The 54,214-nt window shown below is 71.6% G+C and carries 60 protein-coding genes, 2 tRNA genes and 1 pseudogene (1 of these 63 cut by a window edge); 41 read left to right on the top strand and 22 right to left on the bottom strand.

What is annotated here, in order from left to right; all coding sequences use genetic code 11:
• Window positions 1-62, top strand: partial view of a hypothetical protein gene (locus RIN75_RS32180; RefSeq protein WP_309115821.1) — the end only. Its footprint begins 391 nt before the window's first position; only the last 62 of its 453 coding nucleotides appear in the window; its start codon lies off the left edge, out of view; the stop codon is at window positions 60-62.
• Window positions 63-291: 229 nt separating this feature from the next.
• Here RIN75_RS32180 and RIN75_RS32175 read toward each other — a convergent pair whose 3' ends face one another.
• A complete protein-coding gene (locus RIN75_RS32175; RefSeq protein WP_309115820.1) occupies window positions 292-732 on the bottom strand; it encodes a DUF1801 domain-containing protein in 441 nt (146 codons plus the stop codon).
• Between the two features lie 12 nt (window positions 733-744).
• Entirely contained in the window at window positions 745-1,665 is a 921-nt protein-coding gene (locus RIN75_RS32170; RefSeq protein WP_375296050.1) for a DMT family transporter, read from the bottom strand.
• Between the two features lie 103 nt (window positions 1,666-1,768).
• Between RIN75_RS32170 and RIN75_RS32165 the strand changes: the two genes are divergently transcribed.
• Window positions 1,769-3,307, top strand: a complete 1,539-nt coding sequence (locus tag RIN75_RS32165; protein ID WP_309115819.1) for an alpha/beta hydrolase — start codon at window positions 1,769-1,771, stop codon at window positions 3,305-3,307.
• Between the two features lie 328 nt (window positions 3,308-3,635).
• Here the strand turns inward: RIN75_RS32165 and RIN75_RS32160 are convergent, their stop codons facing one another.
• The 7 genes and pseudogenes from RIN75_RS32160 to RIN75_RS32135 all read right to left on the bottom strand — a co-directional run bounded on the left by RIN75_RS32160 (window position 3,636) and on the right by RIN75_RS32135 (window position 11,276).
• Window positions 3,636-4,367, bottom strand: coding sequence for a DUF6319 family protein (locus tag RIN75_RS32160; protein WP_309115818.1), 732 nt, complete (start codon window positions 4,365-4,367; stop codon window positions 3,636-3,638).
• Window positions 4,368-4,949: 582 nt separating this feature from the next.
• Complete coding sequence (locus tag RIN75_RS32155; protein WP_309115817.1) at window positions 4,950-5,882, bottom strand: DUF1996 domain-containing protein; 933 nt, start codon at window positions 5,880-5,882, stop codon at window positions 4,950-4,952.
• Window positions 5,883-5,927: 45 nt separating this feature from the next.
• Window positions 5,928-8,663: a glycosyl hydrolase gene (locus RIN75_RS32150; RefSeq protein ID WP_309115816.1), complete on the bottom strand. Its 2,736-nt coding sequence runs from the start codon at window positions 8,661-8,663 to the stop codon at window positions 5,928-5,930.
• An 89-nt stretch (window positions 8,664-8,752) separates the two neighbouring features.
• The gene (locus tag RIN75_RS32145) at window positions 8,753-8,953 is read right to left on the bottom strand and encodes a hypothetical protein (RefSeq protein WP_309115815.1); all 201 of its coding nucleotides are present in this window, start codon (window positions 8,951-8,953) and stop codon (window positions 8,753-8,755) included.
• Window positions 8,954-9,329: 376 nt separating this feature from the next.
• Window positions 9,330-9,587 (bottom strand): annotated as a pseudogene (locus RIN75_RS44260) (hypothetical protein); the annotation flags it as partial.
• Between the two features lie 44 nt (window positions 9,588-9,631).
• Window positions 9,632-10,633, bottom strand: coding sequence for a non-homologous end-joining DNA ligase (gene ligD, locus RIN75_RS32140; RefSeq protein WP_309115814.1), 1,002 nt, complete (start codon window positions 10,631-10,633; stop codon window positions 9,632-9,634).
• A 19-nt stretch (window positions 10,634-10,652) separates the two neighbouring features.
• Window positions 10,653-11,276, bottom strand: a complete 624-nt coding sequence (locus RIN75_RS32135; RefSeq protein ID WP_309115813.1) for a TetR/AcrR family transcriptional regulator C-terminal domain-containing protein — start codon at window positions 11,274-11,276, stop codon at window positions 10,653-10,655.
• Window positions 11,277-11,353: 77 nt separating this feature from the next.
• Here RIN75_RS32135 and RIN75_RS32130 point away from each other — a divergent pair, with 77 nt between their 5' ends.
• Window positions 11,354-12,508 carry an acyl-CoA dehydrogenase family protein gene (locus RIN75_RS32130; RefSeq protein ID WP_309115812.1) on the top strand — a complete coding sequence of 385 codons (1,155 nt, stop codon included), beginning with the start codon at window positions 11,354-11,356 and terminating at the stop codon, window positions 12,506-12,508.
• Between the two features lie 18 nt (window positions 12,509-12,526).
• Window positions 12,527-13,696 (top strand): acyl-CoA dehydrogenase family protein, encoded by a 1,170-nt coding sequence (locus RIN75_RS32125; protein ID WP_309115811.1) that lies wholly within the window; start codon window positions 12,527-12,529, stop codon window positions 13,694-13,696.
• A 50-nt stretch (window positions 13,697-13,746) separates the two neighbouring features.
• Here RIN75_RS32125 and RIN75_RS32120 read toward each other — a convergent pair whose 3' ends face one another.
• Window positions 13,747-14,157 (bottom strand): hypothetical protein, encoded by a 411-nt coding sequence (locus tag RIN75_RS32120; RefSeq protein WP_309115810.1) that lies wholly within the window; start codon window positions 14,155-14,157, stop codon window positions 13,747-13,749.
• 157 nt (window positions 14,158-14,314) lie between these two features.
• Complete coding sequence (locus RIN75_RS32115) at window positions 14,315-14,956, bottom strand: GntR family transcriptional regulator (protein ID WP_309115809.1); 642 nt, start codon at window positions 14,954-14,956, stop codon at window positions 14,315-14,317.
• A gap of 76 nt (window positions 14,957-15,032) precedes the next feature.
• On the opposite strand from RIN75_RS32115, the gene RIN75_RS32110 reads away from it, so the two are divergent.
• The 10 genes from RIN75_RS32110 (at window position 15,033) to RIN75_RS32065 (ending at window position 25,214) form a co-directional block, all read left to right on the top strand.
• The gene (locus tag RIN75_RS32110) at window positions 15,033-15,974 is read left to right on the top strand and encodes an asparaginase (RefSeq protein ID WP_309115843.1); all 942 of its coding nucleotides are present in this window, start codon (window positions 15,033-15,035) and stop codon (window positions 15,972-15,974) included.
• A gap of 315 nt (window positions 15,975-16,289) precedes the next feature.
• Window positions 16,290-16,622, top strand: a complete 333-nt coding sequence (locus tag RIN75_RS32105; RefSeq protein WP_309115808.1) for a hypothetical protein — start codon at window positions 16,290-16,292, stop codon at window positions 16,620-16,622.
• Window positions 16,623-16,631: 9 nt separating this feature from the next.
• Window positions 16,632-17,069: a peptide-methionine (R)-S-oxide reductase MsrB gene (msrB, locus tag RIN75_RS32100; protein ID WP_309115807.1), complete on the top strand. Its 438-nt coding sequence runs from the start codon at window positions 16,632-16,634 to the stop codon at window positions 17,067-17,069.
• A 233-nt stretch (window positions 17,070-17,302) separates the two neighbouring features.
• Window positions 17,303-18,265, top strand: coding sequence for a TIGR04222 domain-containing membrane protein (locus RIN75_RS32095; RefSeq protein ID WP_309115806.1), 963 nt, complete (start codon window positions 17,303-17,305; stop codon window positions 18,263-18,265).
• Between the two features lie 10 nt (window positions 18,266-18,275).
• A complete protein-coding gene (locus RIN75_RS32090; RefSeq protein ID WP_309115805.1) occupies window positions 18,276-19,181 on the top strand; it encodes a TIGR04222 domain-containing membrane protein in 906 nt (301 codons plus the stop codon).
• The gene (locus RIN75_RS32085) at window positions 19,135-19,953 is read left to right on the top strand and encodes a TIGR04222 domain-containing membrane protein (protein ID WP_309115804.1); all 819 of its coding nucleotides are present in this window, start codon (window positions 19,135-19,137) and stop codon (window positions 19,951-19,953) included. Before RIN75_RS32090 ends, RIN75_RS32085 begins: the two co-directional genes overlap by 47 nt.
• A 172-nt stretch (window positions 19,954-20,125) precedes the next feature.
• Window positions 20,126-20,920, top strand: a complete 795-nt coding sequence (locus tag RIN75_RS32080) for a DUF692 domain-containing protein (protein ID WP_309115842.1) — start codon at window positions 20,126-20,128, stop codon at window positions 20,918-20,920.
• Window positions 20,917-21,261 (top strand): hypothetical protein, encoded by a 345-nt coding sequence (locus RIN75_RS32075; RefSeq protein ID WP_309115803.1) that lies wholly within the window; start codon window positions 20,917-20,919, stop codon window positions 21,259-21,261. Before RIN75_RS32080 ends, RIN75_RS32075 begins: the two co-directional genes overlap by 4 nt.
• Window positions 21,262-21,287: 26 nt before the next feature.
• Window positions 21,288-21,770, top strand: a complete 483-nt coding sequence (locus RIN75_RS32070) for a hypothetical protein (RefSeq protein WP_309115802.1) — start codon at window positions 21,288-21,290, stop codon at window positions 21,768-21,770.
• Between the two features lie 201 nt (window positions 21,771-21,971).
• On the top strand, window positions 21,972-25,214 hold the full coding sequence (locus tag RIN75_RS32065) for a S8 family serine peptidase (RefSeq protein WP_309115801.1): 3,243 nt from the start codon (window positions 21,972-21,974) through the stop codon (window positions 25,212-25,214).
• A 57-nt stretch (window positions 25,215-25,271) separates the two neighbouring features.
• On the opposite strand, the gene hemQ is transcribed toward RIN75_RS32065, so the two are convergent.
• From hemQ to hemE, 3 genes are read right to left on the bottom strand one after another with little or no spacing between them, the layout of a single operon-like run.
• The gene (hemQ, locus tag RIN75_RS32060) at window positions 25,272-25,964 is read right to left on the bottom strand and encodes a hydrogen peroxide-dependent heme synthase (RefSeq protein ID WP_309115800.1); all 693 of its coding nucleotides are present in this window, start codon (window positions 25,962-25,964) and stop codon (window positions 25,272-25,274) included.
• A 17-nt stretch (window positions 25,965-25,981) separates the two neighbouring features.
• Window positions 25,982-27,400 carry a protoporphyrinogen oxidase gene (hemG, locus tag RIN75_RS32055; RefSeq protein ID WP_309115799.1) on the bottom strand — a complete coding sequence of 473 codons (1,419 nt, stop codon included), beginning with the start codon at window positions 27,398-27,400 and terminating at the stop codon, window positions 25,982-25,984.
• The gene (hemE, locus tag RIN75_RS32050) at window positions 27,397-28,437 is read right to left on the bottom strand and encodes a uroporphyrinogen decarboxylase (protein ID WP_375296049.1); all 1,041 of its coding nucleotides are present in this window, start codon (window positions 28,435-28,437) and stop codon (window positions 27,397-27,399) included. The genes hemG and hemE overlap by 4 nt, the downstream gene beginning before the upstream one ends.
• A 132-nt stretch (window positions 28,438-28,569) precedes the next feature.
• Between hemE and RIN75_RS32045 the strand changes: the two genes are divergently transcribed.
• The 3 genes from RIN75_RS32045 (at window position 28,570) to RIN75_RS32035 (ending at window position 30,131) form a co-directional block, all read left to right on the top strand.
• Complete coding sequence (locus tag RIN75_RS32045; protein WP_309115797.1) at window positions 28,570-29,118, top strand: DUF3000 domain-containing protein; 549 nt, start codon at window positions 28,570-28,572, stop codon at window positions 29,116-29,118.
• Window positions 29,119-29,254: 136 nt separating this feature from the next.
• Window positions 29,255-29,821, top strand: a complete 567-nt coding sequence (locus RIN75_RS32040; protein ID WP_309115796.1) for a TetR/AcrR family transcriptional regulator — start codon at window positions 29,255-29,257, stop codon at window positions 29,819-29,821.
• 25 nt (window positions 29,822-29,846) lie between these two features.
• Window positions 29,847-30,131 (top strand): YciI family protein, encoded by a 285-nt coding sequence (locus RIN75_RS32035; RefSeq protein ID WP_309115795.1) that lies wholly within the window; start codon window positions 29,847-29,849, stop codon window positions 30,129-30,131.
• A gap of 43 nt (window positions 30,132-30,174) precedes the next feature.
• Here RIN75_RS32035 and RIN75_RS32030 read toward each other — a convergent pair whose 3' ends face one another.
• Window positions 30,175-31,338 (bottom strand): dipeptidase, encoded by a 1,164-nt coding sequence (locus tag RIN75_RS32030; RefSeq protein ID WP_309115794.1) that lies wholly within the window; start codon window positions 31,336-31,338, stop codon window positions 30,175-30,177.
• A gap of 317 nt (window positions 31,339-31,655) precedes the next feature.
• On the opposite strand from RIN75_RS32030, the gene RIN75_RS32025 reads away from it, so the two are divergent.
• A complete protein-coding gene (locus RIN75_RS32025; protein ID WP_309115793.1) occupies window positions 31,656-32,309 on the top strand; it encodes a response regulator transcription factor in 654 nt (217 codons plus the stop codon).
• 67 nt (window positions 32,310-32,376) lie between these two features.
• Entirely contained in the window at window positions 32,377-33,621 is a 1,245-nt protein-coding gene (locus RIN75_RS32020; RefSeq protein WP_309115792.1) for a ribonuclease D, read from the top strand.
• A 231-nt stretch (window positions 33,622-33,852) separates the two neighbouring features.
• Here RIN75_RS32020 and RIN75_RS32015 read toward each other — a convergent pair whose 3' ends face one another.
• Together RIN75_RS32015 and RIN75_RS32010 are read right to left on the bottom strand one after the other, a co-directional pair.
• Entirely contained in the window at window positions 33,853-34,293 is a 441-nt protein-coding gene (locus tag RIN75_RS32015; RefSeq protein WP_309115791.1) for a hypothetical protein, read from the bottom strand.
• Window positions 34,294-34,365: 72 nt separating this feature from the next.
• Window positions 34,366-35,046 carry a MerR family transcriptional regulator gene (locus RIN75_RS32010; RefSeq protein ID WP_309115790.1) on the bottom strand — a complete coding sequence of 227 codons (681 nt, stop codon included), beginning with the start codon at window positions 35,044-35,046 and terminating at the stop codon, window positions 34,366-34,368.
• A 98-nt stretch (window positions 35,047-35,144) separates the two neighbouring features.
• On the opposite strand from RIN75_RS32010, the gene RIN75_RS32005 reads away from it, so the two are divergent.
• The 5 genes from RIN75_RS32005 to RIN75_RS31985 all read left to right on the top strand — a co-directional run bounded on the left by RIN75_RS32005 (window position 35,145) and on the right by RIN75_RS31985 (window position 40,509).
• Window positions 35,145-36,044, top strand: a complete 900-nt coding sequence (locus RIN75_RS32005) for a hypothetical protein (protein WP_309115789.1) — start codon at window positions 35,145-35,147, stop codon at window positions 36,042-36,044.
• Entirely contained in the window at window positions 36,041-36,490 is a 450-nt protein-coding gene (locus RIN75_RS32000; RefSeq protein ID WP_309115788.1) for an ABA4-like family protein, read from the top strand. Before RIN75_RS32005 ends, RIN75_RS32000 begins: the two co-directional genes overlap by 4 nt.
• 89 nt (window positions 36,491-36,579) lie before the next feature.
• A complete protein-coding gene (locus RIN75_RS31995; protein ID WP_309115787.1) occupies window positions 36,580-37,800 on the top strand; it encodes a thiolase family protein in 1,221 nt (406 codons plus the stop codon).
• Entirely contained in the window at window positions 37,797-39,908 is a 2,112-nt protein-coding gene (locus RIN75_RS31990) for a 3-hydroxyacyl-CoA dehydrogenase NAD-binding domain-containing protein (protein WP_309115786.1), read from the top strand. The genes RIN75_RS31995 and RIN75_RS31990 overlap by 4 nt, the downstream gene beginning before the upstream one ends.
• Before the next feature lie 148 nt (window positions 39,909-40,056).
• Window positions 40,057-40,509 carry a hypothetical protein gene (locus RIN75_RS31985; RefSeq protein WP_309115785.1) on the top strand — a complete coding sequence of 151 codons (453 nt, stop codon included), beginning with the start codon at window positions 40,057-40,059 and terminating at the stop codon, window positions 40,507-40,509.
• Here RIN75_RS31985 and RIN75_RS31980 read toward each other — a convergent pair.
• Both RIN75_RS31980 and RIN75_RS31975 read right to left on the bottom strand, forming a co-directional pair.
• Window positions 40,506-40,916, bottom strand: a complete 411-nt coding sequence (locus tag RIN75_RS31980; RefSeq protein ID WP_375296048.1) for a PIN domain-containing protein — start codon at window positions 40,914-40,916, stop codon at window positions 40,506-40,508. The two genes, RIN75_RS31985 and RIN75_RS31980, sit on opposite strands and share 4 nt — an antisense overlap.
• Window positions 40,904-41,191: a type II toxin-antitoxin system prevent-host-death family antitoxin gene (locus RIN75_RS31975; RefSeq protein WP_309115783.1), complete on the bottom strand. Its 288-nt coding sequence runs from the start codon at window positions 41,189-41,191 to the stop codon at window positions 40,904-40,906. Before RIN75_RS31975 ends, RIN75_RS31980 begins: the two co-directional genes overlap by 13 nt.
• 75 nt (window positions 41,192-41,266) lie before the next feature.
• Between RIN75_RS31975 and RIN75_RS31970 the strand changes: the two genes are divergently transcribed.
• Window positions 41,267-41,995 (top strand): DUF72 domain-containing protein, encoded by a 729-nt coding sequence (locus RIN75_RS31970; RefSeq protein ID WP_309115782.1) that lies wholly within the window; start codon window positions 41,267-41,269, stop codon window positions 41,993-41,995.
• Here the strand turns inward: RIN75_RS31970 and RIN75_RS31965 are convergent.
• Window positions 41,992-42,726: an arylamine N-acetyltransferase gene (locus RIN75_RS31965; RefSeq protein ID WP_309115781.1), complete on the bottom strand. Its 735-nt coding sequence runs from the start codon at window positions 42,724-42,726 to the stop codon at window positions 41,992-41,994. The two genes, RIN75_RS31970 and RIN75_RS31965, sit on opposite strands and share 4 nt — an antisense overlap.
• A 39-nt stretch (window positions 42,727-42,765) precedes the next feature.
• Between RIN75_RS31965 and RIN75_RS31960 the strand changes: the two genes are divergently transcribed.
• The 12 genes from RIN75_RS31960 (at window position 42,766) to RIN75_RS31905 (ending at window position 50,019) form a co-directional block, all read left to right on the top strand.
• Complete coding sequence (locus tag RIN75_RS31960; protein ID WP_309115780.1) at window positions 42,766-43,545, top strand: DUF72 domain-containing protein; 780 nt, start codon at window positions 42,766-42,768, stop codon at window positions 43,543-43,545.
• Between the two features lie 67 nt (window positions 43,546-43,612).
• Window positions 43,613-43,978 (top strand): peptidase inhibitor family I36 protein, encoded by a 366-nt coding sequence (locus tag RIN75_RS31955; RefSeq protein ID WP_309115779.1) that lies wholly within the window; start codon window positions 43,613-43,615, stop codon window positions 43,976-43,978.
• A gap of 204 nt (window positions 43,979-44,182) precedes the next feature.
• On the top strand, window positions 44,183-44,545 hold the full coding sequence (locus RIN75_RS31950; RefSeq protein ID WP_309115778.1) for a PE domain-containing protein: 363 nt from the start codon (window positions 44,183-44,185) through the stop codon (window positions 44,543-44,545).
• A 5-nt stretch (window positions 44,546-44,550) separates the two neighbouring features.
• On the top strand, window positions 44,551-45,135 hold the full coding sequence (locus RIN75_RS31945; protein ID WP_309115777.1) for a DUF3558 domain-containing protein: 585 nt from the start codon (window positions 44,551-44,553) through the stop codon (window positions 45,133-45,135).
• 9 nt (window positions 45,136-45,144) lie between these two features.
• Window positions 45,145-46,491, top strand: a complete 1,347-nt coding sequence (locus RIN75_RS31940; protein ID WP_309115776.1) for a PPE domain-containing protein — start codon at window positions 45,145-45,147, stop codon at window positions 46,489-46,491.
• On the top strand, window positions 46,491-47,282 hold the full coding sequence (locus RIN75_RS31935; RefSeq protein ID WP_309115775.1) for an ESX secretion-associated protein EspG: 792 nt from the start codon (window positions 46,491-46,493) through the stop codon (window positions 47,280-47,282). Before RIN75_RS31940 ends, RIN75_RS31935 begins: the two co-directional genes overlap by 1 nt.
• Complete coding sequence (locus tag RIN75_RS31930) at window positions 47,279-47,944, top strand: YbaB/EbfC family nucleoid-associated protein (RefSeq protein WP_309115774.1); 666 nt, start codon at window positions 47,279-47,281, stop codon at window positions 47,942-47,944. The genes RIN75_RS31935 and RIN75_RS31930 overlap by 4 nt, the downstream gene beginning before the upstream one ends.
• Window positions 47,941-48,252, top strand: a complete 312-nt coding sequence (locus RIN75_RS31925; protein WP_309115773.1) for a type VII secretion target — start codon at window positions 47,941-47,943, stop codon at window positions 48,250-48,252. Before RIN75_RS31930 ends, RIN75_RS31925 begins: the two co-directional genes overlap by 4 nt.
• 8 nt (window positions 48,253-48,260) lie before the next feature.
• Complete coding sequence (locus tag RIN75_RS31920) at window positions 48,261-49,025, top strand: hypothetical protein (protein WP_309115772.1); 765 nt, start codon at window positions 48,261-48,263, stop codon at window positions 49,023-49,025.
• Window positions 49,022-49,549: a hypothetical protein gene (locus RIN75_RS31915; RefSeq protein WP_309115771.1), complete on the top strand. Its 528-nt coding sequence runs from the start codon at window positions 49,022-49,024 to the stop codon at window positions 49,547-49,549. Before RIN75_RS31920 ends, RIN75_RS31915 begins: the two co-directional genes overlap by 4 nt.
• A 305-nt stretch (window positions 49,550-49,854) precedes the next feature.
• Window positions 49,855-49,936, top strand: a tRNA-Tyr gene (locus RIN75_RS31910).
• A 10-nt stretch (window positions 49,937-49,946) separates the two neighbouring features.
• Window positions 49,947-50,019 (top strand) — tRNA-Ser (locus tag RIN75_RS31905).
• Window positions 50,020-50,067: 48 nt separating this feature from the next.
• Here RIN75_RS31905 and RIN75_RS31900 read toward each other — a convergent pair.
• Window positions 50,068-50,865, bottom strand: coding sequence for an NAD(P)H-binding protein (locus RIN75_RS31900; RefSeq protein ID WP_309115770.1), 798 nt, complete (start codon window positions 50,863-50,865; stop codon window positions 50,068-50,070).
• 72 nt (window positions 50,866-50,937) lie between these two features.
• Between RIN75_RS31900 and RIN75_RS31895 the strand changes: the two genes are divergently transcribed.
• From RIN75_RS31895 to RIN75_RS31885, 3 genes are read left to right on the top strand one after another with little or no spacing between them, the layout of a single operon-like run.
• A complete protein-coding gene (locus RIN75_RS31895) occupies window positions 50,938-51,849 on the top strand; it encodes an AraC family transcriptional regulator (protein ID WP_309115769.1) in 912 nt (303 codons plus the stop codon).
• Window positions 51,846-52,181: a nucleotide pyrophosphohydrolase gene (locus tag RIN75_RS31890; RefSeq protein WP_309115768.1), complete on the top strand. Its 336-nt coding sequence runs from the start codon at window positions 51,846-51,848 to the stop codon at window positions 52,179-52,181. The genes RIN75_RS31895 and RIN75_RS31890 overlap by 4 nt, the downstream gene beginning before the upstream one ends.
• Before the next feature lie 7 nt (window positions 52,182-52,188).
• Window positions 52,189-52,776, top strand: a complete 588-nt coding sequence (locus tag RIN75_RS31885) for a hypothetical protein (protein WP_309115767.1) — start codon at window positions 52,189-52,191, stop codon at window positions 52,774-52,776.
• A 61-nt stretch (window positions 52,777-52,837) separates the two neighbouring features.
• Here the strand turns inward: RIN75_RS31885 and RIN75_RS31880 are convergent, their stop codons facing one another.
• Window positions 52,838-53,023, bottom strand: coding sequence for a hypothetical protein (locus RIN75_RS31880; RefSeq protein ID WP_309115766.1), 186 nt, complete (start codon window positions 53,021-53,023; stop codon window positions 52,838-52,840).
• 96 nt (window positions 53,024-53,119) lie between these two features.
• Between RIN75_RS31880 and RIN75_RS31875 the strand changes: the two genes are divergently transcribed.
• Entirely contained in the window at window positions 53,120-54,082 is a 963-nt protein-coding gene (locus RIN75_RS31875; protein ID WP_309115765.1) for an FAD-dependent oxidoreductase, read from the top strand.
• The last annotated feature ends 132 nt before the right edge of the window (window positions 54,083-54,214 follow it).

The raw sequence follows: 54,214 nt of genomic DNA, 5'->3' as shown, positions 1-54,214 counted from the left end.
AACTGGTGGACGGCCACCTCGGCAAGGAGGAGATCACCAAGGAGGAGACCGGCCGCCAGTGACCGCAGTGGCCGATGGTCTGGGACGTCGGTGGTCCGGGACGTCGGTGGTCCGGGACGTCGGTGGTCCGGAATTGTCGGTGGTGCGTGGGACAATGGTTCCGGGGGCCGGAGGCCGCGGGTCTTGGGGGCCGGAGGCCGCGGGTCTTGGGGGCCGGAGGCCGCGGGTCTTGGGGGCCGGAGGCCGCGCCCAGTGCGACCCACTCGCCGCACGACCCACTCGCCGCACGACTCACTCGCCGCGCGCGGCCCGCACCTTCGCCAGGAAGTCGTCCACCGACTGGCTCGCGACCTCGCGCCCGATCAGGTCCAGCGGCAGGTCGTCCGCGGTCCGGAAGCGCACGCAGCTGCGGCCCATGTCCAGCTTCCGCCCGGTCGCCTCGAACGCCTCGCGGAACTCCTGCTCGCGCTCGCCGTACACGCCCATCAGGTACAGCGAGAGGTGGTTCTTCTGCGCGGCGAGGGCCACGTACCCCAGCGGGCGGCCGTTGTAGGTCTTGCCGGAGCGGCTCAGCGGCACGGAGTAGGTGATCATGCCCCACGCCATGCCCTCGTCGTAGCCCTCGGGCAGGTTCGCCAGGATCACCGCCCGCACCGCGGCCAGCGCCTCCCGGCGGTCGGCGGGCAGCTCGTCCAGGTAGTCCTCGACCGTCGACGCCTCGCTGCGCACCACCGCTGACCTCCGCTAAGCCTCCGGCCGCGCACTCCGCGTCGCGCCCACCGACGCGAGCACCACGCAGCACACCGCGACCCATTGTGCAGGCCGCAGCGCCTCGTGCAGCAGGATCAACCCGGCGACCGCCGCCACCGCGGGCTCCAGGCTCATCAGGATGCCGAACACCCGCGGCGGGATGCGCCGCAGCGCCTCCAGTTCCAGCGAGTACGGCACGACCGACGACATCAGCGCCACCGCCGTGCCCGCGATCAGCACGACCGGGTCCAGCAGCATGGCGCCCGCCTCGGCCACGCCGAACGGCAGCGCGACCAGCGCGCCGAACACCATCGCCAGCGCCAGGCCCTTGCCGTCGGACGTGCGGCTGCCCAGCGCGGCGGTGAGCAGGATGTAGGCCGCCCAGCACGCGCCCGCGGCCAGCGCGAACAGCACGCCCACCAGCTCCAGGCCACCGTCCGCCCTGGTCAGGAGCACGACACCGACCGCGGCGAGCAGCGCCCACAGCCCGTCCACCCACCGGCGGGACCCGATCACGGCCACCGCGAGCGGCCCGAGGAACTCGATGGTCACCGCTGCGCCCAGCGGGATGCGTTCGATGGCCTGGTAGAAGGTCAGGTTCATCACGCCGAGCACCGAGCCCAGGCCCGCGACGACCAGCAGCGTGTGCCGGTCCAGCCGCAGCGACGGCCGCCACACCAGCAGCAGGATCACCGCCGCGAGCGCGAGCCGCAGCGTCACCGTGCCCGCCGCGCCGGCCATCGTGAACAGCTGCTTGGCCACCGCCGCGCCCACCTGGACGCTGATCACGCCCAGCAGGACCAGCGCGGGCGGCGGGATCGCCCCGTACGCCCGGGCCACCGCCGTGAACGGGCCGGTGGAGGGGAGCCGCCGCTCGGGCATGCCTTCGATGTGCGCCATGACCACGTCGGCCATTCTCACCCGGCCCGCTCACCGAAGTCTCACGGGTTTTGTGTGAGGCTCTGCACCGGAGACCGGGAGATCCGCACCGGGACCGGGAGAGAGGCAGGGACGACAAGTGCCGCGTCGGCGTCACGCCGCCATGTTGCTGGTGGCCCTGAGCGCGCTGACCGCGTGCAGCGCGGGGCCCTCGACGCGCCCGGTCATCGCCGTGCGCGGGGACACCGAGGCCACCGAGACCTCTCAACCGAGCGGACCGCGCGACGTCCCGCCGCTGGAGAACTACGGCTCCCAGCTGTCCTGGTCGCAGTGCACCGAGTCCACCAAGCTGCGGATGGGCGGCACGGCGCCGGCGGGCGACCAGAACTACGAGTGCGCGCGGCTGACCGTGAAGCTGGACGCCACCGGGCGGCCCGGCCGGGGCAGCCTGGGCATGGCGCTGCTGCGGGTCGGCACCGGCGGCAGCCCGCTGGTCGTCGTCGGTGACGCGGACGGCGAGCCGGGCACGTTGAAGGCCGCGCGGCTGGCCGCGTCGCTGCCGCCGCAGCTGCTGAGCACGTTCACCCTGATCGGGGTGGACCGGCGGGGCACCGGTAAGTCCGACCCGGTGCAGTGCGTGCCCGAGGTGGCGCGGGTGGGGATCGTCGAGTCCGATCCGGACTCCGCCGACCAGGACGACATGCTGGAGTGGGTCGGCCGGGCCAGCCACGAGTGCGTGCTGGACCTGGAGAACAAGCTGACCGCCGTGGACTCGTGGCGGACGTCGGCGGACCTGGAGCAGCTGCGCGAGGCGCTGGGTGTGGGGCTGCTCAACGCGATCGGCGTGGGCGACGGGTCGCGGGTGCTGACGATGTACGCGAGCCGCTACCCGGACCGGATCGGGCGGATCGTGCTCGACGGGGCGCCGGACCCGACGCTGGACGTGCCGGGCGTGGCCGAGGCGCGGGCGGTCGCGGCGGAGGCGGCGTTCAGCGCGTTCGAGAAGGACTGCGTGGCGCGCGGGTGCCCGTTGGGGGCGGACGCCACCAAGCGGTTCACCGCGCTGGTGGGCAAGCTGCGGGACAAGCCGGTGCGCGGCAACGACCTGGACCTGACGGCGGGCACGGCGGTGTCGGCGGTCCTCGCGGGCCTGGCCGACCGGCCGCGCTGGCCCGCGCTGGCGGACGCGATCGTGGCGGCCGAGGGCGGCAACGCCGCGCCGTTGACGGACTTCGTTCGGCGGCACGTGGTGGACCGGGACGACAACCCGCCGCTGCTGGACGCGGCCATGGTGACCGCTTGCAACGACACGACCACCCGCATCCCGCCGGAACGGGTGAAGGTGATGACCGAGGACTGGCGGTCCAAGCACCCGCTGTTCGGGTCGTGGTTCGCCCGCCGGATGCTGCAGTGCGGGCCGTTCCCGGTGCCGCAGGCGGTGAAGGTGCCGAAGCTGAGCAGTGCGCCGCCGATCCTGGTGATCAGCACGGCCAACGACCCCGTCACTCCGCAGGGTGGCACCGAACGGGCGGCGCAGGCGCTGCCCGCCGGGGTGCTGGTGGGCTGGCAGGGCAGCGGGCACGGGGCGCTCGGGCAGTCGGCCTGCGCGACGACCGTGGCGCACGATTTCCTGGCGAATGCGAAGGTGCCGTCCGGTGGCACGGTGTGCCCGCCCTGATCCATTTTTCGGGTATCAATGCGAATTCACGTGAAAAGGGCCCCGCACTCGTCGGTGCGGGGCCCTTTCGCCTGGTCGGGGTCAACAGCTGGAGCAGCACCCGCAGCCGGGCCCGGTGCAGCCGCCGCAGCAGCCGCAACCGCTCATCTGGGCCTGCTCCGCCGTCGTGATCTCTACCGCCATCATGGCCTCCCCGTGATCGCGCGGACATCCAGCACTGGCAAGGTATGACGGCCCCCACGGTGCGCCCTACCGCCGGGCAGGGGAAGTACCGTCACCCGATCGCTCGGCATTTATCATCAGAATGTCGCACTGCGTGTCGGCATATTCAGCCGGACAGCTCGTCCAATGCCCGTTGGGCGGCTTCCAACTCCGCGCGGAGTTGTTCCACGCGGGCGGCGTGCCGTTCCCGAGCAGCGCTCAAAACCCCTTCGACCGCTTCGTCCACCTCGGGCGGGAGGAGCTTCGCGGCCTGCGCCACGGCGGAGGCGGCGACCGGTGCGCCCTTGAGGACCCGTTTGGTGCCGGTTTGGACGTCGACCGTCCACTCCCCTTCGGCGGTGGAGGTGAGGGTGACGGTCACCTCGGCCGGCTTGGCCTGCTTGCGCGCGGCCGGCCGGGGCTTGGCTTCGGCGGTGGGCTTGGCGGCCGGCTTGGCCTCCGGTTTGGCCTCTGTGGTGGGTTTGGGCGTGGTCCTGGCGGGCACGGTTCTCGGCTCCGGTTCGTAGGGGTACTCGATCGGGGCGGGCTCGGGTGTCGGGGTGGGCTCGGTCGTGGGGGTGGCCGCGGGTTTGGCGGGGGCCTTCTTGCGCGGGGCGGGCTTCTCCAGGGTCAGCTCTCCGGGCGAGAACGACAACTCGTCCTTGGCCCCGGTGGGCCGCACCTGGATGAAGTCGCCTTCCTCGGGCTCGGTGAACGCCAGCACCTTCGCCGACCGCCCGGCCTCCACCCCGACGGCGGCGGCGGTGAACCAGACCATCGGGGGACGTCCCTCGGCGAGTTCCGCGCGCAGGTGGTCGAGGTCCTCCGGGGAGAGTGACTTCTGCTTCGCCTTCACCATGGGGCACCTCCGCTGCGGGCAAGATCGGTCAGCGTGCAGCTTGCCCTACGGCACCGACAATTCCGCGGGCTCGTGCCCTTAACTGTGCGACCGTCGCGATGACGAGCGCAAGGGGACGACTTCGGTCCACAGTGGACTGGAGGTGGGCGCGGTGTGGGGTCGGTGGCGCGGCGGGCAACGGCGGCGGCGCGGCGGCAGCGGTGCAGCGGCAGCGGTGCAGCAGCGGCGGTGCAGCAGCGGCGGTGCAGCAGCGGCGGTGCAGCAGCGGCGGTGGAGTGCTTCGGGCGGTGGAGCGAGAAGCGGCGACGGGATCGGTGGCGCGGTGGGGTGGGGGTGGGTTGGGTGGTTCGGGGAGGTTGGGGGGTGGTTGGCAGGTGGGTGGGCTGTGTCGCTTCGGGCGTTCCGCCCGCCCACCCCCACCCAGGCCACCTCGCACAAGCCCCAAATGCCCCCGCCTGCGGCGGACCCCTCCGGCGGAAAGCCGAGCCCGCCTGCGGCGAAAGGTCCCGGCCCAGCCTCGGCGGAAAGTGCGGCCTGGACCGCACGGCCCGGGGTGTGCGCCCGGGCCGTGCGGTGGGTGGGTCAGATCGGGGTGCCGTTCGTGCCGCAGACGCGGCCCGCGTTGACGCAGTTGCGCACCCGCCGCTCCAGCTCCCCCTGGTCCCACGCGTTGATGAAGTCCCCGTGGAACGTGTAGCCCGGCGCCGTTGTGACGTTCACGCCGTTCACCGTCCCGCCCAGCGACAACCCGCCGCCGTTGACCGGGTACGTGATCAGGAACTCCAACCTCGGCAGGACCACGTTGTGCGTGGCCGGGCAGGACCCGTTCCAGAACACGATGTGGTCCTTGTGGTTCGCGCTGTCCAGGTCCCGGCCGTTCCAGCAGGTCGGGAAGTCCAGGTACGTCTCCAGCTTCGTGCCCGCCGGGCAGTTCATGAAGTCCCGGCTGGACGGCGACTGGGTGGTGCACGACCAGCGCGCCGACGGGTTCTGGTCGGGACTGGTCGCCCGCGCGTTGCCCACGACGTACCGGAGGTTCGCCGGGGGTGTGACCGCCCGCTGCATGTCGTGGATGCCCTGGTAGTACACCGTCACGCTCTCCGGCGCGACCGGCACCCCGTTCTTGTACAGCGTCGGCACCCAGTACGCCGACAGGTCCACCACCGGGTCGCACGTGGTGCCCGCCGCGCGCAGCGAGGTGTAGGTGGAACTCGCGTTCGTCGACCGGTTGCCGAAGAACTCGTGGACGTGCGACACCCCGGGCCGGCCGGGGTAGATGATCGGGTCGTGCCCGGCCCGGTGGCTCGCGCGGCAGTTGGCGCGGAACTCCGAGGCCGCCAACGCCCCCGGTTGCGCCTGGATCGCCGCGGACTGGGCCGCGTCGGGCGCACCGGGGTGGCCGTTGTGGTCGACGTGGTTCGCGCCGGCCGGCTGGAGACCGGCCACGGCCCCGATCAGGACGACCGCGACGGCGACCGCCGCCGCCCCGATCGAGCCGCGTGTTCGGACGTGCATGTGCCTCTCCCTTCCGGACAACAGCGGGATGCGGCGGCGGAGTCGCTACTGGCCGAAGACCAGCCAGTTGACGTTCACGAAGTCGGCGGGCTGGCCGCTGGTGAACGTGAGGTACACGTCGTGGCGGCCGGTGACGCCGGTGATGTTCGCCGGGACCGTCCGCCAGCTCTGCCACCCGCCGGTGTTGGCGATGGCGAAGCTGCCCAGCACGGTGCCCGTGGGACTGCCCAGGCGGACCTCCACCAGGCCGCTGACGCCGCCGGCCGCCCCGCTGGCGACCCGGGCGGAGAACTGGCGCGCGGTGCGGGTGCCGAAGTCCACGCCCCGGTACAGGGCCCAGTCGCCGTTGGCGATGTGGCTGATGTTGGAGCCGCCGCCGGTGTCGGAGGTGGTCTCGGAGGCCAGGCCGTTGTGCTGGTCGTGGGACTCGGCCTCGATGGTCGAGAACGCGTCCCGGGAAGCGGGTGGGGCGGTGGTGGTCGTCGTGGTCGTGGTGGTTGTCGTGGTGGTGGGGGTGGTGCCGGAGCCGGGGTCGGTGCCGGGGCCTGATGGGCCGCGCCAGGCTGTTGCGCCCGCGGGCACGGAAAGCGTTTGGCCGTCGGAGAAGGTCACGGTGACGGGAGACGCCGTGGGGTTGTAGGCGACGTAGGTTCGGGCGCCGTTCTTCGACAGGACCGCGTGGGTGGGGGTGTTGGCGGTGACGGTCGTGTCGGGGGTGCCATAGGTGTTCAACGACGTCAGCCAGTGGTGGGCGTGGGCGCGGGAGTCGCCGGGTTCGGGGTCCAGGCCGGAGCCGTAGGCGGAAAGCGCTTGCGCCGGCTCGGCCAGCGCCCAGAACTGGAGGATGACGTCCTTCCACTCCACCTCCGGGCCGCCGTTGTTGGCGCGCAGCTCGGCGATGTTCTGGCTGATGTCCGCCTTCCACGCCGCGTGGTAGAGCGACCCGCCGGTGATCGGCAGCATGTTGATGCCGTGGATCTCCTCGGGGTTCGCGGTCCACCACGTGCCGTAGGTGCCGCCCGCGCCCCACACGATGCCGAGCGTGTCGTGGCCGTAGGACGCCGGGAAGACGGCGTTGTCCTTGTCGAACCAGTACTGCCCGATCGCGGCCTCCTGCGTGGTGTGCAGGTAGATGCCCGCGTCGCGCAGCGCGGTGTCGCCGGTGGCCTGGCCGAACAGCACGGCGGCGGTGGCGAACATCATCGCCTCGGACGACGACTCCTCGTTGTTGCCGTGGGCGAAACCCGCGTGCCCGGACGCCCAGCCGTGACCCGCGTAGGCGTCGAAGTGGCGCAGGAACGGGAACCTGGTCTCGGCCCGGTCGTAGTTGTTGGCGTCCTTGACCAGCAGCTTGACCATCCCGCCGTAGCGGGAGTCCGACGCCCACGCCGGGTCGTGCTGCGCGACGACGGCGGCGGCCAGGACGTAGTAGCCGTAGTGGAAGTGGTGGTCGTTGAGTTCCTGGTCGGAGCCGTAGGACGCGCGGTAGCCGATGAGGGTGCCCCACGTGGCGTCGTAGGCGAAGTGGCGCTCGGTCTCGCCGGAGCCGGCGGTGAGCCAGTCGGTGAGGCGGTCGCGGACGAGGGTCAGCAGGCGGTCGCGGCCGGTGGTGTAACCGATCTGGTTGGCCACGCGGGCCAGTGCGGCCAGCCGCCACAGCGCCTTGCCGGTCCAGTACGTGTCGACGGCGCCCTTCCACGGGTCGGCGGCGTTCAACTCCTGGTCGATCTCGGCGCGCAACCGGTTCTGGTCGGCCTGCGCGGACAGCGGCAGGGCCGGCAGGACGCCGTTGAACGCGGTGCGGGTGGTGAAGGACGCGCCTTCGCGCAGGCGCATCTCGCCGCGCGGGGACGTGTAGCGGTGCGGGGTGACGGCGTCGGTGGAGTTGAGCCACTGGTGCCGGTAGAGCGCTTGCAGGGTGCCGGTCTGGGTGCCCTGGCGGGCCGTGGTCGTCGCCGTGTAGGTGGCGGTGAGCTGGGCGGACGCGGTGTCGTAGGTCCAGGAGACCTTGGTGTCGGTGACGAAGGAGAAGGCGTAGCGCTGGAACAGGGGCAGGGCGTCGCGGGAGGGCAGGACGGCGACGGAGAAGAACGCGGCGCTCGCGGTGGCCTCGGCGGTGCCGGTGAGGGTCCAGGCGCTGGGGGCGAACAGGGCGTAGTCGTGGCCGTTGACCGTGACGCCGAGGGTGGTGCCGGTGTTGCTCCAGACCGTTGTCGCGCCGTTGAAGCCGACGCGCGCGAGGCCGCCGGTGGCTTCGGCGTAGACGTACGGGGAACCGTGGCCGATGGTGGTGCGCAGGGCCCGGGTCCCGTCCGTCCACAGTGGACTTACCGTCCAGTCGGACCAGCCGTCGACCTGGGTGCGCGGCGCGTTGAGGCCGGCGACGCCGACGAACAGGTCGTCGCGGTGCATGAACTCGTAGAACCGGCCGTCCGGGGTGATGTTCGGGCTCGTCGGGTAGCCGACGCCGAGGCCCTGGGCCGCCGCGTGGAAGGTCAGCGGGTGGGCGTACATGTTCTCGGAGTACGGGTTGCCCGGGTAGCGGCGGAAGACCAGTGAGGACCACCAGTCGTTGGTGGGCACCGGTTTCCCGGCCATCCGCGCGGTGACCTTCGGGGTCACCGCCTGGCCGGACGAGTCGACGGGGCCTTGGGCGCCGGCCGGCCTGGACGCGGCGTAACTGCCCGCGCCCACGGGTACGGCGTCGGCCGGTCCGGACAGGGCGAACGGGACCAGGGTTGCGACGAGCAGAGCGGGCACGGCGAGGCGAAGGGTACGCACAGGGAACCTCCCGGGCAGCGGTGAGAGCGCTCTCACGCTGTTGCGTACGGTAAACCCCGTGTTGCCGGCTGTCTACGGTGGAGTTCTGTTTACGCCTCTTCCACCCGGAGGTGGTACTCGCAGCCGTACTCGACCGCGTACCGCAGGTCGTAGTGGTGGACGATCTTGGGCCCGCTGTGCAGGTGGACGTGGGTGACGGTCGGCTTGGGCGCGTCCGCGGGCATGCTCACCGAGTCGACGCGCCCGTCGAGGGGGCCGCCCACGAACCGCACCACGTACGTGTTCGCCATGCCCGGCCTCCCTCTCTTCGGCGTCCTCGCCCATCGTACGAGAGGTGCAGTGCCGGCACGGCTGAACTGCGGCGACAATTAGCCGGTCGGAGCAAACCAGTGCTCCACGAGGCCGTCGAACGCGGTCGCCCGGGTGGGCACCTCGCGGAGGTACCAGGCGAGGTTCGAGTAGACGTGCATGAGCGTGCAGGCCATGACCTTCCGGGGGTCGACTCGTCTCCGTAGCCGTCGAGGAGGGCGCGCTTGGGACCGGTCTCGCCCCGGGTCGGGAAGACGCCGGTGGCGACGAACTCGTACTCGCGGGCGGCGCGCATGGCCGTTCGAGGTCGAACAGGCCGGTGATCCGGCCGTTCTCGGTGAGCAGGTGGGCGCTCATGACCTCGGTGTGGGCGAGGACAGGTTCGGCGTCCTGCAGGTCGACGCTGTCCAGGAAGTCGGGGACTTGCTCCAGCCAGGCGGGGTCCAGCTTGCGGCCGACCTGGCGGTCCACGCAGCCCTTGGTCTGGTCCCGGGCGAAGGCGTCCCAGTCGGCCGGTTCGGTTACCGGCGGTTCAATCTCGTGCCGCGCGGAAAGCGCGCTTCCCCGACCTGCCGGGCGAGGCTTTTCCGTTGGGCTTGATCCAGCCCCGGCCACACGTCCTTGACGACCTCACCCTGCAACCGTTCCACGAGCCGCGCCTAATCGTTCTTGCGCGCCTTGGACGGCTGCACGCGGGGTGGTTCGCCGGGCATCTTCGGGTAGTCCGGCGGGTAGGGGAGTTCGCGCGGGTCGGCGGCGTACCACTCCAGCAGGGTTTCCAGGCCGAACGCCTCGTCGTCCAGGCCGGCGTGGGGATCGCCCTTGTCCGCCAAGTACTTCGGCACGGTGAAGACGTCGAAGTCGTCCGGGTCCACAGTGGACAGATCGGCCCACGTCACCGGGGTCGAGACGGTCGCGCGCGGCGTACCCCGGACCGACCACGCGGACGCGATGGTGCGGTCGCGGGCGGCCTGGTTGAAGTCGAGGAAGACTCGTTCGCCGCGTTCCTCCTTCCACCACGACGTGGTCGCCAGGTCCGGCGCCCGCCGCTCCACCTCACGGGCCAGGGCGATCACGGCGTGCCGGACGTCCACGAAGTCCCACTCGGGCCGGATGCGGACTGCGACGTGGATGCCGCGGCCGCCGGAGGTTTTGGGGTAGCCGGTCATCCCCAGCTCGTCCAGGACCTCGCGCAGCACGCCCGCGACCCGGACCGCGTCGGCGAAGTCGGTGCCGGGCTGCGGGTCGAGGTCGACGCGCAGCTCGTCGGGGTGGTCGGTGTCGGTGCGGCGGACGGGCCACGGGTGGAAGTCGAAGGTCCCCAGGTTCGCCGCCCACGCCAGCACCGCGGGCTCGGTGGGACAGACCTCGTCCGCCGGCCGCCCGGAGGGGAACTTGATCCGCGCCGTCTCCACCCACTCGGGAGCGCCCTTGGGCAGCCGCTTCTGGTAGAACGCCTCCCCCTCGACCCCGTCGACGTACCGCTTCAACGTCGTGGGCCGGTCGCGCAGCACGCGCAACAGCGGCTCGGCGACGGCCAGGTAGTACTCCACGACCTGCCGCTTGGTGACCCCCCGCGCCGGGAAGTACACCTTGTCCGGGTTCGACACCCGCACCACGCGCTCGCCGACGGTCAGTTCGAGGGGCTTGGACTTGGCCACGCCCCGACCCTAAGCGGTCTCAGTCGGACGCGGCCACTCGTTGCGCCGCGAGGCCGGTGACGAAAGCGCTCAGGGCCAACTCGAAGCTGTCCCGGTCCAGTTCGGCGGCGACGGCGGGCAGCAGGTGGGCCTTGTCGAGGTTCGGGTAGCGGTCCTGGTAGAGGGTCTGGTCCTCGGAGAAACCGCTGGAGAACGAGCTGAGGGCCGCGCCGAACACCAGGTACATCAGCGACGCCGCGATCATGGTCGCCTCCCGCCGCGTCCACCCGGCCGCGACCAGAGCGCCGTGCACGACGTCCAAGCGCCGCAGGGACGCCTCGCGGTGCGCGGGCCCGTAGGCGAGGAACGGGACGATGTTGGGGTGCCGGGCCAGCGCCTCGCGGTAGGAACGGGCGCACATGGTGAGGCCGTGCTGCCAGTCGCCGCCGGAGAAGCCCGAGACGTCGACCTTCTCCAGGATCTCGCTGGCCACCTCGTGCAGCAGGTCGTCCTTGGTGCTCACGTGCCCGTACAGCGACGCCGCCTGCACGCCCAGCTCGGCGGCCAGCTTGCGCATCGACAGGCCGTCCAGCCCGTCCCGGTCGATGATGTGGAGAGCGGCGGCCCGGATGCGCGAGGCACTCAGGATCGGGTTCCTCGGCATCGTTCTCCTCTTGCCTTCGGTTCGGGTCCGCCCCTACGTTAGATAACCTAACACTGTTCGGTCAGGAGGTCACCGGGGTGGACTTGGCCATTTCCGACGAGCACCGGCAGCTGCGCGAGCTGGCCCACCGGTTCACCGAGGAGCGCATCGTCCCGCACGCCGCGCGCTGGGACCGGGACGAGGCGATCGACCGCGACCTGGTCCCCGCGCTGGGCGAGGTCGGCTTCCTGGGCCTGGGGATCGACGAGGAGTACGGCGGCTCCGGCGGCGACCACCTCGCGTACTGCCTGGTCCTGGAGGAGGTCGCGCGCGGCGACTCGGCGGTGCGCGGCATCGTCTCGGTCTCCCTCGGCCTGGTCGGGAAAACCATCTTCAAGCACGGCACGGAAAAGCAGAAGCGCCGTTGGTTGCCCGGCCTGTGCGCGGGAGAACTGGTCGGCTGCTTCGGCCTCACCGAGCCCGGAACCGGTTCCGACGCCGCCTCGCTGGCGACGAAAGCGGTCCGCGACGGCGACGACTGGGTCATCACCGGCACGAAGGTCTTCATCACCAACGGGACGTGGGCGGACGTCGCCCTGGTGTTCGCCCGCACCGGCGGACCCGGTCCGAAGGGCATCACCGCGTTCCTCGTGCCCACCGACTCCCCCGGCTTCACCGCCCGCGAGATCAAGGGCAAGCTCGGGATGCGCGGCCAGGCCACCGCCGAGCTGACCCTGGACGGCGTCCGCGTCCCGGACGAGCACCGCCTCGGCGAGGAGGGCACCGGGTTCCGCATCGCGATGTCGACGCTCGACCGGGGCCGGATGTCGGTCGCGGCGGGGTGCGTCGGCGCGGCGCGGGGCGCGTTGGAGGCGGCGCTGAAGTACGCCAAGGAGCGCGAGCAGCAGTTCGGCAAGCCCATCGCCGGGTTCCAGCTCGTGCAGGAACTGCTCGCGGACATGGCGGTGGAGACCGACGCGGCGCGGCTGCTCACGTGGCGCTGCGCGGACCTCGCCGACCGGGGCGAACCGTTCTCCACGGAGGCGTCGATGGCGAAGCTGTACGCCAGCGAGGCGGCCGTGCGGGTGGCCGACAACGCCATCCAGGTCTTCGGCGGGTACGGCTACGTCGACGAGTACCCGGTCGGCAAGTACCTGCGCGACACCCGGGTCACCACCCTCTACGAGGGCACCACCCAGATCCAGAAGTTGCTCATCGGCCGGGCGCTGACCGGCATCAACGCGTTCGTCTGACTTCGAGAGGGGCAGGGCATGGACTTCACGCTCAGCGACGAGCAGAAGGAGATCCGGGACTGGGTCCGGACCTTCGTGCGCAAGGAGGTCGTGCCCCTCGAACCGGAGGTGCTGCGACGGGAGCGGGCGGGTGAGCCGGGTCTGCGCCGCGACGAGCTGAAGGAGTTGCAGGACAAGGCGAAGGCGGCCGGGTTCTTCGGCGTCCTCACGCCGCAGGAGTACGGCGGCATGGGCCTGGGCGCGCTGATGACCGCGCTGGTCGAGCAGGAGCTGGGGCGCAGCTTCGTGCCGTTCCGGTTCGGCGGGTACGCGGACAACATCCTGTTCCACGGCAACGACGAGCAGAAGCAGCGCTACCTGCTGCCGACCATCTCCGGCGAGCGCATCTCGTGCTTCGCGATCACCGAGCCGGGCGCGGGCTCGGACGCGAAGGCCATCCGCACCTCGGCCCGCAAGGAGGGGTCGGAGTGGGTGATCAACGGCGAGAAGACGTTCATCACGCAGGGCAACGAAGCCGACTTCGTGATGGTGTTCGCGGTGACGGACAAGGACAAGGGCGCGGACGGCGGCGTCACGTGCTTCCTGGTGGACCGGGACATGGGGTGGAAGTCCGAGCCCATCCCGACCATGGGCCAGTGGGGTCCGGCGGCGCTGGTGTTCGACGACGTCCGGGTGCCCGAGGAGAACGTGCTCGGTGAGGTCGGCGGCGGCTTCCGGCTGGCGATGCAGTGGATCGGCCAGGGCCGGTACCTGCTGCCGGCGCGGGCGCTGGGGTCGTGCGAGCGGCTGGTGGAGATGGCGGTCGAGCAGGCCAAGAACCGGGTGACGTTCGGGCAGCCGATCGCGGAGTACCAGGCGATCCAGTGGATGCTCGCCGACTCGGCGGTGGAGATCGAGGCGCTGCGCTGGCTGGTGCTGCACGCGGCCTGGCTGGTGGACCAGGGCGCGGACTCGCGGCAGGCACAGTCGATCGCGAAGCTGTACGGCGGGATCAAGGCGAACGAGATCGTGGACCGGGTGCTCCAGATCCACGGCGGCATGGGCTACACGCGGGAGCTGCCGATCGAGCGGTGGTACCGGGAGCTGCGGCTGCTGCGCATCTACGAGGGCACGGACGAGATCCAGCGCCGGACCATCGCCCGCAACCTGTTGAAGGGGCACGCGAAGGTCACCGGGACGTTGGGCTAGTCGCCGCGCCGGACGGGTCTTCGCGCGGAAGACCCGCCCGGATCGCCGGGTCACCCGTGCTGCGGCAGACCGGGCACCGGCTTGTTGTTGTTGCCGCCGGATATGTAGACGACGTTGAGCCACACGTTCTTGAACCCGCTGTCGTCGTCGGTGAGCGCCCACCAGGTGTTGGTCCACCCGCCCACGGTCACCCGGTGCTTCTCACCCCAGTCGCGCTGACAGTAGAAATAGTTCTTCCCCGCGTTCATCTTTCCGGCCTTGGTGCCCGCGGGGAGGCGTTTCGTCGGCGCGTCGGGTTTCCAGACGTTCTTGTCGATGCGTTTCGCCGGGTGGTTGGTGGCCTCGCACTTGACGGCCCGGTCGTCGCTCGGGGCGGGTGTCGCGGCGCTGGTGCCGGCCAGTGCGAGCAGCGCGGCGGCGACGGTCGCCGTGCCGGTGACGATCTTGCGGAAGATGCGCATGTCGGGTCCTCTCGGGGTCGAGCGGGGTTCTGCGTCGACCAGTGGAGTCGTCCGGGCGGCGGCGCGAAAGGCACGTGCCGGGAATTCACCCGATTTATTGTCACCCACCGAAAGAACGGCATACGTCCGGTAAACCGCAAATGGGCGGTCAGGGTGATCAGTTCTCGGCGAGCATTTGCGCGCAGACGCGGGCGAGGTGCTTGCGCATGGTGAGGCTCGCCCGGTACGGGTCGCCGGCGGCCACGGCGTCGACCAGGGCGTCGTGGTCGTCCAGGGAGGCGTGCTGGTGGGGCGGGTCGTCCTTGAGGCCGCTGCGGAGCAGGACGACCCGTTGCTGGACCAGCCTGACCTGCTCGGCGATGTGCGGTGAGCGGGCGGCGCCCAGGAGGGCCTGGTGGAAGGCCAGGTCCAGGCGGTAGGGGAAGCGTTCACCGGCCTGGTACGTGCGGCGGGACTCGGCGCAGACCTCGCGCAGGCGGGTGACGTCGGCGTCGGTGCGGCGGGACGCGGCCAGTTCGGCGGCGGCGCATTCGAGGGCCGTGCGCAGTTCGAACAGGGCTCGGACGTCCTCGCGGGTCGCGGTCGGGACGTGCGCGCCCCGGTGGGCGACCAGGACCAGCAGGTTCTCCGAGGCCAGTTGGCGGATCGCCTCGCGCAGCGGGCCGCGGCTGATGCCCAGGCGGGCGGCGATCTCCACTTCGTTGACCCGGGCGCCGGGCGGGATCTCGCCGGTCAGCACCAGTTCGCGCAGCGCGTCCACGGCCTGTCCGGCGAGGCTGTGGTGCACGGGAAGTGTCACGAACGTCTCCCTAGCACAGATCGGGCCGAAGGTGTTAACTGTCGACAGTTGGCAGTTGGTCTGGGAGGCGGCGTTGATGGCGCACGAGTTGGTGGCCGAGGTGTGGCGGGGCGACTTCGTGGAGTCCGTGCACCACGGCTCGGTCGTCGCGTTGGACCGTTCGGGGGACGCGGCCCTGCGGGTCGGGCGGCCGGACGACGTCACCTACCCGCGGTCGTCGAACAAGCCGATCCAGGCGCTGGCGATGCTGCGGCAGGGGCTGGACCTGGACGGTGAGCTGCTCGCCCTGGCGTGCGCGAGCCACTCCGGCGAGGACTTCCACGTCGAGGGCGTGCACCGGATCCTGGCGGGCGCCGGTCTGACCGAGGCGGACCTCCAGTGCACCCCCGACCTGCCCATCGGCGAGGCCGCGCTGCGCGCCCACCTGCGGGCCGGGCGCGGCAAGGAGCCGAAGTACATGAACTGCTCGGGCAAGCACGCCGCCATGCTCGCCACCTGCGTGCACAACGACTGGCCGACGCAGACCTACCTCGATTTCGGGCACCCGTTGCAGGTGGCCATCCGGGAGACGTTGGAGGAGTTGGCCGGCGAGCGGATCGGGGCGGAGGGCGTCGACGGCTGCGGTGCGCCCCTGTTCGGCATCAGCCTGACCGGTCTGGCCAGGGCTTTTGCCCGCATCACGACGTCGACGGACCCGCTGGAACGCCGGATCGCCGCGGCCATGAGCGGGCACCCGGAGTGGGTCGGCGGGACGGACCGGGACGTGACTCGGCTGATGCGGGCCCTGCCGGGTGCGGTGGCGAAGGACGGGGCGGAGGGGGTGTACGCGATCGCGCTGCCGACGGGTGAGGCGGTGGCGTGCAAGATCGCCGACGGGTCGAGCCGGGCGCGGGCGGTGGTCATGGTCGCGGCGTTGCGGAAGCTCGGCGTCGAGGCCCCCGACGACCTGGCCACGGTCCCGGTCCTCGGCCACGGCCGCACGGTGGGCGCGGTCCGCCCCTCCCCCGCCCTGGTCTGACCACCGCGACCAGCGGTTTTGTCGGTACCCCGTGGGACAATGGAACCGGGGGCCGGAGGCCACGCCCCGCACAGCCAGCCCCGCACAGCCCACCCGGCGCGGGCAGCCAGCCAGACGCGGGCAAGTAGGCGCAGGCAGCCAGGCAAGCGGGCGCTGGCGGGCGCAGCGGCAGGCGGGCGTGGGCGCAGGCGGGCGCAGCGGCAGGCGGGCGGGCGCAGCGGCAGGCGGGCGTGGGTGGTGGCGTGTGGCCGGGCGTCGGAGGAGGTGCGGGTTTGTGGGGTGGGGTGTGGTTGAAGGGGCGATTACGCTGGGGCCATGGGCAGTTCCCGCGCCGCCGACTTCCCGGACGAACGGCCGAACGGGCTCGATGACGGGCTACGTCCCCTCGACGACGAGCTGATCGGCCTCGACCCCGACGACCCCGAGACCAAGGCGTTCGCCGAGCACCTGAAGAACATGCGCCGCGAGCAGCCCGCCTTCACCGTCGAGGGGTACCTCGCGGGCGTGGAGAACTTCGCCGACTCGGCCAACCGGGCCGGGGGTTTGCGCAGGTTGTCGGCGGTGGTCGTGGTCCTGCTGATCCTGCTCGGCGTGGCGGTCAGCGTGTGGTTCGGCTTGGGCGAGATCGTGTCCACGTTCTTCGATTAACGTGGAGGTATGGAACCTGTCGTCGGCGCCACCCCGAAGGTGGTCCACTCCGAACTGGAGTGGCGGGAGATCCTGACCCCCAAGGAGTACGCGGTGCTGCGCGAGGCGGGGACCGAGCCCGCCTGGACCGGGGAGTACACCGACACCAAGACCGAGGGCGTCTACTCCTGCCGCGCGTGCGGCGCCGAGTTGTTCCGCAGCGACACGAAGTTCGACTCGCACTGCGGCTGGCCCTCGTTCTTCTCGCCGCTCGCGGCGGACTCGGTGATCCTGCGCGAGGACCGGGCGTACGGGATGGTCCGCACGGAAGTGCTCTGCGCCACATGCCACAGCCACCTCGGGCACGTTTTCGAGGGTGAGGGCTATCCGACCCCGACCGACCAGCGCTACTGCATCAACTCGATCAGCTTGCGTCTGGTCGAAGCGCCCGGCGGTCGAGCAGACTGATGGCGTTGCTCCGAAAGATGTCGATTTCCAACCTGGGAGGAAACATGCGCGTTCTCAAGGGCACCGACGGTGAGGGCTCGGGCGGCGTGGACGGCGCTTCCTCGTCCTGACGTGCGAGAAGAGCAACCCTAAGGCTTGCTCAAGCACCCTTGCCGGGGTGTGGCCTGAAGCACACGATTGCGTCTCCAGTGTCGGCGGACCACAAGTCCGCCGAGGCCCACAGGGGGTGGACCGTGGCGCGACCGTGGGGACTGTCAGGCCCGGAATTCCTTGAGTTGTACTGGATCGCGTTGGCCGCGTCGCTGGCCTTCGCGATCGTCGTCCGAGTGCGCCTGCGGGGGAAGCGCCACAGCGCCCCCGCAGGTTCGCTCGGCCTCTACGACATCGCCTACCTGACCGGCGGACCGCGGCGCGTGGTCGAGACGTCGGTCGCCGCGTTGATCGAGTCCGGCAAGCTGCGCCCGGCGCGGGACGGCGCGGTGCGGGTCGTGGGCGACCCGGTCGCGGACGACACCGTTGACCAGGCGGTGCTCACCGACGCCGCGCGCTACCGGCACCGGACGTTGTCACTGCTGTTCACGGCCGTGTCCGAGCAGGACGCGCCGAGGGGGTTCGGGCGCGCGCTCGCCGCCCAGGGTTACCTGCTCGCGCCGGAAGTGCTCAAGCGCCACTACCGCATCGGCGTGGTCCCGTTGCTGCTGCTCATGGCCGTGGGCGCGGTGCGGTGGGCGAACGGGCTGCTGATCGGCGCGCCGGTGGGCTGGCTGACGCTCCAGCTCGTGCTCAGCGGCATCCTCGTCGGCCTGCTGCTGCGGGTCGACGGCTTCAAGCGCACCGCCCGGGGTTCCCGCGCGGTGGCCAGGGCTCGCGCAGGCGAGGGCACCGGGGGTTCGGGGGTGATCAGCTCGGCGGGCGCCGCCGGGCTGGTCGCCCTCGACGGGTTCGCCCACCACCCGGACTCGCCGCTCGCCGCCGCCGGTCAGCGCTACGCCGCGCTGACCACGGGCAAGCCCAAGCGCCAGTCCAGCCGCTGGCTGCACGGCACGCGCGGTGGCGCGCTGTTCGGCGTGGGCCGGGCCGCGAGCTTCCAGACCGGCGCGGCGGGCGTCCACGACGGAGGGTCAGGGGGCTACGACGGCGGCGGGAGCAGTTGCGGCGGAGGCGGCGGCTGCGGCGGTGGCGGTGGCGGCTCCTAGGCTGGGCGGCATGGGGTTCCTGTGGTGGTACGGCCCGGCGCTCGTGGCGGCGTTCCTGTTCGGCCTCCTGCTCAAGCGGGTCACCGGGTCGCCGCCGACCCGGCCGCTGACCTTCGAGGAGATCGGCTACCTCGGCGGCGGCCCGGTGCGGGCGGTCGAGGTGGCGGTGGCCGGGCTGGTGGCGGACAACCGGGCGAAGGCCGCCGGGTACGCCGTCACCGCCGTGCCGGGACAGGAACCCGGCCCGGTCTCGGAGTTGCAAGCGGTTCTGCTGGCCCGGTTGGACGAGCCGCGGGACCTGGACGAACTGGTCGTCGCCGCGGCCACCAGCGGACCGGCGCGCAAGCTGGGCCACGGCCTGGTCGCGGCCGGACTGCTGGTGGCGCCGCGACGGCGGCTGTGGCGGGCCGTGCTCGCGGTGCTGCCACTGGTGGTGCTGGGTGTCGTCGGCGCCTTGACGACGCCGGGCGGCTGGGTGACCGCGACCGCGCTGTCGGTCACCGCGTTGGCCGCCGTGGTGTTGTCGCTGGGTCCGCCGCCCGTCCTGACCAGGTCGGGCGCGCGGGCGTTCGAGGAGGCCACCGCGGGTCTCGCGCCGGTCGACCCGGCCGAGGTGACCGCCCGCTACGGCCTGGTCCGCACAGCTGTTGTGCCCGTGCCGCCCAAGGGGTCGGCACGGGCGCAAACAGCGGTTTTCGACGGCGAGCAGGCGGAACCGATCAGGTCCGCCGAGACGTCGGATGCACCGATCCCCCGACGGGGGCAGCGGGTCGTGGTCGTCGAGCCGAGGCGCTGGCGTCAGCGCAACGGCTGGCTGGTCGCGGGCGGCTGGCTGGCGGGTGGCTGGTTGGCCTCGCAGTGGTTGGAGGATGACGGTGGCGACTTCGTGGACGTCGACTTCGGGAGTTTCGGCTGAGCTGTGGCCCGAGCAGCAGGGTTTCCTGGCCGGTGGGCCGGGGCGCGCCACCGAGGTGGCCGTGGTGTCCCTGGTGGAGGCCGGCGCCCTGCGCATCGCCCGCAACGGCCTGGTGAGCGCCGTCCAGGGGCTGCCGCGGTCGTGGACGCCGCTGCAGACCTTCGTGCTGCGGTCCGTGCCGCGCCCGCTGGGCGACCTGGTCGTGGCCGGGGCGCGCAGCGTCGAGGCGCAGTCGTTGCGGCAGAACCTGGTCGAGAGCGGGTACGTGCGCTCGGCCGGGTCGGTGCGCGCGGTGCGGTGGGTGCGCCGGGTGTTCTTCCTGAGCTGGATCGGCCTGGTGCTGTGGTCGCTCTTCGGCGACCTGACGTTCGGGACGGTGCTCTCGGCGTTCGTCGGCCTGATGGTGGCCACGGGGGTGACTTCGCCGTACGTGCGCCCGCTGACCCGGGCCGGGCGGTCGACGGTGCGGCGGCTGGGGGCCGGGGTGGTGACCTCGCAGCCGGTGCCGCTGGTGGCGTACTACGGGCTGCTGGGCAAGGTGGGCAAGCAGTTCGTGTGGCAGGTCCTGGGCATCGACCCGGTCGCGGCGGCCGGGCTGCGGCGGCGGCGCAAGGGTGACGGGTCCAGCGGCAGCGCTTCGTGCGGCAGTGGGTGCGGGAGCTGTTCGAGCAGCAGCTGCGGCGGTTCTTCTTCGGACAGCGGGTCGTCGTCGTCCTCCGACAGCGGTTCGTCGTGCGGTGGCGGGGGTTGCGGCGGTGGGGGTGGGGACTGATCGGGGGGACGCGTGTTGACGCCGGAGGACGCGGCATCGCAGTGGCCGGGGCGGTCTCCGGGGCGGTGCGGCGGTGACGGAGGACCGCAAGCCGGTTCGGAACGGCGGTGGGCGTGCCGGAGGCCGCCCTCGCCTCGCTGGCCCCGCCGCCGCGGGGGAGAGTGGGTGGGTGGTGGAAGGGCTGGGTGTCGGCATCGGGTGGCGACCCGAGATCGACCTGACCGTCGAACGGCTCGACGTCGACTTCGTCGAGGTGGTAGCGGAGAACCTGCACGCGGACCGGCTGCCCGAGTCGGTGCGGGTGCTGCGCGGGCGCGGCGTGCCGGTGCTGCCGCACGCCGTCTCGCTGAGCCTGGGCGGCGCGGACCCCGTGGACGCGCACCGCGTGGCGCACCTGGGCGCGCTGGCAGAGGCGCTGGACGCCCCGTTCGTCAGCGACCACGTGTGCTTCGTGCGCGCGGGCGGGTTGGACTCCGGGCACCTCATGCCGGTGCCGCGCACACGTGAGGCGCTGGACGTGTTGGTGGCCAACGTGAAGGCCGCGCGAGCCGACCTGCCGGTGCCGCTGGCGCTGGAGAACGTGGCCGCCCTGCTGGAGTGGCCCGACGCCGAGTTGTCCGAGGGCCGGTTCCTGGCCGAACTCGTCGAGCGCACGGACTGCCTGCTGCTGGTCGACGTGGCCAACCTCTACGCCAACGCCCGCAACCTGGGCACCGACGTCGGCCGCTTCCTCGACGAGATCCCCTTGGAGCGCTTGGCATACGTGCACGTGGCGGGCGGCCGGGAACACCAAGGCGTCTACCACGACACGCACGCCCACGCCGTGCTCCCGGAGGTGCTGGACGTGCTGCGGCAGCTCAAAGAACGGGTCGACCCACCGGGTGTGCTGCTGGAGCGCGACGACGACTACCCGTCGGACGCCGAGCTGGCGGGTGAGCTGGCCGCGATCCGGGCGGTGCTGGCGTGACCCGGCCGCAGCGCGAAAGGCTTGCGGCGCGACAAGCCGAGCTGTTGCGGGCGCTGCTGGGCGACGGCGCGCCGCCACCCGGGTTCGACCCGGAACGGCTGCGCGTCGAGGCACGGGTGCTGCTGAACAAGCGGCGCGGGATCGTGGCGATGCTGCGCCCCGACGTGGCCGACGCGCTGGGCGAGAAGTTCCGGCCGCTGTTCGACACCTACGCCCGCGCCCACCCACGCCAGGCCGGCAGCCGGTACCGCGAGGACGCCGCCGCGTTCGCCGAATGGGCGGTGGCACAAGGGGAACTGGCCCCGCCGCGGAAAAGGCGTTGGTGGCGGCGGGCAACCTGATCACGGTCTCGTTCCGTCCCGGGACCATGCGGAAACTCGTCGTGCTCGGCGCCCTGTTGCTCACCGCCGCCTGCGGGGACGTCGGCGCGGGCCGCCCGTGCACCGCGATCGGCGCGCTCGTGGGACTCGGCGTGGACGTCGAGCTGACCACGGTGGAGACCGGCGCCATCGAGGTGTGCTGGGACGGCAAGTGCGTCACGCCCGAACTGCACCTGTCGCCGTCGTCCAAGACCGTCGGCGAGACCTGCACGGGCGACTCGCCGGACAGCGTGTGCGGCGCGAGCGCCGTCCCAACTGGTGGCAAGCACGCCTACGTGCCGGTGCCCGACCTGCCCGCCAAGCCCGTCACGGTCACCCTCAAGCTGGCCGACAAGGCGGGCAAGACGGTGGTTGACCAGCAGATCACCGTCACGCCGAAGATGGTCGAGCCCAACGGTCCGGGCTGCGGAACGGGCGGCCCCCAGGCGGGTGTCGTGGTCGCGCCCGACGGTTCGGTGCGCGAGGAATAACGCCACAGTTCGTGATCGACTAGTGGTCCGATCGAGTGACGGCATGTCGCTCAATGAGACGCTGATCTCACCCGCAAGGGTGGATAGCGTCGATGACGTTGGGGGGTCTCATCACCATTCGGTCACCGCCGCCACCGCTGGTCAGGTGTGCCTCCCGACGCGCGTCCACAGGCGCGCCGCAACCAGATTCGGGAGGTATCTGTGTTGAGATCCGGAAAGCGTGGCGTTTCGTGGGGAGCCGCCGCGCTGTCGATCGGCCTCATGGCCGGGGGCACGGGAGTGGCGAGCGCCGCACCCGCCCCGGCGGGCCGCGACACCGTTCACGGGGAGCCCAAGTCCGTCACCCTCGTCACCGGCGACCGCGTCGTGCTCAACGGCGACCGCGTCGGCGCGCTGGCGAAGGGGCCGGGCCGGGAGAACATCGCGTTCCAGACGTTCGAGAAGGACGGCCGGCTGCACGTCGTGCCGCGCGACGCGCTGCGCCCGATCGCCGAGGGCAAGCTCGACCTGCGGCTGTTCGACGTCACCGGCCTGGTCGAGGCCGGCTACGACGACGCGAACCGCGACCACGTCCCGCTGATCGTCACCGGCAACCCGGGCACCGTGCGCGCCGCCTCGGGCGTGCGGGTGACCCGTGACCTGCCGGCCGTGGGCGCGGTCGCCGCACGGGCCGCCAAGGCCGAGGCCACGACCGCGTACCGGGCGCTGGTCGACGACCCGAACGTCGGCAAGGTCTGGCTCGACGGCCTGCGCCAGCCGGTGCTGGACCGCAGCACCGCCCAGATCGGCGCGCCCGCCGCGTGGCAGGCCGGGTTCACCGGCAAGGGCGTCAAGGTCGCCGTGCTGGACACCGGCGTGGACGAGAAGCACGCCGACCTCGCCGGCCAGGAGGTCGCCGAGCGCAACTTCACCGAGGACCCCGACGCCACCGACACCGTCGGCCACGGCACGCACGTCGCCGCCACCATCGCGAGCAAGGACGCCAAGTACCGCGGCGTCGCGCCGGACGCGCAACTGCTCGACGGCAAGGTGTGCGTGATGAACGGCTGCGCCGAGTCCTGGATCCTCGACGGCATGCAGTGGGCCGCCGACCAGGGCGCGGACGTGGTCAACCTGAGCCTGGGCGGCGGTGACACGCCCGAGATCGACCCGCTGGAGGAGGCCGTCAACCGGCTGTCCGCCGAGAAGGGCACCCTGTTCGTGATCGCCGCGGGCAACTCCGGCGGTCCCGAGACCGTCGGCTCGCCGGGCAGCGCGGACGCCGCCCTCACCGTCGGCGCGGTCGACCGCGACGACAAGATCGCCCCGTTCTCCAGCCGCGGCCCCCGCGTCGGCGACGGCGCGGTCAAGCCCGACATCACCGCGCCGGGCGTGGACATCGTGGCCGCCAAGTCGTCGGCGGGCCAGATCGGCACCCCGGTCGACCCGACGCACGTGGCCCTGTCCGGCACGTCCATGGCCACCCCGCACGTCGCGGGCGCGGCGGCGCTGCTCGCCCAGCAGCACCCGGACTGGACCGGTGCGCAGCTCAAGGCGGCGCTCACCGCGTCGGCCAAGCACAACCCGGACCTGACCGCGTTCGACCAGGGCTCGGGCCGGGTGGACCTGGCCAAGGCGATCACCAACACCGTGACCACGGACCCGGTGAGCCTGGGCTTCGGCCTCCAGCAGTGGCCGCACGACGACGACAAGCCGGTCACCAAGGAGCTGACCTACCGCAACGCCGGCACCCAGCCGGTCACCCTCGACCTCACGCTCGACGCCAGGGGTCCGGACGGCAAGCCCGCGCCCGCCGGCCTGTTCACGTTGAGCGCCAACAAGGTCACCGTCCCGGGCGGCGGCACCGCCACCGTGTCGGTCACCTCCGACACGCGCATCGGCACCGTCGACGGCTCGTACTCCGGCGCGGTCGTGGCCTCCAACGGCCAGCGCACCCCGCTGGGCGTGAACCGCGAGGTCGAGAGCTACGACCTGGCGGTCAAGTACACCGACGCCAACGGCAAGCCCGCCGTCGACGCCGGCTCGCTGATGGTGGGCCTGAGCAACAACGCGTTCGCGATCCCCCGGGTCGTGGACGGCGTGGCGAAGGTGCGGCTGCCCAAGGGCGAGTACTTCGCGTTCAACGACGTGCTGACGGACAAGGAGAAGACCGCGCTCCTGCCGCAGTCCAAGCTCACCGTCTCCGGCCCGGGCGAGATCGTCGTGGACGCCCGCACCACCAAGCCGGTGAAGATCACCGTGCCGGACCCGGCGGCCGAGGAGCTGATCGGCGACATCGGCATCACCCGGACCTTCGACGGGCGCCGGATGGGCTTCGGCTTCGTGTTCCTCGGCGGATTCGGCGACACGGTGTCGGTGGCCCACCTCGGCCCGGAACTCCCCGCCGATGAGCTGAGCGTGTCCATCGGCAGCCAGGCCAAGGGCGCCCCGCAGGACAAGGCGGCCGTCACCTACCGCCTCGCGTGGGCGGAGGCGGGCAAGGTCCCGACCGGCTTCGTCCGCGCGCCGCAGCTGAAGGAGCTGGCCAAGGTCAAGGGCCACTTCGGCGCCGGCCCCGCCGACCGGACGTTCGGCTACGCGGGCAACGCCGTCGTCCCCGGCGGTGGCGGCGGCTGGGCGGTCCTGTCCGACGTGACCGCGCCGGGCGAGGCGGTCGACTACGTCAGCACCGAGGGCGTCGGCTGGAGCTGGGCGTTCGTCCAGTTCAGCCCGGACAACCGCTTCGAGGCCATCCTGAGCACCCAGGCCCGGGACTACCGGCAGGGCAAGGAGTACGACCAGCACTTCCTGGCCCCGGTCTACGGCCCTTCGATCGTCGCCCCGGACGCCCTGCACCTGGCCCGCAAGGGCAACGACCTCGGCTTCGGCCTGCCGTTCTGGGGCGACGGCCACGGCAACACCGGCGACTCCGACATCGCCAAGGCCCGCACCACCCTCTACCGGGAGGGCGTGAAGGTCGGCGAGACGGAGTACCCGGCCAACGGCTTGTTCGAGGGCCTGCCGGCGGGCAAGGCCACGTACAAGGTGGAGACGGAAGCCGAACGGGCCCCGGGCATCTCGGAGTTCAGCACGGCGGTGAGCGGCGCCTGGACCTTCAAGTCCGACACGGTGGCCGGCGAGGACTTCAAGCCCCTGCCGCTGACCGTGGTCCGCTTCACCCCGAAGCTGGACGCGTCGGGCTCGGCTCCGGCGGGTCGCGTCCTGCGCGTGCCGCTGGTGGTCCAGCAGCAGGGCGGGGCGGACAACGGCCGCGTGACGCGGCTGGAGGTCGAGGTCTCGTTCGACGACGGGAAGACGTGGTCGAAGGCCCCGGTCGTCGGCCGGTCGGCACTCGTGAAGAACGGGGACGCCGAAGGGTTCGCCTCGCTGCGCGTGAAGGGCGCGGACAGCAAGGGCAACACGTTCGAGCACACGCTGATCCGGGCCTACAAGATCAAGAAGTAACGGCCTGACATGGAGGAAGGGGCGCTCCCACGACGGGAGCGCCCCTTTCGCACAATGTCAGGGCAGGTTGGTGACCAGCTCGGCGGCAGGAATGCGCGTGCCCGTGTAGAACGGGATCTCCTCCCGCACGTGCCGCCGCGCCTCGGTCCCCCGCAGGTGCCGCATCAGGTCCACGATCCGGTGCAGCTCGTCCGCCTCGAAGGCCAGGATCCACTCGTAGTCCCCGAGAGCGAACGACGCCACGGTGTTCGCCCGCACGTCCGGGTAGTCCCGGGCTTCCTTGCCGTGGTCGGCCAACATGCGCCGCCGGTCCTCGTCCGGCAGCAGGTACCACTCGTAGGACCGCACGAACGGGTACACGCACACGTACTTGCGCGGGTCCTCGCCGGCCAGGAACGCCGGGATGTGGCTCCGGTTGAACTCCGCCGGCCGGTGCAGCGCGACCTGGCTCCAGACCGGCGTGGACGCGCGGCCCAGCGCGGTGCGGCGGAAGCCGGTGTACGCGGCCTGGACCTGTTCGATCTCCTCGGCGTGCCACCAGATCATGAAGTCGGCGTCGGCGCGCAGACCCGCCACGTCGTACACCCCGCGCACCACCACGCCCTTGGACTCCAGGCCGTCGAGGTAGTCCTGCGCCTCGGTCGCGGCCGGGCCGCGGTCCTCGGGGAGGCGGCCGGGCTCGACGCGGAAGACCGACCACATGGTGTAGCGGATGGTGTCGTTCAGCTCGTTGTAGTTCAGGCGGGCCATGTCCCCAATCCTCTCACTCAGCGGACGCGGCCGAGGACGTGCGCCGCGACACGTGCCGCCGCCGCGTCGCCGGTGGCGATGCACGCGGGGATGCCCACACCGTGCAGCGTGGCGCCGGCCACGGCGAGTCCGGGCACCTCGGCGACGGCGTCCTCGATGCCGCGCACCACGTCCAGGTGCCCGACGCCGTACTGGGGCAGACCGCCGCCCCACCGGGTGACCAGGGTGTCGATCGGGGCGGCCGTGATCCCGGTCAGCTCGCGGAGGTCGTCGCGCACGGCCGCGACCAGGTCCTCGTCGTCGCGCTGCAACACGCCCACGTCACCGTGCCGCCCCACGCTGCCGCGCACCAGCACCGGCTCGCCGGCCAGGTGCGCCCACTTGCGACTGGAGTAGGTGAACGCCTTGGCGCTGAACGGCGTCCCGTCGGCGCGCCGCTCCCCCTCGGCCAGCAGCGTGCCGGACCGGTCGGGCAGCTCGGTGCCCGGCGGCAGCGCCAGGGCGACCACGGCCATGGACGCCAGCTCGACCTTCGCGTACTCCTTCGACGCGGCCGGGACGACGTCGGCCAGCAGCTTGCGGGCCGCGGGCGCGGGCACGGCCAGCACCACGCCGTCCACGTCCAGCACGTCGGGTGCGGTCGGGGCTCCGATCTCCAAACGCCAGTCGTGCTCGCGCCGGACCAGCGCGCGCACCGGCAGTCCCAACCGGACCTCGGCCGCCGCCCGCGCCACGAGCCGTTCGACCACAGTGGACAGCCCGCCGACCAGGGTGCCGAACACGGGCGTGCTCTTGCCGTGCGGCTGCGGCGGAGCGGGCATCGTCGTCGCGGCGGCGGCCAGCAGCGAGCCGACTCCGGAGTCCAGCGCGGTGGCCAGCTGCGGCATCGTGGCCCGCAGGCCCAGGCCGTCCGCCCGCCCGGCGTAGACCCCGCCCAGCAGCGGACCGACGAGCCGGTCCGGCACCTCGGGACCGAACCGGGCGCGCAGCAGCGCCCCCACGGACACGTCCGCGCCGTCCAACCGGATCGGCGGCAGCGCCGGCTCGGCCTCGACCCGCCGCAGCCCGGCCGGGCTGAGCACCTGCCGCACCGCCTCGACCGACGCCGGCACGCCCATCAGCGTGTGCGCCGGGATCGACCGCAGCTCCCCCGCCGCCCGGATCGCGGACGGCGACCGCGTCGGGTGCACGACCTGCTCACCCAGGCCCAGCTCGGCGACGAGTTCGCGCGCCTCGGGCCGGCGGTGCAGGAACGCCTCCGCGCCCACGTCGAAGAGCCGGCCGCCCACCTCGGCGGTGCGCAGCTTCCCGCCCAGCCGGTCGGCCTGCTCCAGCACCGTGACGCGGGCCTGCGGTCCGAGCAGGCAGCGCAGCCGGTGCGCGGCGGCCAGGCCGGAGATCCCGCCCCCGACCACCGCCACGTGGAGCGTTCTCATCTCGCCCGGTGCACCCACTCGACGGCCTTGGTGATCGCGTCCGGGTCGGTGTCGGGCAGCACGCCGTGACCGAGGTTGAAGATGTGGCCGGCCGCGGCGCGCCCCTCCTCGACGATCCGGTCGACCTCGCGGCGCACGACGTCCTCGCCGGCGAACAGCACCGCCGGGTCGAGGTTGCCCTGCACGACGGGCTTGGGCAGGTGCGGCGCGGCCTCCTGGAGGCGGCGCACGGCCACGTCCAGCGGGGTGCGCCAGTCGACGCCGACGACGTCCGCGCCGGCCTCGCGCATGGCGGGCAGCAGTTCGGACGTCCCGACGCCGAAGTGGATGCGCGGCACGGTCGTCACGCTCTCCAGCACCCGCTTGGAGTGCGGCAGCACGAACGCCCGGTAGTCCCGCTCGGACAGCGCGCCCGCCCACGAGTCGAACAGCTGCACGGCCTTGACGCCCGCCTCGACCTGCACGCGCAGGAACTCGGCGGTGATGTCGGCGATCCGGGCCAGCAGCGCGTGCCACAGCTCCGGGTCGGCGTGCATGAGCGCCTTGGTGCGCTCGTGGTGCCTGGACGGCCCGCCCTCGACCAGGTAGGAGGCGAGCGTGAAGGGCGCGCCCGCGAACCCGATCAGCGGCACGTCGCCGAGTTTGGCGTTGAGCAGCTCGACCGCGTCCGCGACCGGCTGCACCTGGTGGGCTTCCAGCACCGGGATGCGGTCGACGTCGTCGCGGGTGCGGACGGGCTTGGCGACCACCGGACCGGTGCCGGGCACGATGTCCAGGTCGACACCGGCGGCCTTGAGCGGCACCACGATGTCGGAGAACAGGATCGCGCCGTCCACGTCGTGCCGGCGGACCGGCTGGAGGGTGATCTCGCAGACCAGCTCGGGGTCCATGCACGCGTCGAGCATCGCCGTGCCGGCGCGCACCTCGCGGTACTCGGGCAGCGAGCGCCCCGCTTGGCGCATGAACCAGACCGGGGTCCGCGACGGTGTGCCGCCGCGGGCGGCGACGAGCAGCGGTGCGGTGGTGTTGTCACTCATCTCGATCCCCATGCTCCCACGGGCGGCTCGCCGGACGCTGCCCGGTCCCGGCGTGCCGCGCTGCCGCGAGGCCGTCCGGTCCCGGCGTGCCGCGCTCCCGTGCGGCCCCGCGGAGGCATACAGTCCCCAGATGTGACCGGACTGGCGGCGGAGCCCGAACTGTTCCGGCGGGCGGTGGCGACGCTCAAGTCGGTGCGAACCCGACCCGAGCTGGAGCTGACCGAGGTGCGCCCGCCGCAGCGCCTCGCACCCTGGGCGTTCGCGTTGACCGCGGAGGCGACCGGTCCTGCGGACGAGCTGTCCACCGGCCGGTTGGTGCTGCTGCACGACCCGGACGGCGTGGAGGCGTGGTCGGGGGTGTTCCGGCTCGTCGCGTACGTGCGGGTGGAGCTGGACCCGGAGCTGGCCACCGACCCGTTGCTGCCCGAGGTGGGGTGGTCGTGGCTGGTGGAGGCGCTGGAAACGGCCGGTGCGCACTTTTTGGCGCTGGGCGGCACGGTGACCCAGACCTCTTCGGCGCGCTTCGGGGACATCGCCGGGCCGGCGCGCACCGACGACCTGGAACTGCGGGCGTCTTGGACGGCCCGTGACGCCGAGTTGGCTGCCCACGGCAGCGCTTTCTACGACGTGATGGCGACTGCGGTCGGCCTCCCTCCGGTCGGCGTGACCACGATCCGCTGACGCACCCCGGTTAGTACCCACCCCGCGCTAGCCGGCCGTCTTCGCCGGGACCAACTCGCTTGATCTTCTAGGACGCTTGTCCTACGGTCTGCCTAGGACAAGCGTCCTAGAGACGGGTCGACCGGAAGGGGATGCGGTGAGTTCGGCAGTCACCCGGGCCCGGATCGTCGAGATCGCGGACCGGCTGTTCTACGAGCGCGGCTACCAGCACACGTCGTTCGCGGACATCGGCGCGGCCGTCGGCCTGTCGCGCGGCAACTTCTACTACCACTTCAAGTCCAAGGACTCGATCCTCGACGCGGTGATCGAGTCCAGGGTGGCCTCGACCCGCCGGATGCTGGCGGAGTGGGAAACCGAGCACGACGACCCGGCCGACCGCATCATGCGGTTCGTCGAGATCGTCGTGACCAACGGCCCGGACATCCGGGCGCACGGCTGCCCGGTGGGCACCCTGAACACCGAACTGGCCAAGCTCGACCACGCCCTGCGCGGCCGGGCCCGCGAGCTGTTCACCGTGTTCCGCACCTGGTTGCGCGACCAGTTCGCGCTGCTGGGCCACGCCGACCAGGCCGATGACCTGGCGATGCACGTGCTCACCTTCAGCCAGGGCGTCGCGGTGCTGTCCAACGCCTACCGCGACGAGGAGTTCGTCCGGCGGGAAGTCGACCGCATGCGCGACTGGCTGAGCACCTACTCGAGATGAGCACCTACAAGAGATGAGAGAACCGATGTTCGTCGTCCTCCTCCGCTTCTCCGACAACAAGGACGCCGCGGGCCGGCACATGGACGGCCACGCGGAGTGGCTCCGACGCGGTCGGGAGGACGGGGTCTTCCTGCTGGCCGGCAGCATCCAGCCGGGCCTCGGCGGTGCGATCCTGGCGCACGGCGTGACGCGCGCGGAATTGGACGAGCGCGTGGCCGCGGACCCGTTCGTGGCGGAGAACGTGGTCAGCGCGGAGGTCCTCGAGATCGCGCCGGGCATGGCGGACGAGCGGCTGAGCTTCCTGCTGTGACGGCTTCGCGCCCGCCTGCGACCTCGTCGTCGCGGCGGGCGCGCTAGTCGTTGTCCCTGAGCACGCGCAGCGCGTTGGCGCCGGCCAGCTTGGTGCAGTCGTCCTCGCTCCAGCCCCGGTCCAGCAGGGCGCCGATCAGGTCCGGGTAGGTGGAGACGTCCTCCAGGCCCTCCGGCAGCAGCTTCACACCGTCGTAGTCGCCGCCGAGGCCGATGTGGTCGATGCCGGCGACCTCGCGCGCGTGCTCCACGTGCGCCACGACGTCGTCGATGGTCACGTGCGGGGTTGGGCCGCCCTCGGTCCAGGTGGCCGCGAAGCGGTGGCGGGTGTCGAGGTCGTTGTGGTTCTCGCCGGCCTCGGTCATCGCTTCCTTCAGGCGCGCGTCCCACTCGGCGAAGCGCTGGGACACGAAGTGCGGCACGAAGGTCACCATGCACACGCCGCCGTTGTCCCTGAGGCGTTCGAGCACGTCATCGGGCACGTTGCGGGGGTGGTCGGCGACCGCGCGGCAGGAGGAGTGGGTGAACAGGACCGGCCTGCTGGAGGCGTCCAGTGCCGCCTTCATGGTCGACGGGGCCACGTGCGACAGGTCCACGATCATCCCGATGCGGTTCATCTCGCGCACGACTTCGACACCGAACTCGGTCAGCCCGCCGTGCGCGGGTTCGTCGGTGGCCGCATCCGCCCACGGGGTGTTCTCGTTGTGCGTGAGGGTCATGTACCGGACGCCCAGCCGGCGCAGTGCCCTCAGCACGCCCAGTGACGAGTTGATGCTGTGCCCGCCCTCGGCCCCGATCAGGGACGCCAGCCGGCCGGAGGCGAACACGGCCTCGGCCTCGTCGGCGGTCGTGGCGAGCCCGAGGAGGTCCGGGTAGCGGTCGCACAGCTCGTGGACCAACTCCACCTGCTCCAGGACGGCGGTCACGGCTGCGTCGCCCGCGAGGCGGCACGGGACCCACACGGACCAGAACTGGACACCCAGCCGGCCCCGCCGAGTCCGCAAAAAGTCGGTCTGGAGTGCTGGTTGGAGCAGTCGGAGGTCGGTGGCGGAGGCCCAGTCGCGCACGTTCGGCGGCGTTGACTTTTCACCGAATTGCCCCCCGGCGTACACCTCGCGCAGCGCCCACGGCAGGTCGTTGTGCCCGTCCACCAGCGGCACCCGGGCCAGCAGTTCCTCGGCTCGGCCTCGACCTGTGGTGCTCGACACCGGCAACTCCTGTCTGTCGTCGTGAGACGGACTCGCGTTACACGCCCTATCCAGATGTCAGCCGATCGTGTGACAACAGGGGCCATCAGTGACAACTCGTTCGGGATAGATACCCGATTGATCGTCCCGTAGACCCGCTTGGGCGGCTACGCTGCCCCAGACGACACCACTTTCGGTCGATCAGTGGCGCGGCTGATTGGACGAAAGTCCCGGTGCCGGTCGGGGGGCACGACCGACTCCAGGGAGGTAGTGACGTGGCTGCCGTCGGCTTAGGTCAGGCCGTTCGTACCACGCCAGCCGGCTCGTTGCCGGCGAACATGGTCCCGCACCCGCGGGAGGAGCTTTTTTCGGTGTTGGTGGTCGACGACCACCCGCTGCTGAGGGAGGCGATAACGGCTCGGCTCACCCAGATGGGAGCCGGGACAGTGCATGAGGCGGCTTCGGTCGCGGAAGCTCGGGCGCGGGCTCTCGCCACCGGACCGTGCGACCTCGCGATCCTCGATCTGGGTCTGCCGGATGGCACCGGCATCGACCTGGTCACGGAACTCCGTGCCCAGGGCTGGCCCCGCATCGTGGTCCTCGCGTCCTCCGACGACCCCTACGCGGTCAGGTCGGCCTTCCAGGCGGGCGCCCAGGCGTACCTCCTGAAGTCCGCCTCGCCGATGGTGGTCACCGACGGGGTGCGCAGGGTCCTCGACGGCGGCGTCTACGCGGATCCGAGCGTCGCGCCCGTCCTCGCGGCGGGCACCCGGGTGCCGGGCACCGACAACACGCCGCGGGAGCTGTCCGCGCGTGAGGTCGAGGTCCTCCAGCTGGTCGCCGATGGCCAGAGCAACAAGGAGATCGGCGAAGCGCTCAGCCTTTCCGCGCTGACGGTGAAGAGCCACCTGTCGCGGATCGGGCGCAAGCTGGGCACCGGGGACCGGGCACAGATGGTCGCGCTGGCCATGCGTGCCGGCGTGATCCGCTGACCGGGTCGCCACGCTGAACGGGCCGAACACACCCGCGAGTGGTGCGTTCGTCGTAGGGTCTTCCGCCGTGGACGTACCCTCCGACGAGCCGACCGACCCAACCGGGGCTGAGCCGGTCCCGCTGACGGAACCCGCTGATGGGGTTCCGCCGGTGGTGGCCGACGCCCAGGCGCTCCGGCGTGCCGCTGACGCGCTCGCCGGAGCATCGGGTCCGGTCGCTGTGGACACCGAGCGAGCCTCGGGCTACCGCTACTCGCAACGTGCCTACCTGGTGCAACTGCGCCGGGAGGGCGCCGGGACCGTGCTGGTCGACCCGATCGCCCTGGGCGGTCGGCTCGATCCGCTGGTCGAGGTGCTGGACGGGACCGAGTGGGTGTTGCACGCGGCGTCGCAAGACCTGCCGTGCCTCGCCGAACTCGGCCTGCGTCCGAGCGCGCTGTTCGACACCGAGCTGGCGGGCAGGCTGGCCGGTTTCGAACGGGTGGCGTTGGGCACGCTCGTCGAGCGACTGCTCGGCTACAGGCTGGAAAAGGGGCACGGCGCGGCCGACTGGTCGCGCCGTCCCCTGCCGGCCGACTGGTTGAACTACGCGGCGCTGGACGTCGAGCTGCTCGTGGAGCTGCGCGACGTGCTCGAACAGGAGCTGAAGCGCCAGGGCAAGCTGGAGTGGGCGCTGGAGGAGTTCGAAGCCGCCCGCACCGCTCCGCGGCCCTTGCCGAGGTCCGAGCCGTGGCGCCGGACGTCGGGCATCCACCGGGTGCGCAGTCCCCGCCAGCTGGCCGCCGTGCGGTCGCTGTGGGAGACACGCGACTCGCTGGCCCGTGAACGCGACATCGCCCCGGGCCGAGTCCTCCCCGACAGCGCCCTGATCGAAGCCGCCGTCCGCAACCCCGCCGACGAGGCCGCGCTGCTGGCTCTGCCGGTCTTCCGCGGGCGCGCGCAACGCCGCATGGTCGCGGTCTGGCTGGGCGCCCTCCAACGCGCCGCCGCCCTTCCCCGCGCGGAGCTCCCCGACCCCGCCCAGCAGAACGACGGCCCGCCGCCGGCGAACCGGTGGGCGGACAAGGACCCGGCCGCGGCGGCTCGGCTGGCGGCGGCCCGGGTGGCGCTGACGGCCGTGGCGGACGCCAACACGCTGCCGGTGGAGAACCTGCTGCTGCCGGACCTGGTGCGGCGGACCTGCTGGCAGCCCCCGGCGGACACCTCGGTGGAGGGCGTGGCGGCGGTGTTGCGGGAAGGCGGAGCGCGTCGCTGGCAGATCGAGCTGACGGCGGAGGCCTTGTCGAGGGCGCTCAACGCCAAGCCCGCCTGAGCCGTGCGGCTCGCGAGCCCCCCGGACGTGGGGCTCGCTGGCGGTGGCCTCCGGCCCCCGAGTCGATCATCCCACGCCCCACCGACAATTCCGCGAGTCCGCCGAGCCGGCCCGGGTCGGCCCGGTTCCCGAGTCGGCCCCGTTCCCGAGTCGGCCCCGTTCCCGAGTCGGGCCGGTCGGTCGTCGGTCCGGACGGTGGTTCCGAGCAGTTGTTCCAAACGGCAGAAATTTTTAGTTCAGTGGACTAAATATTTCAGTGATGGGATGTGAATCTCGACCCGCCGAGCCCGGCCGGCGGGTCGGCCCGGTTCGCGAGTCGGCCGAACCCGGCCCCGGGTAAGCCCGGTTCGCGAGTCGGCCACGTTCGGTCAGGCGCGCGGGGCGGCGCAGGAGCCGGGTGGCGGAGCGGCGGACGCCGTGTCGTCGGAGCCAGGTGCGCAGGTTGGCCACGACCTCGGGGTTGCGCACCTCCCGCACCACCGCGCGGACCTGCTTCGGCGACGGCCGCTGCATCGGGTAGCCGTACGCCCTCAGGAAGAGCATCACCACCAGGTGGAATGCGACCAACCGGTCCCATCGCAGGCGCTGCTCCTCGTCCGACAACCCGTCGAAGAACCGCCAGACCGCCCACGGCGCCGAGTCGGGATCGAGCGAGGCCTTCAGCTCCGCCACGTCCACCCGCCCGGCCGCGGTGACCTGGTCGGCGATCGACCGGAGCCGGTTCCACCGGTAACGAGGGCATGGTCAGCGGTCCTGTTCGTCCCGGTCGCAGTCCTGTTCGGCCTGGTCACAGTCCTGTTCGGCCTGGGCGCGGTCCTGGCGGAGGCCTGAGGCTTCGCGGCGGGCGAGGCGGCGGACCACCGCGAAAGCGGCGTCGCCGAGCACCGTGCCCAGGACGACGATCTCCATGGCGGCGTCCTTCGTCGGCGCGCTCAACGCGTAGTCCAGGTCCTGCTCGGCCAGTGGTCGAGCGGCCCTGGCGTAGCCGTCCAGCTGGGCGATGAACGACTCGTGCCCCAGCTCCCGGGCCGTCACGATCACGTTCACCAGGGACTGGAACGCGTCGGAGTGCGGGCGGTAGGTCCAGCCCTGCCGCTCGACGAACGCCCGCGCCTCCGCGTGCGCCACCTCGTCCGTCGGCGACTCGCCGGTGCCGACCACGGCCCGTTCGACCGTCCCCATCGCCTTGTGCAGGGACTTCTCCGGGTCGTCCAGCGCGCCCAGGACGTCCCGCACGGCCGCGATCGACAGCCCGCCCACCTCCACCAGGGCCCGCACCAGCCGCAGCCGGTGCAGGTGGACCTCGCCGTAGCGGGCCTGGTTGGGGCTGGTCAGCTCGCCCGCCGGGAGCAGGCCCTCCCGCAGGTAGTACTTGATCGTCGGCACGGGCACGCCGGTCCGGCGGCTCAGTTCGGCGATGCGCATGCGTCCTCGAATCCGGTCGAAGCTGAGACGACTCTCAGAATGGACAGTGTAACTATCCGATAGTAGAAAGCACTGCTATCCGTTCTCAGGAGCCCGTCATGACCCGCTTCCTCCGGTGGCACCCGCCGCTGATGCTGTTCTCCCTGCTCATGGCCGCCCTGGCGGTGGTGAGCGCGATCGGTCTGGTCGTGGACGACCGGGTCCTGGCAGGTTCCCCGATCTGGTTCAAGCCGTTCAAGTTCGGGATCTCCCTGGGCATGTACGGGGTCGCGCTGGCCTGGATGCTCACCCTCGCCACCCGCCTGAAGAAGCTCGGGTGGTGGGCGGGCACCGCGGTGGCCGTCGGCGGGACGCTCGAGATGGTCATCATCGTCGGGCAGGTCCTGCGCGGCCGGCGCAGCCACTTCAACGTCGCCACCGACTTCGACGCCGCTCTCTGGCTGACCATGGCGGGCACCATCCTCGTCGTCTGGGTGATGCACGCGATCATCGCCCTCGTCCTCACGTTCTCGCGCTTCCGCGACCGCGCGGCGGGTCTGGCGGTCCGGCTCGGCCTGGGCATCTCGCTCATCGGCCTGGCCCTGGGCCAGTTGATGGCCCGGCAGGAGTCCGGCATCGCGGGCGTCGCCGGCGCGCACACCGTGGGCGCGCCCGACGGCGGCCCCCACATGCCGGCGACCGGGTGGAGCACAGCGGGCGGGGACCTGCGCGTCCCCCACTTCGTCGGCATCCACGCCCTCCAGGTGCTGCCGCTGCTGGTGGTCCTGCTCGGCCGCCGCGCCAACACGCGCGTCGTCTGGGTGGCCGGCGCGAGCTACCTCGGGCTGACCGCCCTGACGACCTGGCAGGCGCTGCGCGGCCAGCCGCTGTTCCAGCCGGACAGCACCACGTGGACCGCATTCCTGCTCCTGGTCACCGCCACGGTCCTGGCGGGAGCCTGGGCACTGCGCACCAAGGACACCACGCCCGCCGAGCCCAAGGAGCCCGTGGCCGCATGAGCCAGTTCCTGTTCGACGTCGCCTTCCCGCTCACCGTCCCGTTCTGGGCGCTGATGGTCTTCGTCCCCAAGTGGCGGTGGACGCACCGGATCGCCTCCTCGCCGTTGATCGCCTTACCGCTCCTGGTCGTCTACACGGTCCTGGTCGCCGGGCACCTGCCCGAGCTGTGGACGACGATGAGCAGCCCGAGCCTGGAGGGCCTCAAAGCGTTCCTGAGCACCGACTGGGGCACGTCCGCGGTGTGGGCCCAGGTGCTCGCCTGGGACCTGCTGATCGGCGCGTGGATGTACCGGGAGGGCCGCCGGCTGGACGTGCACCCGCTGCTCATGGGGCCCCTGCTGGTGTTCACGATCATCCTGTCGCCGTTCGGGTTCGCCCTCTTCCTGATCATCCGGGCGTTCTGTGACACACCCGACAGGGCGACCACTGTGGTTACCGGCGAGTAACAGGGTCTAGAGTTGGGGTTACCGATCGGTAGGAGTCGCGCCCCGCCCGATCGGCGGGAAGAAACGTCACCACAAGTGGAGGAGACGCCGTGGCCGCACCAGTAGCGCCGGCACGCGTTCGAAACGTGGTCTTCGTGGACGGCGTGCGGACGCCGTTCGGCAAGGCCGGCCCCAAGGGAATCTTCGCGGAGACCCGTGCCGACGACCTGGTGGTCAAGGTGATCCGCGAGCTGCTGCGCCGCCACCCCGAGCTGCCGCCGGAGCGGGTGGACGAGGTCGCCATCGCGGCCACGACCCAGATCGGCGACCAGGGCCTGACCATCGGCCGGACCGCGGCGCTGCTCGCGGGCCTGCCCAAGTCGGTGCCCGGCTACGCCATCGACCGCATGTGCGCGGGCGCGATGACGGCCGTGACGACCGCCGCGAGCGGCATCGCGTTCGGCGCGTACGACGTGGTGATCGCGGGCGGTGTCGAGCACATGGGCAGGCACCCGATGGGCGAGGGCGTCGACCCCAACCCGCGGTTCCTGGCCGACAAGCTGGTCGACCCGTCCGCGCTGGTCATGGGCAACACGGCGGAGAACCTGCACGACCGGTTCCCGGCGATCACCAAGGAGCGCACCGACGCGTACGCCGCGGCCTCCCAGGCCAAGTACGCCGACGCGCTGAAGAACGGCAAGATCGGCCCCGAGCTGGTGCCGGTCGCCACGCGCTCCGCCGAGCACGGCTGGGGCCTGGCCACCGCCGACGAGCCGCCGCGCCCGGGCACCACGGTCGAGGACCTGGCGAAGCTCAAGACGCCGTTCCGCCCGCACGGCCGGGTCACCGCGGGCAACGCGGCCGGTCTAAACGACGGCGCGACCGGCTGCATCCTGGCCGACGAGGAGACCGCGCAGGAACTGGGCCTGCCGATCGGCATGCGCCTGGTCGGCTACTCGTTCATGGGCGTCGAGCCCGAGGTCATGGGCGTCGGCCCGGTGCCCGCGACGGAGAAGGCCCTCAAGCGCGCCGGCCTGACCATCGACGACATCGGCCTGTTCGAGATCAACGAGGCGTTCGCCGTGCAGGTGCTCGCCTTCCTCGACCACTTCGGCATCGCCGACGACGACCCGCGGGTCAACCCGTGGGGCGGCGCGATCGCCACCGGCCACCCGCTGGCGTCCTCGGGCGTGCGCCTGATGACCCAGCTGTCCCGGCAGTTCGCGGAGCGGCCGGACGTGCGCTACGGCATCACCACCATGTGCATCGGCATCGGCATGGGCGGGACCGTGATCTGGGAGAACCCGCACTGGAACGGAGCAGCCAAGTGACCACGTTGACCGCTGACGAGGCCAAGGCCCTCTTCCCCGACGAGGTCGTCACCCACGCCAAGACCCGGCTCGTGTCCGTGCCCGGCCTGGCCGGCCCGGTCGCGCTGATCACGCTGGACAACGGCCACGACCACACCCGGCCGTCCACGTTCGGCCCGCAGTCGCTGGTGAGCCTGAACGCGGCGTTCGACGAGGCCGTGGCCGCGTCGCCGGTGGCCATCGCGGTGACCGGCAAGCCGTTCATCTTCGCCGTGGGCGCGGACCTGACCGCCGTCGAGGGCGCGTCGGCCCGCGAGCAGGCGCTGACCATCGGCAAGCTCGGCCACGACGTGTTCCGCAAGTTCACCGAGTCGACCGTCCCGACCTTCGCCTTCGTCAACGGCGCGGTCATGGGCGGCGGCCTGGAACTGGCCCTGTCGTGCCACTACCGGACGCTGGCGGCCAACGCGGCGGCCATCGCGCTGCCCGAGGTGTTCCTCGGCCTGTTCCCGGGCTGGGGCGGCACGCAACTGCTGCCCAACCTGATCGGCGCGAACGACGCGGTCACCGTGATCTTCGAGAACGCGCTGAACCAGAACAAGATGCTCAACCCCAAGCAGGCGCTGGACCTGGGCATCGCGGACGTGCTGTTCGAGTCGGCCGACTACATCGAGCAGTCGCTGCTGTGGCTGGCTCAGGTCGTGCGCGGGGAGATCGTGCCCGCGCGCCGCGAGATCGACCGCGGCGAGGCGTGGGACGCGGCCGTGGCCCGCGCCCGCGCGATCGTCGAGGGCAAGACCAAGGGCGCCGCCCCCGGTGCCCTGAAGGCCCTGGAGCTGCTGGAGCTGGCGCGGGAGAACGACCTTGACCGCGGCTACGCGGCCGAGACCGAGGCGCTGGCCGACGTCGTGATGAGCGACGAGCTGCGCGCGGGCCTGTACTCGTTCAACCTGGTGCAGAAGCGGGCCAAGAAGCCGGCCGGCGCGCCGGACAAGTCGCTGGCCCGCAAGGTCACCAAGGTCGGCATCGTGGGCGCGGGCCTGATGGCCTCGCAGATGGCGCTGCTGTTCGCGCGGCGGCTGGAGGTGCCGGTCGTGCTGACCGACATCGACCAGGCGCGCGTGGACAAGGGCGTCGGCTACGTCCACGGCGAGATCGACAAGCTGCTCGGCAAGGGCCGCGTGTCGCAGGACAAGGCCAACCGCCTCAAGGCGCTGGTGTCCGGTTCGCTGGACAAGGCCGCGTTCGCCGACGCGGACTTCGTGATCGAGGCCGTGTTCGAGGACCTGGGCGTCAAGCAGAAGGTGTTCGCCGAGGTCGAGGAGCACGTGTCGGCGGAGGCGGTGCTGGCCACCAACACGTCGTCGCTGTCCATCACGGACATGGCGGCGGGCCTCAAGCACCCCGAGCGGGTCGTGGGCTTCCACTTCTTCAACCCGGTCGCGGTCATGCCGCTGCTGGAGATCGTGCGCGCGGCGCAGACCGACGACGCGACGCTGGCCACCGCGTTCGCCGTGGGCAAGCAGCTGAAGAAGTCGTCCGTGCTGGTCAAGGACGCGCCCGCGTTCGTGGTGAACCGGCTGCTCACCCGGTTCATGGGCGAGGTCGTGAAGTCCATCGACGAGGGCACGCCGTTCGAGGTGGCGGACAAGGCGACCGAGTCGCTGGGCCTGCCGATGTCCCCGCTGATCCTGCTCCAGCTCGTCGGCGCCCCGGTGGCGCTGCACGTGGCCGAGACCATGAACCGGGCGTTCCCGGACCGCTTCGGCGTGTCGGAGAACATGAAGGCGTTCGTGGCGGCTGGCAAGAACGCGGTGTGGCAGTGGGACGCGACGGGCAAGCAGACCGTCGACCCCGAGGTGCAGGCGCTGTGGCGGTTCGGCGACAAGCCGCTGACCGGCGAAGAGGTCAAGGCGCGCGCGCTGGAGGCCCTGGCCGAGGAGATCCGCCTGATGCTGGACGAGGGCGTGGTCGCCGAGGCGCAGGACATCGACCTGTGCATGATCCTGGGCGCGGGCTGGCCGTTCTGGCTGGGCGGCATCACCCCGTACCTGGACCGCTCCGGCATCTCGGAGAAGGTCACCGGCAAGCGCTTCCTCGCCCCCGGCGTGGCTTCGGTTCCGGCCTGACCAGCTTCACCCACCGCGCCCGGTCGTCCCCCATCGTGGGACGGCCGGGCGCGGTGCGTTATGAGCAGTTCCCTCTTGCGAGTGCTTGGGGCCGCGCAGCCGGGTGAGGATCGCTCACAGACGTTTCGGTTGGCCGATCTTGGTGGGCATGACTCCGCACCGACGAAGAACCCGAGCCCGCCGCCCCCGACCCGATCCCCTGCGCGTCGAGGAGCTGGTGGCATTTCTGCGCAGCGACCGCCGTTGGCGCGACGAGGTGGCCCGCCGCCTGGTCTCGCGCCTCGACCAGCGCCTCCTCCGCTCCGCCCGCGCCTTCGGGTGCCGCCCCATCGCGCACGTGGCCGAGGAACTGGACAGCCAGGCCTGCGTGGACCTCGGACCGAGCGCGCCGTACCAACTCGCCAAAGCCGTCTACGGCCAGGTCCGCCTCCGCGGCGCGGCCCGACTGCGCCAGACCGCGCGCAGCCTCCGCGTCCTGGGCGTCTACCTGTGCGGCAACGACCTGTCCCAGTGCCCCTGCACGGTCGCCCTCGCCCGCGACCCCCAGCAGGACCAGGTCGACCGCGTGGTCACCGGCGCCCTCGACGGGGCGGGGTTCTAGGCCGGGTGGACGGCGATCACCTCGACGACCCGGTCCAGGCCGGTGAAGTCCTTGACGTTGCTGGTCAGCACCGGCATCCCGTGCACGGCCGCGGTCGCGGCGATCTGGAGGTCCATCCGGCGCGGCCGGGGGCGGCGGCCGGAGCGGCGGACCAGGGCGGCCAGGGTGCCGTAGACCTTCGCCGCGGCCAAGTCGAATGGCAGCACCTCGAACTGGTCCAGCGCCGCGTAGTACCGCTCCGTGCGGGCGAAGCGCTCGACCGGGTCGTCCACGTCCAGGCCGTATGCCAACTCCGCCGCCGTCACCGCGCTGATCACCGGTTCCGCCCGCGCCAACTCCCCGAAGTCGATGTCCTCCAACCGGATCACCACGCAGGTGTCCAGCAGGACGCGGCTCACCGCCGCCACGGGTCTTCCAGCGGGTCGTCCGCGCCGAACACCTCGTCGTCGGCCCGGCGGTCGGCGTTCCACCGGTCCAGGTCCACCGGCGGCAGCCCGCGGAACTCCGCCTGCGCCTCCGCCAGCGTCCGGCGCGGCCGAACACCCTCCGCGACGTGCGGAACCAGGTCCGCCACCGGACGCCCGTTGCGGGTCACCACGAAGCTCTCCCCCGCCTCGACCCGCCGCATGATCTCGGCGTTGTCGTTGCGGAGTTCGCGCTGCCCGATCGTTGCGACACTCATGCCACAATCATAGTGAAAGTGCTACAGCCGTGCTACACGTTTCGATCGCCAGCGCTCCGGGCACAACCGATTACCATGGGTGACATACGAGTCGGGACGTCCGGCTGGCGCTACCCGCAGTGGCGCGGCGACTTCTACCCACGCGGCCTCCAGCAGCGCCTGGAGCTGGACTTCCTGTCCCGCATCCTCGACACGGTCGAACTCAACGGCCCGTTCTACGGCCTGCGCACCCCCAACGACTACGCCTCCTGGCGCACCCGCACCCCGGAGGACTTCCTCTTCGCCGTCAAAGCCCACCGCGAGATCACCCATCACCGCCGATTACGCGAGGTCGACGAGGCGGTCGCCGAGTTCTTCGACTCGGGCGTGCGGGACCTGGGGCACAAGCTCGGCCCGATCCTCTGGCAACTCCCCCCGACGCTGCCCTGCAAACCCGACCGCCTCAAGACCTTCCTCGACCTCCTCCCCACCGACACCAGGCACGCACTGGAGATCCGCCACCGCAGCTACCTCACCCCCGAGGTGACGAACCTGTTGCGGGACAAGGGGATCGCCCTCGTCGTCGCCGAGTCGGCGGGCCGCTTCCCGGAACCGGAGGAGATCACCGCCGACTTCGTCTACGTCCGCCTGCACGGCGACAAGGAGCTGTACGTGAGCCAGTACTCCGACGAGGCCCTGGACCGGTGGGCGACCAAGATCCGTTGGTGGGCGAGGAAGAAAGACGTCTACGTCTACTTCGACAACACCATGAAGGGCGCCGCCCCGCACGACGCCCGCGCCCTGGCCGCCCGCCTGTCGACCTAGAGCCGCGGCACCCGGTCCAGCTCGATGCCGAAGTACTTCCGGTGCGCCTCGATGATCCCGGCGTCGTCCAGCACCTCCTCCCGCCTTTCCCCGCCCGAGGTGATGATCAGCTTGTCCCCCGCCACCGTCACCCGCCCGTCGTCGGTGGGCAGTGAGCACGTCGCCCCGCGCCGGAACGGCGACCCCGGCCACGTCTCCTGGTACCAGCACGTGGCCCGGAACTCCTCCAGCCCGCGCGCCCGCAGCTCCAGCCGGTACTGCACCACCCCGTCGAACAACACGTCCACATCGCCCTGCGGCGCGTCCACCAGCCGGAACACACCCATCGGGTCGTGCTGGTCGTCCCGGCTCGTCAGGTCCAGCGGCCGCAACGTGAACCGGCCGAAACCCACGTCCACCAGCAGATCGCCGACCCGCAACGCCATGTGGTCGAACGGCGGACCGAACACGCCGTCGTTGAACACCTTGGCGGACAACATCTCCACCTCGTACCCGAGCGCGGTCAGCAGGGCCGCGAACGCACCGTTCAACTCGTAGCAGAACCCGCCCCGCCGGCGGCGCACGACCTTGTCCACCAGCCGGTCCTCAGTCAGCTCGATCGGCTCGCCGAGGTGGATGCTCAGGTTCTCGAAAGGCACCGCGCGGTAGTGCAGTTCGTGCAGCTCGGCGAGGGTGCTCGTGCGGGTGGCGCCGATCCGGTCGAGGTAGGCGTCGAGCGTCTGGTCGTCCATGAGGCACAACTTGCACCCTCGACCTCGGTGGAGGTCAATATGAGCGTGATCCGCGTCGGCACGTCGGGCTGGCTGTACCCGCCGTGGCGGGGCGTGTTCTACCCCAAGGGCCTGCCGCACCGCCGCGAGCTGGAGCACCTGTCGCACCGGGTGAACTCGGTCGAGCTGAACGGGACCTTCTACTCGCTGCAACGCGAGTCCAGCTTCCGCGCCTGGCACGCGCAGACCCCCGACGACTTCCTGTTCGCGGTCAAGGGCGGCCGGTTCATCACGCACATGAAGCGGCTGCGCGACCCGGACCAGGCCCTCGCCAAGTTCTTCCAGTCCGGTGTCTTCCTCCTCGGCGACAAGCTCGGCCCGTTCCTCTGGCAACTCCCTCCGACCCTGCGCTTCGACCCGCCGCTGCTGGCCGACTTCTTCGCCCACCTCCCCCGCAGCCACGACGGCCGCCCGCTGCGGCACGCCCTGGAGGCCCGGCACGAGTCCTTCCGCACCGACGCCTTCCCGGATCTGCTGCGGGAGCACGACATCGCGCTCGTCATCGCCGACACCGCCAACAAGTTCCCGTACCTGGAGGACGTGACCGCGGACTTCGTCTACATCCGCCTGCACGGCGAGGAGGAGCTGTACGTCAGCGGCTACACCGACGAGTCGCTGGACCGCTGGGCGGCGAAGATCCGCGCCTGGGCGACCACCCGCGACGTTTACGTGTACTTCGACAACGACGCCAAGGTGATGGCCCCGCGCGACGCGATCGCCCTCGCCGAGCGCCTCGACCTCGACTGGCCACCCCCGGGACACGCCCACACAATCGAGTGAACCCAGCGTCCCCGACACCGCACGACCCACCCGGACCCCGGACGCTGAACCGGTGGAGGTGCCCGCGATGTCGACCCGAAGCCTGCTGACCACCCTCGTGCTCACCGCCGCCTTGGTGTCCGGCGGCACGGCGTCGGCGCGGCAACCGGAGACATCCACCTGCGACCGCGGCGAGTTCTGCGCCTGGCCGGGCACCAACTACACCGGCCGCCCGGCCCGCCTCGACCTGGAGACCGCCAACCCCGGCGAGTGCATCCCCCTGCCGGACGGCCTGGTCGCCCGCTCCTTCATCAACAACCTGACCCGCGACACCACGGTCTTCCAGGGTGCGACCTGCTCGACGGAAGCCGAGTTCACGACCTACCCGGGCAAGGGCACCTACGTCCCGGACGCCCCGTTCGTGGTCCGCGCGATCGAAGTCTGGGGCCCTTGACGAGCCGTATTCCACCTGCGACGGAACCTCACGGATTCGGCGCGGCTCAGGCACCAACCCGGATTCCACTCGGCATTACCCGTACCCCAATAGGGTGGCAATGCCCTCCTAACCCTCGAAATGCGCCCTACATCCACCCGAGGCCGTGATACTCCTTCCCCGGAGGGAAGCTTGCCGCGAGTCGGGCAGCGACGAGGGGGCACTGTGCCGTTCCTGAAAGCCGGTGGCGAAACCGCTGGTCCAGCCACCGCGCCGGTCACCATGCAGATCGAGCCGGACCGCATCCTGGCCCTCAAAGCCAAGTTCGAGGCCGTGCGGGACATGGTCCAGCAATTCTTGGAGCAAGAGGAACGCAACCTCCCGGCGCACCCGGTTGCTCAGGATGACGTATCGAAAGACGCGGCGAACTTGTTCAGCGAGAACGCGAGCACCGCTATCACGGTCACGCTGGCGTTCATCGCCGAGCTGAATCGCAACATCGAACAACTCGAAAGCACCGCCAAGACCTACAACCTGGTCGAAGACGCGAACACGGCCACGGTCGGGCAAGTGGACGGAGGCAAGTGACCACCATGTCACGACGTTCGACCGCAGCGGTCATCGGACTCCTGGCCGTGGCGGGTGTTGCGGGCTGCTCCTCGGGGTCCGGGTCGTCCACCGGCTCGACGGCCACCGCGCCGACCACGTCGACCACCACCGAGGACAACCCCCGGCCCGCGTCCTCCCGACCGCGTGAGCTGAAGCTCGACGGCCGGGCACCCTGCGACCTGCTCACCGCCGACCAGCTCACTCGGCTCGACATCGATCGGCCGGGCAAGCCGCTGGAGGTCACCGCCCTGCGGTCGACCGGCTGCCACTGGATCACCACGCGGGCGTCGACGACCCTCGTGCCCGTCACGGCCGAGGGGATCGAGGTGTGGACCGACGGCAAGCGCCTCGGTCAATCCGAGGAGATCGACCCGATCTCGGGGTTCCGGGCGATCACTGTCACGGTTGCGTCGACCGCCCACCGCTGTGACGTCATGGTCGACACGGGTGCCGGGCAGTACCTCGCCGCCGGGTTCTCCGTGACCGCGCCGGACCCCAGCCGGGTGCCGAAACCCTGTGACGGGGCACGGCAACTGGCGGAAGCGGCCATGCAGAACCTGCTGAAGTGAGGGGGCGGGATGACCGGGATCGGCGACTACAACTTCGACGCGCAGTCACACCGCCAGCTCTACGACAACATCCACGGTGGTCCGGGGCACCGCGCGGCCCAGGCCGTCGACGACGCGTGGAACGCCTTCCGCGCGGTCATGGGCAACGCCAGGAGCGAACTCGAATCGGCCATCCGCGACTCGCAGGCCGTGTGGATCGGCCCGGCCGGTGAGCGGTTCGCGGCCGGTTCCGCGCCGCTGGTCCAGTGGGCCGAGGACGCCCGTGTCGCCGGTGTCGAGACGCACAAGGCCTTCGCCGCCCAGACTTCCTTCTACGGCAGCGCGAAGGACCGGATGCCCGAGCCGGTCGAGGTCACGTCGACGGCCAACGACGACTTCTGGGGCATCCCGGCGGGCTTCCAGCACCTGGTGGGCGGCCAGACCGACCAGGACGTCCAGGAACGGGCGGCCCTCGAGGCCAAGCAGGAAGCGGTCCGGGTCATGCAGGGTTACCGGGACGGGGCTGCGGCGGCCGTCGACCTGCTCGGCGCGTTCACCCCGCCACCGCAGGTCGTCACGGAGGTCGCCGAGCCCGCGTTCGACCAGAGCACGCAGCAGGAGACCCGCGCGCGGCAGTACGAAAGCGACTCGACCAGCACCACGACCGCCGACCGGGCCCAGAGCCTTCCCTCGGTGGTCGCACCGCCGGCCGCCGTGCCGCAGCCGGACGGCGACACGAACACCTCCGCCGCACAGCCACCCGCCGACGTGACACCGAGACCGGCACCTCCGCCGGTTCCGACACCGCAGCCCACTCCGCCCCCACCGAACACGATCCTCCCGCCGGTGCTGAAGGCGACCCACCGCCCGCCTCCCGAGACCTTCCGGAGGCCTCCCACATCCACCCGTCGCAGCACCGGCACCGGGACCGGGACCGGGACCGGGACCGGGACCGGGACCGGGACCGGGACCGGGACCGGGACCGGGACCGGGACCGGGACCGGGACCGGGACCGGGACCGGGACCGGGAAAGGCTTCGGCGGCGTCCCGTCCACCGGCTCGCCCCGCCCCGGCCCCATCGCTCCCGGGCCACTTACACCTGGTCCGCTAGGCCCTGGCCAACCGGCCACGGGTGCCGGCGGCACTGGCACCGGCACCGGTCAGGGTGCCGCGCCGGCCGGTTCCGACAACTCCCGGTTATCGCGGGGCGCGGCGAGCGCACCGGTGCCGGGCGGGGTGGTCGGCGGACCGCAGCGAGGTCCGGGTGACGACGACGTGGAGCACAAGTCCGCGCCCTACCTGGAGGAGTTGGCGGACCTGTGGGGTGAGGACGACATCCCGCGCGTGTCGCCGCCGGTGATCGGGGACGACGACTAGTGCGAAGACTCACGCTGTCCCGGCTGGAGTTCGACCTGTGCTGGGACCACCTCCGCCTGGGCGAGTACCCCGCGATCCTCTCGATCCCCGCGCACGGCGCCACCCTGGACGAGCGCCGGAAGTTGTTCGACGGCGCCTGGGACTCCCTCGAAACCCGGGGTCTGGCCGCACGGCGTGACCCGGACCCGCGCCTGGCGGGGTGGCTGGAGCTGCTCGCCCGTCCCGAACAGGAGGTCGACGCGCGGCTGAGGCTCGACGACGGGCCTCGCATCCGCGCCGTCGCGGCGGCTCGGCGCGGGCACGCCGTGCTCGCCGTGCTGACGGCCGAAACCCTGTCCCTCCAGGAGATCGACGAGAGCGCGTTGGCCTCGTCGGTGGTGGGGCTGCTGCCGCCGCACGCGATGCCCCGCTCGCGGTCGGTGAGCCTGCCCGCGGCCGACCTGGAGAAGGCCGCCGCCACGGCCGGCGAGTCCGCGTCCCGGATGGAAGCGGCCTTGCGGGACAACGGGATCCCGCGTCCGGACGCGCAGAAGATCAGCTCGGTGCTCGGCGGTGTCGTGCGCATGGGGCAGTTCGGCGCGGCCGTGCGCCCGGTCCGGCACGGCGTGCCCGGACCCCGGACGCGCGGCCCGTACGCCGTGTCCTTCTACGACACCGCCGAAGGCCGCTGGCAGTTCACGCGCCGCCCGTCCGGCGACGGCCGGGAGTGGTCGACGTTGAGCCCGGCCGACCACCAACGACTGGTCCACGCGGTGTCGGAGTTGTTGTCGTCGGCACAGGAGGCGCGATGAGCGAGACGTTCAAGTTCGGGTTCGAGGAAGCGGATCCCGAAGACCTGCCACGCCGGCGGCCGAGCCTCAAGGAGGACACCTTCGTAGGGCGGGACGCGGCCGGCGTCGTGACCGTCGCCGTCGACGAGACGGCCCGGGTGCGGCAGGTGACGCTCGACCGGGGTTGGCGCGAAGCGCTGGACCCGCGCCGGCTCGGCGCGGCCGTGGTCGAGGCGGCGAACGACGCCACCCTCCGAGCGCTGGTCAACCAGGCCGAGCGACCACCAACCACAACCACCCCACCGACTCCTCCCACCGACGAACCCATCACACCGGCCGCGGCGCAGCAGTTGCTCGACGCCGTCCACGCCGACCTCGACGCGTTCACCCGGCGGTTGGCGGGGGTCGTCGACCGGGACGTCGCCGTGACGAGCCGAGGCGGACACGTGCACGGGACCGCGCGAACGGGCCGAGTCCTGGACCTGTCCGTCGACCCGCACTGGGCGCGCCGGGCCCGGGACTCCGAGATCGGGTCGGAACTGCTCGACGTCCTGGCCGCGCTGCACGCCCGGAGCACCCCCGGCGAGTTGGCGTCCGGCCCGCACAGCGCCGCCATCAGCGAACTCACCGCCCTCCTGAGCGATCCGCAGACCTTGCTACGCCGATTGGGGCTCACCCGATGACCGACCTTTCCGTCGCACTCGAAGCGATGCGGTCCGACGCGAACACGTGGGCGACCGCGGCCGACCGCCTGGACGCCCCGTCCGCCGCGATCACCGGCCTCACGCTCACCGGCGCCGACCTGTCCCGGTGGGCCGTCGACAGCGGGTTGGACCGCACCTATGAACAGGCGCGGACCGCGCTTGAGGACGTGGTCGCGCAGGCCGGTCGTGCGTTCCACGACCTGAGCACCACCCTCCGCGCCGCCGCGGACACCTACGAGCGCGAGGAAGAGGCCAACCTCCACGCCCTGAACAAGATCGTCCGGTAGGTCGTGCGATGAACCCCCTCGTGCAACGGGCCGCCGACGAGTCCCGTGCCGCCGACAGCAAGGTCGACCAGTTCTTCGAGCGGGTCGAGCAGGTGCTCGGCTTCGTGCCGGAGCCGCTGCGCCACCTGATCGAGGCCATCCGGCTCGGCCTGGTGGCGCTGGAGGAGAAGATCCGCGACTTCCAGGAGCGCATCGCGGGGCTGTGGGAGCAGCGGGGCGACGCCGACCGGCTCCGGCAGGTCGGCGAGCGGTGGGTGGCCGAGGTCGGCGACGTGCTGGGGGACATCGCCGCCGGCATCGCCCCCGACAAGCTGCGCACGGCCGTCGAGTGGGAGGGCCGCGCCGCACGCGCCTACCAGCTCGCCGTGCCGCCGCAGGCCGCCGGGCTCAACGCGGTCAAGGACATCGCGAACCAGCTCCGCGCGTCCCTCAACAGCCTCGCCAACTCCCTCGACGTGTTCTGGCTGTCGATCAGCTTCGCGCTGGCGGGTTTCGTCGTCGGCGCGGTGGTCGCCATCGCCGCCGCCTGCACCGTGGTGGGCATCCCGGCGGCGATCGCCGCGCTGGCCACCGCGGTCGCGACCTCGTTGGCGGTCGTCGGCGCGACGGTCCTCGCGCTGGAGTCGCACTTCAACACGATCGAGACCGAGCAGGCGGCGATCAGGCAGAAGGTCCACGACCTCGGCTCGACGTGGTCCGCGCCGAACACCGCGGACATGGCCGACGCGAGCGTGACCGACGGCGACGGATCGGATTGGCGTCCCGGGTCATGAGCTTCCCGCTCACCCAGCCACCGCCCCGGTACGTGCGCCTGCACCCGGACCGCGCCCGGCACATCCGCTCCCGGTGCGCGGCGGTCGGCGTGCCGCTGTCGGTCGCGGCGGGGGCGCTGGTCGTCGTGATCATCGTCGCGGGCCTGCGCCTGCCGACCGCCCGGGACCCGTTCAACTCCCTCGTCTGGGCGGTCGGCGCCGCTGCCGCGCTCTGCGGTTTCCTCGCCACCCTCGGCCTGGCCGGGGCCCGGCCCTACGTCGTCAACGACCACCTGGACCTGAACGGGGCACGGGTCACGCGGCGCGTGCTCGGCGCGGTGTGGACGTGCACCACGGTCGTCTCGGCGTTCACGTGCCTGTTGTTCGTGCTGCTGGTGACCAGTGGGCGCAGCGCGACCAAGGGCATCGCGTTCGCCGGCTGGGCGTGGGCGTACCTCGCCGCCCTCGCCCTGCCGGCGGTCCTCTCGGGCATCGCATTCTTCACCGCGAGAGCGTTGTTCCGACCCGCAGTACGCCTCTGGTGAACGGCGAATTCAACGAAAATCATTGTGCACCCCGGAGCAGATCCGGCATACTCGAAGGCACAACGACGAGACCGGGAGCGGATGTGATGACGGACAAGCGCAACGCGGAGTTCCCCTCCGGTTGGCAGCACGGAGCCGTCCGCGCCGCCGACCGAGGTCTCCCGGCCACGTATGCCCTGGTGGGCGCGGTTTCCCTGACGTAGGCGCGCGGCGCGCCGCCGCCGGGGAGCCGCCCATCGGGAAACCGATCCGGGCGGCTCCTCTGCATTTCACGTCAATTCGTCACCGCACATTTCCACAATTCCGGTGGAGACGGGCTGCGGAGCCCGACCCGGCTGTAAACCGGGCGCCCCCTGGGCATTGCCGGTTCGACTCCGGCCTCCACCACCGATCGGCACGTCCCCAAGGTGCAACTGGCTGCACACCCGACTGCTACTCGGGAGGGCCGGGTTCGAGTCCCGGTGGGGTGAGCTTCCGTGCCGAGCGGCCGTGCGCACCCCACGGCCCGCACCCGACCCCTACGACCAGGCACCCGCCGCGGCCGCGGCCTTGACGTAGTCCTCGAACCGGCGGGGTTCGCGGCCCAGCGCTTCCTGCACGCCCGTCGACAGGTGGGCGTCGTGGCCGTCGCGGATCGCCGCCAGCGAGGCCGTCAGGACGGCCGCGTACTCCGGCGAGAAGCCGGCCTCCGCCAACGCCGCCGTGAACGGCTCCTCCGGCACGTCCACCGCCTTCACCTCGCGCCCCGACACCTCCGCCACCAGGGCCACCGCGTCCGGGAACGAGATCGCCTCCGGGCCGGACAGCTCGTACACGCGGCCGGCGTGGGCGTCGGAGGTCAAGGCGGCCACGGCGACGTCCGCGATGTCCTGCGCGTCGATGAACGGGTTGCCGCCCGCGCCCATCGGCAGCGCCACCTCTCCGCCCAGCACCATCGGGAGCAGGAAGTCCTCGCTGAAGTTCTGCTGGAACCACGTCGGCCGCAGGATCGTCCAGTCCACAGTGGACTCCCGGACGGCGGCCTCGCGGCCGTCCGCCGGGTCGATGCCGCGCGCCGACAGCAGCACGATCCGGCGGACACCGGCCGCGACGGCGGCGGGCACGAAGGCCTCGACCTCCGCGGACTCCAGGTTGTTCGCGGGCGGCACCAGGTAGACCGCCGACACGCCGTCCAGGGCCGGGGCCCACGTGGAGGAGTCGGACCAGTCGAACCGCAGCGCGGACGAGCGGGACGCGGGGCGGGCGGCGGGGCCAAGAGCGGCGGTGACGCGGCGGCCGGTCTTGCCGGTGGCGCCGAGGACCAAGGTCGTTGTCATGACCCCAAGCCTGCCAAGATCGTGCTGGACGGAACATGGCCGAGACGCCCGATCGCATGTTCAATCGTCTACGTGGACGCTCTCACCGACCTCCTCCGCGGGGTCCGCGCGCAAGGCGCCCAGCTGTGCCGGTCCTTCGCGACCCCGCCGTGGGGCCAGCGCTACGCCGGCGACACGCCGCTGATCCTGGTGATGATCGCCGGCCGCGGCGGCTGGCTGGTCGTCGACGGCCACGAGCCGATGTGGCTGCGCGAGGGCGACGTCGGACTGGTGCGCGGCCCGAACGCGTTCGTCCTCGCCGACGACCCGGCCACCCCGCCCCAGGTGGACACCTCCGACGCCGACTGCGACCGGTGGCGGCTCGGCACCCGCACCTACGGGTCGGCGCACGACGGCGAATCCGTGGTGATCACCGGCCGCTACGACGTCGTCGGCAGCGTCTGCGACCGCCTGCTCAACGCGCTGCCGCAGGTGTTCGTGGTGCCCAACCCGGACGAGCCGTGCCCCGTGCTGGACCTGCTCAAGGCCGAGGTGGGCCGCGACCGGCCGGGCCAGGACACCCTCCTCGACCGGGCCCTCGACCTCATGCTCGTCGCCGCCCTGCGCGAGTGGTTCGCGCGCCCCGAGGCCAACCCGCCCGCCTGGTACGCCGCGCTGGGCGACCCCGTCGTCGGGCCGGCGCTCCGGGCGATCCACGACGACCCGGCCCGCGCGTGGACGGTCGGCGAGCTGGCCGCCAAGGCGAACGTGTCCCGCGCGGCCCTGGCGAGGCGGTTCACCGCGGCGGTCGGCGCGCCGCCGTTGACCTACCTGACCGAGTGGCGCATGGCGGTCGCCGCCGACCTGCTGGCCGAGCCCGGCGCGACCGTCGGATCGGTGGCCCGCGCGGTCGGCTACACCGACGGCTTCGCCTTCAGCACGGCCTTCAAACGGGTACGCGGTGTCCGGCCCAGCGACCACCGTGTGGTAGCTCTGCGGGCATGAGCAACCTGGACGACCTCCGCGACGCCCTGCGCCGCTTCGCCGCCGCGCGCGACTGGGACACCTACCACACGCCCAAGAACCTCGTCATGGCGTTGTCCGCGGAGGTGGGCGAGCTGACCGACCTGTTCCAGTGGCTCACCCCGGAAGAGGCCGCGAAGGCCATGGAGGACCCCGAACTCGCGTGGCACGTCCGCGACGAGCTGGCCGACGTGGTCCACTACCTGGTGCGCTTGGCGGACAAGCTCGACGTGGACCTGGTCGAGGCCGCCTTCGCCAAGATCGAGCGCAACGAACGGCGCTTCCCGACCGGAGACCTCCGGCCAGTCGAATGAGGGGGCCATGCAGTCCATCGACACCCTGCACCTGCACCAGAAGATCACCATGATGGTGAACCGCTACGAGGCGTTCGCCGACGACGGCCACGGCAACACCGGCCAGGTCGTCGCGTTCGCCGAACAGAAGCGGATGAAGCTCAAGGAGGAGGTCGTCGTCTACACCGACTCCTCGAAACAACACGTGCTGGCCCGGTTCAAGGCGCGCAAGGTCGTCGACCTCGGCAGCGGCTACGACGTCACCGACGGCGACGGCCGGCCGATCGGCCTGTTCCGCAAGGACTTCGGCAAGTCGTTGTTCAACTCGACCTGGCACCTGGAGCAGGCCGGGACGCCGGTGGCCACCGGGCGCGAGCGCAACCACGGCATCGCCGTGCTGCGCCGGATCTGGTCCTTCCTGCCGTTCGTGGGCGACCTGCCGTTCCCGATGCGCTACCACTTCGACTTCGGCCGCGAGGGCGGTCCGCCGGTGTTCAGCGTGGACAAGAAGACGTGGCTGCGCGACCAGTACCTGATCCGGGTGCCAGACCCACACGTGGACCGCCGCCTGGTGATCGCGCAGGCGATCGCGCTGGACGCCCTCCAGTCCCGCTAGCCGGCAGTCCCACTCGACCGCAGTCCCACTCGACCGCAGTGCCGCTGGAACGGCGGTCCCGCTAGACGTAGGTGAGCAGCAGGAGCACCAGGACGATCAGCACGATCACGCCGAGGACGGCGGACACCCACGTGGGCGAGGTCTCCGACGAAGGTCTCTTTCGCGCGTGCCTGCCCCGTCTCCTGCGTCTTCGCCACGGCACCGAAGCCTCCCCCGCCCACTGCCCGATCGCGTATTTGCCGGTCATGGGCAACAACGGTAGGGATGCGACAGGGGAGCAGACCTCACATCACCCGGTCGCGCGGACGGGATCGCCCGGACAGCGGTCAAGCCGGTCGGCACCGTGACCGACCACAGGGGGGAGGACGACGACGTGAACGTGACCGTGGTGGGAGCCGGTATCGCCGGGGTGGCGTGCGCGCGGGCGCTCGTCTCAGCCGGTGTGACCGTCCGTGTCCTGGAACGGGCCACGCCCGGCGGGCGGATGTGGGCTGAACCGCACGGCGGGCGACCGGTGGACATGGGCGCCGGGTACTTCACCGTCTCCGACGACCGGTTCGCGGCCGTGGTCGAGCGTTGGCGGGCCGCCGGGTTGGCCCGGGAGTGGACCGACACGTTCGCCATCCACTCCCCCGCGGGCTGGAGCACGACCACGGGTCCGATGCGGTGGGCCGCTCCGGGTGGCCTGACTTCGCTCGTGGTGGACCTGGCGAACGGTCTGGACGTGCTCTCGTGGCACGAGGTGTCACGGGTCGAACCAGGTCCTCTCGTGGACGGCGAGCCCGCCGACGCCGTCGTACTGGCCATGCCAGGCCCGGAGGCGGTGCGAGTCCTCTCGCCGAAGCTGGTCGAGACCCTGGCGGTGGCACGGAGCCAGGAGTGGCTGCCGTCCGTCGTGGCGACGTACGAGTTCGCCGAGCGGAACTGGGACTTCCAGGGCGGTGCCTTCGTCAACGACCACCCGGTGCTGACGACCCTGTTCGACGACGGAAGCCGGCGGGGCGACGGCGCACCCGTCCTGGTCGCCCACTCCACCGCGGAGGCAGCCGACCGGTTCACGACGAACGCCGTGGCCGCGAGCAGGGAGCTGGAAACCGCCGTACGCGAGCTGCTCAACCTGCCCGAGGGACCTGAGTCCTCCGACGCCTGGCGCTGGGACTTCGCCCGCCCCGCCACTCCCGGCGACCGCCCGTTCCACTTCGGTCCGGAACGCGTGGGCCTCGCCGGCGATGCGTGGGGCACCCCGAAAGTGGAAACCGCCTGGCTGTCCGGCACCACACTGGCCGAGGCGATCCTCAAGTCCTGAACGCAAAAAAGCCCTCAGGGGCACCCGACCAGTCGGGTGCCCCTGAGGGAAAGAAAGTTCGGCGGCGTCCTACTCTCCCACACCCTCACGAGTGCAGTACCATCGGCGCTGGAAGGCTTAACTACCGGGTTC

Origin of the sequence: Saccharothrix sp., assembly GCF_031180885.1 — a bacterium.
Lineage (GTDB): Bacteria > Actinomycetota > Actinomycetes > Mycobacteriales > Pseudonocardiaceae > Actinosynnema.
This window is presented reverse-complemented; position numbering and strand designations above follow the sequence as displayed.

Coding starts and splice junctions, on each gene's coding strand:
- RIN75_RS32110 (WP_309115843.1), top strand. CDS start 15,033: ATGGCGCACGAGTTGGTGGCCGAGGTGTGGCGGGGCGACTTCGTGGAG.
- hemQ (WP_309115800.1), bottom strand. CDS start 25,964: ATGGCCCGCCTGAACTACAACGAGCTGAACGACACCATCCGCTACACC.
- RIN75_RS31955 (WP_309115779.1), top strand. CDS start 43,613: ATGTCGACCCGAAGCCTGCTGACCACCCTCGTGCTCACCGCCGCCTTG.
- RIN75_RS32155 (WP_309115817.1), bottom strand. CDS start 5,882: ATGCACGTCCGAACACGCGGCTCGATCGGGGCGGCGGCGGTCGCCGTC.
- RIN75_RS32085 (WP_309115804.1), top strand. CDS start 19,135: ATGACGGTGGCGACTTCGTGGACGTCGACTTCGGGAGTTTCGGCTGAG.
- RIN75_RS32170 (WP_375296050.1), bottom strand. CDS start 1,665: ATGGCCGACGTGGTCATGGCGCACATCGAAGGCATGCCCGAGCGGCGG.
- RIN75_RS31925 (WP_309115773.1), top strand. CDS start 47,941: ATGACCGACCTTTCCGTCGCACTCGAAGCGATGCGGTCCGACGCGAAC.
- RIN75_RS31945 (WP_309115777.1), top strand. CDS start 44,551: ATGTCACGACGTTCGACCGCAGCGGTCATCGGACTCCTGGCCGTGGCG.
- RIN75_RS32025 (WP_309115793.1), top strand. CDS start 31,656: ATGGTCCCGCACCCGCGGGAGGAGCTTTTTTCGGTGTTGGTGGTCGAC.
- RIN75_RS32000 (WP_309115788.1), top strand. CDS start 36,041: ATGAGCCAGTTCCTGTTCGACGTCGCCTTCCCGCTCACCGTCCCGTTC.
- RIN75_RS32105 (WP_309115808.1), top strand. CDS start 16,290: ATGGGCAGTTCCCGCGCCGCCGACTTCCCGGACGAACGGCCGAACGGG.
- RIN75_RS32120 (WP_309115810.1), bottom strand. CDS start 14,157: ATGCGCATCTTCCGCAAGATCGTCACCGGCACGGCGACCGTCGCCGCC.
- RIN75_RS32125 (WP_309115811.1), top strand. CDS start 12,527: ATGGACTTCACGCTCAGCGACGAGCAGAAGGAGATCCGGGACTGGGTC.
- RIN75_RS31970 (WP_309115782.1), top strand. CDS start 41,267: ATGGGTGACATACGAGTCGGGACGTCCGGCTGGCGCTACCCGCAGTGG.
- RIN75_RS32135 (WP_309115813.1), bottom strand. CDS start 11,276: ATGCCGAGGAACCCGATCCTGAGTGCCTCGCGCATCCGGGCCGCCGCT.
- RIN75_RS31960 (WP_309115780.1), top strand. CDS start 42,766: ATGAGCGTGATCCGCGTCGGCACGTCGGGCTGGCTGTACCCGCCGTGG.
- RIN75_RS32090 (WP_309115805.1), top strand. CDS start 18,276: ATGGGGTTCCTGTGGTGGTACGGCCCGGCGCTCGTGGCGGCGTTCCTG.
- RIN75_RS31890 (WP_309115768.1), top strand. CDS start 51,846: ATGAGCAACCTGGACGACCTCCGCGACGCCCTGCGCCGCTTCGCCGCC.
- RIN75_RS31985 (WP_309115785.1), top strand. CDS start 40,057: ATGACTCCGCACCGACGAAGAACCCGAGCCCGCCGCCCCCGACCCGAT.
- RIN75_RS32005 (WP_309115789.1), top strand. CDS start 35,145: ATGACCCGCTTCCTCCGGTGGCACCCGCCGCTGATGCTGTTCTCCCTG.
- RIN75_RS32035 (WP_309115795.1), top strand. CDS start 29,847: ATGTTCGTCGTCCTCCTCCGCTTCTCCGACAACAAGGACGCCGCGGGC.
- msrB (WP_309115807.1), top strand. CDS start 16,632: ATGGAACCTGTCGTCGGCGCCACCCCGAAGGTGGTCCACTCCGAACTG.
- RIN75_RS31880 (WP_309115766.1), bottom strand. CDS start 53,023: ATGACCGGCAAATACGCGATCGGGCAGTGGGCGGGGGAGGCTTCGGTG.
- hemG (WP_309115799.1), bottom strand. CDS start 27,400: ATGAGAACGCTCCACGTGGCGGTGGTCGGGGGCGGGATCTCCGGCCTG.
- RIN75_RS31900 (WP_309115770.1), bottom strand. CDS start 50,865: ATGACAACGACCTTGGTCCTCGGCGCCACCGGCAAGACCGGCCGCCGC.
- RIN75_RS31975 (WP_309115783.1), bottom strand. CDS start 41,191: ATGAGTGTCGCAACGATCGGGCAGCGCGAACTCCGCAACGACAACGCC.
- RIN75_RS31885 (WP_309115767.1), top strand. CDS start 52,189: ATGCAGTCCATCGACACCCTGCACCTGCACCAGAAGATCACCATGATG.
- RIN75_RS31930 (WP_309115774.1), top strand. CDS start 47,279: ATGAGCGAGACGTTCAAGTTCGGGTTCGAGGAAGCGGATCCCGAAGAC.
- RIN75_RS32145 (WP_309115815.1), bottom strand. CDS start 8,953: ATGGCGAACACGTACGTGGTGCGGTTCGTGGGCGGCCCCCTCGACGGG.
- RIN75_RS31920 (WP_309115772.1), top strand. CDS start 48,261: ATGAACCCCCTCGTGCAACGGGCCGCCGACGAGTCCCGTGCCGCCGAC.
- RIN75_RS32010 (WP_309115790.1), bottom strand. CDS start 35,046: ATGCGCATCGCCGAACTGAGCCGCCGGACCGGCGTGCCCGTGCCGACG.
- RIN75_RS31915 (WP_309115771.1), top strand. CDS start 49,022: ATGAGCTTCCCGCTCACCCAGCCACCGCCCCGGTACGTGCGCCTGCAC.
- hemE (WP_375296049.1), bottom strand. CDS start 28,437: ATGAGTGACAACACCACCGCACCGCTGCTCGTCGCCGCCCGCGGCGGC.
- RIN75_RS32160 (WP_309115818.1), bottom strand. CDS start 4,367: ATGGTGAAGGCGAAGCAGAAGTCACTCTCCCCGGAGGACCTCGACCAC.
- RIN75_RS31965 (WP_309115781.1), bottom strand. CDS start 42,726: ATGGACGACCAGACGCTCGACGCCTACCTCGACCGGATCGGCGCCACC.
- RIN75_RS32070 (WP_309115802.1), top strand. CDS start 21,288: ATGCGGAAACTCGTCGTGCTCGGCGCCCTGTTGCTCACCGCCGCCTGC.
- RIN75_RS31940 (WP_309115776.1), top strand. CDS start 45,145: ATGACCGGGATCGGCGACTACAACTTCGACGCGCAGTCACACCGCCAG.